The sequence below is a fragment of the Marinobacter sp. SS8-8 genome, assembly GCF_030540945.1.
Classification (GTDB): Bacteria; Pseudomonadota; Gammaproteobacteria; order Pseudomonadales; family Oleiphilaceae; genus Marinobacter.
Genome location: NZ_JASSVN010000008.1, coordinates 56,793 through 114,463, shown reverse-complemented (window position 1 = coordinate 114,463; position 57,671 = coordinate 56,793). Strand labels below are relative to the sequence as shown.

The 57,671-nt window shown below is 57.3% G+C and carries 45 protein-coding genes and 1 riboswitch (2 of these 46 cut by a window edge); of the genes, 19 read left to right on the top strand and 26 right to left on the bottom strand.

Going from position 1 to position 57,671, the window contains the following annotated elements:
- From QPL96_RS10280 to QPL96_RS10235, 10 genes are all read right to left on the bottom strand, one after another.
- Positions 1 to 1,015, bottom strand: partial view of an FAD-dependent oxidoreductase gene (locus tag QPL96_RS10280; RefSeq protein ID WP_303287286.1) — the 5' portion only. The gene continues 404 nt to the left of window position 1, outside the view; only the first 1,015 of its 1,419 coding nucleotides appear in the window; its start codon is at positions 1,013 to 1,015; its stop codon lies off the left edge, out of view.
- A 79-nt stretch (positions 1,016 to 1,094) separates the two neighbouring features.
- Positions 1,095 to 5,543, bottom strand: a complete 4,449-nt coding sequence (gltB, locus tag QPL96_RS10275) for a glutamate synthase large subunit (RefSeq protein ID WP_303287285.1) — start codon at positions 5,541 to 5,543, stop codon at positions 1,095 to 1,097.
- Between the two features lie 209 nt (positions 5,544 to 5,752).
- Complete coding sequence (locus tag QPL96_RS10270; protein WP_303287284.1) at positions 5,753 to 7,291, bottom strand: SPOR domain-containing protein; 1,539 nt, start codon at positions 7,289 to 7,291, stop codon at positions 5,753 to 5,755.
- 67 nt (positions 7,292 to 7,358) lie between these two features.
- Positions 7,359 to 8,453, bottom strand: coding sequence for a 3-dehydroquinate synthase (gene aroB, locus QPL96_RS10265; protein ID WP_303287283.1), 1,095 nt, complete (start codon positions 8,451 to 8,453; stop codon positions 7,359 to 7,361).
- A complete protein-coding gene (gene aroK, locus QPL96_RS10260) occupies positions 8,446 to 9,012 on the bottom strand; it encodes a shikimate kinase AroK (RefSeq protein ID WP_303287282.1) in 567 nt (188 codons plus the stop codon). The genes aroB and aroK overlap by 8 nt, the downstream gene beginning before the upstream one ends.
- Before the next feature lie 139 nt (positions 9,013 to 9,151).
- A complete protein-coding gene (pilQ, locus tag QPL96_RS10255; protein WP_303287337.1) occupies positions 9,152 to 11,233 on the bottom strand; it encodes a type IV pilus secretin PilQ in 2,082 nt (693 codons plus the stop codon).
- Between the two features lie 65 nt (positions 11,234 to 11,298).
- The gene (locus QPL96_RS10250; RefSeq protein ID WP_092032970.1) at positions 11,299 to 11,847 is read right to left on the bottom strand and encodes a pilus assembly protein PilP; all 549 of its coding nucleotides are present in this window, start codon (positions 11,845 to 11,847) and stop codon (positions 11,299 to 11,301) included.
- Between the two features lie 2 nt (positions 11,848 to 11,849).
- The gene (locus QPL96_RS10245; protein WP_092032967.1) at positions 11,850 to 12,461 is read right to left on the bottom strand and encodes a type 4a pilus biogenesis protein PilO; all 612 of its coding nucleotides are present in this window, start codon (positions 12,459 to 12,461) and stop codon (positions 11,850 to 11,852) included.
- Positions 12,461 to 13,024, bottom strand: a complete 564-nt coding sequence (locus QPL96_RS10240) for a PilN domain-containing protein (protein ID WP_092032965.1) — start codon at positions 13,022 to 13,024, stop codon at positions 12,461 to 12,463. The genes QPL96_RS10245 and QPL96_RS10240 overlap by 1 nt, the downstream gene beginning before the upstream one ends.
- Positions 13,024 to 14,088, bottom strand: coding sequence for a pilus assembly protein PilM (locus QPL96_RS10235; RefSeq protein ID WP_303287281.1), 1,065 nt, complete (start codon positions 14,086 to 14,088; stop codon positions 13,024 to 13,026). Before QPL96_RS10235 ends, QPL96_RS10240 begins: the two co-directional genes overlap by 1 nt.
- A gap of 195 nt (positions 14,089 to 14,283) precedes the next feature.
- Between QPL96_RS10235 and QPL96_RS10230 the strand changes: the two genes are divergently transcribed.
- Entirely contained in the window at positions 14,284 to 16,809 is a 2,526-nt protein-coding gene (locus tag QPL96_RS10230) for a penicillin-binding protein 1A (protein WP_303287280.1), read from the top strand.
- 73 nt (positions 16,810 to 16,882) lie between these two features.
- Here the strand turns inward: QPL96_RS10230 and QPL96_RS10225 are convergent, their stop codons facing one another.
- Positions 16,883 to 18,148, bottom strand: a complete 1,266-nt coding sequence (locus tag QPL96_RS10225) for a malic enzyme-like NAD(P)-binding protein (protein WP_303287279.1) — start codon at positions 18,146 to 18,148, stop codon at positions 16,883 to 16,885.
- 223 nt (positions 18,149 to 18,371) lie between these two features.
- Positions 18,372 to 18,593 carry a 50S ribosomal protein L31 gene (rpmE, locus tag QPL96_RS10220; RefSeq protein WP_117619543.1) on the bottom strand — a complete coding sequence of 74 codons (222 nt, stop codon included), beginning with the start codon at positions 18,591 to 18,593 and terminating at the stop codon, positions 18,372 to 18,374.
- Positions 18,594 to 18,662: 69 nt separating this feature from the next.
- Here rpmE and QPL96_RS10215 point away from each other — a divergent pair, with 69 nt between their 5' ends.
- The 7 genes from QPL96_RS10215 (at position 18,663) to hslU (ending at position 27,564) form a co-directional block, all read left to right on the top strand.
- Positions 18,663 to 18,830, top strand: coding sequence for a hypothetical protein (locus QPL96_RS10215; protein ID WP_303287278.1), 168 nt, complete (start codon positions 18,663 to 18,665; stop codon positions 18,828 to 18,830).
- Positions 18,831 to 18,855: 25 nt separating this feature from the next.
- Positions 18,856 to 21,030, top strand: a complete 2,175-nt coding sequence (locus QPL96_RS10210; RefSeq protein WP_303287277.1) for a primosomal protein N' — start codon at positions 18,856 to 18,858, stop codon at positions 21,028 to 21,030.
- A gap of 199 nt (positions 21,031 to 21,229) precedes the next feature.
- The gene (locus QPL96_RS10205) at positions 21,230 to 23,107 is read left to right on the top strand and encodes an Ig-like domain-containing protein (RefSeq protein ID WP_303287276.1); all 1,878 of its coding nucleotides are present in this window, start codon (positions 21,230 to 21,232) and stop codon (positions 23,105 to 23,107) included.
- Between the two features lie 149 nt (positions 23,108 to 23,256).
- On the top strand, positions 23,257 to 24,942 hold the full coding sequence (gene argS / locus QPL96_RS10200) for an arginine--tRNA ligase (RefSeq protein ID WP_303287275.1): 1,686 nt from the start codon (positions 23,257 to 23,259) through the stop codon (positions 24,940 to 24,942).
- A 5-nt stretch (positions 24,943 to 24,947) separates the two neighbouring features.
- Positions 24,948 to 25,601, top strand: coding sequence for an SPOR domain-containing protein (locus QPL96_RS10195; protein WP_303287274.1), 654 nt, complete (start codon positions 24,948 to 24,950; stop codon positions 25,599 to 25,601).
- Positions 25,602 to 25,692: 91 nt separating this feature from the next.
- Positions 25,693 to 26,223 carry an ATP-dependent protease subunit HslV gene (gene hslV, locus QPL96_RS10190; RefSeq protein ID WP_303287273.1) on the top strand — a complete coding sequence of 177 codons (531 nt, stop codon included), beginning with the start codon at positions 25,693 to 25,695 and terminating at the stop codon, positions 26,221 to 26,223.
- Positions 26,224 to 26,235: 12 nt separating this feature from the next.
- A complete protein-coding gene (hslU, locus tag QPL96_RS10185; RefSeq protein WP_303287272.1) occupies positions 26,236 to 27,564 on the top strand; it encodes an ATP-dependent protease ATPase subunit HslU in 1,329 nt (442 codons plus the stop codon).
- A gap of 73 nt (positions 27,565 to 27,637) precedes the next feature.
- Here the strand turns inward: hslU and QPL96_RS10180 are convergent, their stop codons facing one another.
- From QPL96_RS10180 to QPL96_RS10170, 3 genes are all read right to left on the bottom strand, one after another.
- Positions 27,638 to 28,879 (bottom strand): patatin-like phospholipase family protein, encoded by a 1,242-nt coding sequence (locus QPL96_RS10180; protein WP_303287271.1) that lies wholly within the window; start codon positions 28,877 to 28,879, stop codon positions 27,638 to 27,640.
- Positions 28,880 to 29,011: 132 nt separating this feature from the next.
- Positions 29,012 to 31,318 (bottom strand): phosphoenolpyruvate--protein phosphotransferase, encoded by a 2,307-nt coding sequence (ptsP, locus tag QPL96_RS10175; RefSeq protein ID WP_303287270.1) that lies wholly within the window; start codon positions 31,316 to 31,318, stop codon positions 29,012 to 29,014.
- Between the two features lie 15 nt (positions 31,319 to 31,333).
- The gene (locus QPL96_RS10170) at positions 31,334 to 31,864 is read right to left on the bottom strand and encodes an RNA pyrophosphohydrolase (RefSeq protein WP_117619536.1); all 531 of its coding nucleotides are present in this window, start codon (positions 31,862 to 31,864) and stop codon (positions 31,334 to 31,336) included.
- 173 nt (positions 31,865 to 32,037) lie between these two features.
- Between QPL96_RS10170 and QPL96_RS10165 the strand changes: the two genes are divergently transcribed.
- Positions 32,038 to 32,694, top strand: coding sequence for an HAD family phosphatase (locus QPL96_RS10165; RefSeq protein ID WP_303287269.1), 657 nt, complete (start codon positions 32,038 to 32,040; stop codon positions 32,692 to 32,694).
- A gap of 74 nt (positions 32,695 to 32,768) precedes the next feature.
- On the opposite strand, the gene QPL96_RS10160 is transcribed toward QPL96_RS10165, so the two are convergent.
- The 3 genes from QPL96_RS10160 to QPL96_RS10150 all read right to left on the bottom strand — a co-directional run bounded on the left by QPL96_RS10160 (position 32,769) and on the right by QPL96_RS10150 (position 35,588).
- On the bottom strand, positions 32,769 to 33,965 hold the full coding sequence (locus QPL96_RS10160; RefSeq protein WP_303287268.1) for a class I SAM-dependent rRNA methyltransferase: 1,197 nt from the start codon (positions 33,963 to 33,965) through the stop codon (positions 32,769 to 32,771).
- Positions 33,966 to 34,258: 293 nt separating this feature from the next.
- Positions 34,259 to 34,651 (bottom strand): glycine cleavage system protein GcvH, encoded by a 393-nt coding sequence (gcvH, locus tag QPL96_RS10155; RefSeq protein WP_303287267.1) that lies wholly within the window; start codon positions 34,649 to 34,651, stop codon positions 34,259 to 34,261.
- Between the two features lie 46 nt (positions 34,652 to 34,697).
- Positions 34,698 to 35,588, bottom strand: a complete 891-nt coding sequence (locus QPL96_RS10150; RefSeq protein WP_303287336.1) for a LysR family transcriptional regulator — start codon at positions 35,586 to 35,588, stop codon at positions 34,698 to 34,700.
- A gap of 120 nt (positions 35,589 to 35,708) precedes the next feature.
- Between QPL96_RS10150 and metE the strand changes: the two genes are divergently transcribed.
- A complete protein-coding gene (gene metE, locus QPL96_RS10145) occupies positions 35,709 to 37,988 on the top strand; it encodes a 5-methyltetrahydropteroyltriglutamate--homocysteine S-methyltransferase (RefSeq protein ID WP_303287266.1) in 2,280 nt (759 codons plus the stop codon).
- On the opposite strand, the gene cpdA is transcribed toward metE, so the two are convergent.
- From cpdA to thiC, 4 genes are all read right to left on the bottom strand, one after another.
- The gene (cpdA, locus tag QPL96_RS10140) at positions 37,982 to 38,788 is read right to left on the bottom strand and encodes a 3',5'-cyclic-AMP phosphodiesterase (protein ID WP_303287265.1); all 807 of its coding nucleotides are present in this window, start codon (positions 38,786 to 38,788) and stop codon (positions 37,982 to 37,984) included. The genes metE and cpdA overlap by 7 nt on opposite strands.
- 204 nt (positions 38,789 to 38,992) lie before the next feature.
- Positions 38,993 to 39,478 (bottom strand): DUF1249 domain-containing protein, encoded by a 486-nt coding sequence (locus QPL96_RS10135; protein WP_303287264.1) that lies wholly within the window; start codon positions 39,476 to 39,478, stop codon positions 38,993 to 38,995.
- The gene (locus QPL96_RS10130) at positions 39,478 to 40,095 is read right to left on the bottom strand and encodes an NUDIX domain-containing protein (RefSeq protein ID WP_303287263.1); all 618 of its coding nucleotides are present in this window, start codon (positions 40,093 to 40,095) and stop codon (positions 39,478 to 39,480) included. The genes QPL96_RS10135 and QPL96_RS10130 overlap by 1 nt, the downstream gene beginning before the upstream one ends.
- A gap of 233 nt (positions 40,096 to 40,328) precedes the next feature.
- Positions 40,329 to 42,206, bottom strand: coding sequence for a phosphomethylpyrimidine synthase ThiC (thiC, locus tag QPL96_RS10125; RefSeq protein ID WP_303287262.1), 1,878 nt, complete (start codon positions 42,204 to 42,206; stop codon positions 40,329 to 40,331).
- A gap of 77 nt (positions 42,207 to 42,283) precedes the next feature.
- A riboswitch (TPP riboswitch) is annotated at positions 42,284 to 42,397 on the bottom strand.
- A 174-nt stretch (positions 42,398 to 42,571) separates the two neighbouring features.
- On the opposite strand from thiC, the gene QPL96_RS10120 reads away from it, so the two are divergent.
- Positions 42,572 to 43,975, top strand: coding sequence for a TolC family outer membrane protein (locus QPL96_RS10120; protein ID WP_303287261.1), 1,404 nt, complete (start codon positions 42,572 to 42,574; stop codon positions 43,973 to 43,975).
- A gap of 50 nt (positions 43,976 to 44,025) precedes the next feature.
- Here the strand turns inward: QPL96_RS10120 and waaA are convergent, their stop codons facing one another.
- Positions 44,026 to 45,279: a lipid IV(A) 3-deoxy-D-manno-octulosonic acid transferase gene (gene waaA / locus QPL96_RS10115; RefSeq protein ID WP_303287260.1), complete on the bottom strand. Its 1,254-nt coding sequence runs from the start codon at positions 45,277 to 45,279 to the stop codon at positions 44,026 to 44,028.
- Positions 45,280 to 45,400: 121 nt separating this feature from the next.
- Between waaA and lpxL the strand changes: the two genes are divergently transcribed.
- The 4 genes from lpxL to QPL96_RS10095 all read left to right on the top strand — a co-directional run bounded on the left by lpxL (position 45,401) and on the right by QPL96_RS10095 (position 49,556).
- Complete coding sequence (lpxL, locus tag QPL96_RS10110; RefSeq protein ID WP_303287259.1) at positions 45,401 to 46,348, top strand: LpxL/LpxP family Kdo(2)-lipid IV(A) lauroyl/palmitoleoyl acyltransferase; 948 nt, start codon at positions 45,401 to 45,403, stop codon at positions 46,346 to 46,348.
- Positions 46,349 to 46,399: 51 nt separating this feature from the next.
- Positions 46,400 to 47,389, top strand: a complete 990-nt coding sequence (locus tag QPL96_RS10105; protein WP_303287258.1) for an ELM1/GtrOC1 family putative glycosyltransferase — start codon at positions 46,400 to 46,402, stop codon at positions 47,387 to 47,389.
- Positions 47,386 to 48,501 (top strand): glycosyltransferase family 4 protein, encoded by a 1,116-nt coding sequence (locus QPL96_RS10100; protein ID WP_303287257.1) that lies wholly within the window; start codon positions 47,386 to 47,388, stop codon positions 48,499 to 48,501. Before QPL96_RS10105 ends, QPL96_RS10100 begins: the two co-directional genes overlap by 4 nt.
- Positions 48,502 to 48,563: 62 nt before the next feature.
- A complete protein-coding gene (locus QPL96_RS10095; RefSeq protein WP_303287256.1) occupies positions 48,564 to 49,556 on the top strand; it encodes a glycosyltransferase in 993 nt (330 codons plus the stop codon).
- A gap of 7 nt (positions 49,557 to 49,563) precedes the next feature.
- Here the strand turns inward: QPL96_RS10095 and QPL96_RS10090 are convergent, their stop codons facing one another.
- Entirely contained in the window at positions 49,564 to 50,367 is an 804-nt protein-coding gene (locus tag QPL96_RS10090; protein WP_303287255.1) for a glycosyltransferase family 2 protein, read from the bottom strand.
- 132 nt (positions 50,368 to 50,499) lie between these two features.
- Between QPL96_RS10090 and QPL96_RS10085 the strand changes: the two genes are divergently transcribed.
- The 4 genes from QPL96_RS10085 to QPL96_RS10070 all read left to right on the top strand — a co-directional run bounded on the left by QPL96_RS10085 (position 50,500) and on the right by QPL96_RS10070 (position 56,278).
- Positions 50,500 to 51,921, top strand: a complete 1,422-nt coding sequence (locus tag QPL96_RS10085; RefSeq protein WP_303287254.1) for a mannose-1-phosphate guanylyltransferase/mannose-6-phosphate isomerase — start codon at positions 50,500 to 50,502, stop codon at positions 51,919 to 51,921.
- Entirely contained in the window at positions 51,918 to 52,823 is a 906-nt protein-coding gene (locus QPL96_RS10080; RefSeq protein WP_303287253.1) for a lysophospholipid acyltransferase family protein, read from the top strand. Before QPL96_RS10085 ends, QPL96_RS10080 begins: the two co-directional genes overlap by 4 nt.
- Before the next feature lie 24 nt (positions 52,824 to 52,847).
- Positions 52,848 to 54,863 (top strand): O-antigen ligase family protein, encoded by a 2,016-nt coding sequence (locus tag QPL96_RS10075; RefSeq protein ID WP_303287252.1) that lies wholly within the window; start codon positions 52,848 to 52,850, stop codon positions 54,861 to 54,863.
- Positions 54,864 to 54,940: 77 nt separating this feature from the next.
- Positions 54,941 to 56,278 (top strand): O-antigen ligase, encoded by a 1,338-nt coding sequence (locus QPL96_RS10070; protein ID WP_303287251.1) that lies wholly within the window; start codon positions 54,941 to 54,943, stop codon positions 56,276 to 56,278.
- On the opposite strand, the gene QPL96_RS10065 is transcribed toward QPL96_RS10070, so the two are convergent.
- Together QPL96_RS10065 and QPL96_RS10060 are read right to left on the bottom strand one after the other, a co-directional pair.
- Complete coding sequence (locus QPL96_RS10065; protein ID WP_303287250.1) at positions 56,233 to 56,928, bottom strand: glycosyltransferase family 32 protein; 696 nt, start codon at positions 56,926 to 56,928, stop codon at positions 56,233 to 56,235. The genes QPL96_RS10070 and QPL96_RS10065 overlap by 46 nt on opposite strands.
- Positions 56,918 to 57,671, bottom strand: the 3' portion of a protein-coding gene (locus tag QPL96_RS10060) for a glycosyltransferase family 25 protein (protein WP_303287249.1). The gene runs 38 nt beyond the window's last position; the window shows 754 of its 792 coding nt (coding positions 39-792); the start codon falls outside the window, past its right edge; its stop codon occupies positions 56,918 to 56,920. Before QPL96_RS10060 ends, QPL96_RS10065 begins: the two co-directional genes overlap by 11 nt.

Genomic DNA, 57,671 nt, shown 5'->3' with positions numbered 1-57,671 from the left:
CCTTGGCATTGGCCACTTCACGGCGGGAGCCCGGCATGTTTTCCTCGTCCCGACGGTAGGCACAGGTCACACTTTCAGCCTGCTGACGGATGGAGGTGCGATTGCAGTCCATGGCGGTGTCACCGCCACCGAGAACAACGACACGCCTGCCTTTCATGTCGATGAAATCCGACTCATCTTTTTCAAAGCCCAGGCGACGGTTGACGTTGGAGACCAGGAACGGCAGCGCATCGTAGACTCCTGGCAAATCCTCACCCGGAAAACCACCCTTCATGTAGGTGTAGGTGCCCATGCCCATGAAGACGGCATCGTATTCGCCGATAATGTCCTGCAGCTGGACGTCTTTTCCAACCTCGGTGGACAGGCGGAATTCCACACCCATCGCCTCGAACACCTTGCGACGACGGGTCATGACCGACTTTTCCAGCTTGAACTCGGGGATACCGAAAGTCAGCAGACCGCCAATTTCCGGATAGATGTCGAACACAACTGGCTTTACGCCGTTGCGGACCAGCACATCAGCGCAACCCAGACCAGCGGGTCCGGCACCGATGACTGCGACTTTCTTGTCTGTCCACTTGACTGCGGACATATCCGGCTTCCACCCCAGCGCAAAGGCGGTGTCCGTGATGTACTTTTCCACGGAACCGATGGTCACCGCACCATAACCGTCGTTCAGGGTACAGGCGCCTTCACACAGGCGGTCCTGGGGACACACGCGGCCACAGACCTCGGGCAGGGAGTTGGTCTGATGACACAGCTCCACCGCGCGCATGATATTTCCTTCGGACACCAGCTTGAGCCAGTTCGGGATGTAGTTGTGAACCGGGCACTTCCACTCGCAGTAGGGGTTGCCACACTCCAGGCAACGATGGGCCTGGGAGGCGGCATGGTCCGCTGTAAACGGGTGGTAAATCTCACCAAACTCTTTCTTTCGCTTCCTGGCCGGCACCTTTTTCGGGTCAATCCGCCCAACTTCGACAAACTGGAAGTCGTTACTCAGTCGTTCTTTCATTTTGATGCTCTCATCAACTCAATTTCGACGAGGGGCGGCCGTCAGGCTGCGCACCCCAAACCCTGTTCTGCCCACCGCCTTATTCCGGGCGCGCCCGGGTGCTGGCCAGCAGGCTTCGGAGGTTGGCAGCCTTGGGTTTCACCAACCAGAAACGGCCGATGTAGTCGTCGAAATTCTCTAGAATGTGCCCAGCCCACTCACTGCCGGTTTCCGAGATGTGCTCCCGGATAACACCTCGCAGGTGATTGCGGTATGACTCCATGTCTTCACTGGAAATCCGCTGAATCTCCACCAGTTCGTGGTTGTACTTGTCCACGAAGGTGTTGTTGATATCCATCACATAGGCAAAGCCACCGGTCATGCCGGCACCGAAGTTGTGCCCGGTAGACCCGAGAACGGTGACCAGACCGCCAGTCATGTACTCACAACAGTGATCCCCGGTACCTTCCACAACAGCGTGAGCGCCAGAGTTACGAACCGCGAAACGTTCGCCTGCCGTTCCTGCCGCAAACAGTTTGCCGCCGGTGGCGCCATACAGGCAGGTGTTGCCGACAATCGAGGTTTCCTGGGTCTTGAAGGCACTGCCACGGGGAGGTTTCACAACCAGCTTGCCGCCAGTCATGCCCTTGCCGACATAGTCGTTGGCATCGCCTTCCAGGACCAGGTTGAGGCCACCCACGTTCCAGACACCAAAGCTCTGGCCAGCGGTGCCGGTAAGATTAAGGGTAATCGGCGCATCGACCATGCCCTGGTTGCCGTGCAGCGCGGCAATTTCACCGGACAGGCGGGCACCAATGGACCGGTCGCAGTTGGTTACCCGGTAGGGCCAGACACCACCACTCTTTTCCTTGATCGCCGAAGCGGTATCCTGAACCATCTGCTCCGCCAGCGTACCTTTGTCGAACGGATGATTCCGCTCCACCTGGCAGGTCTGTGGCTTGTCCGCCGGAATGTGGTCATTAGACAACAGGCGAGTGAGATCCAGCTTCTTCTGTCGCTCGGTGTCGCCCGGCAGCCGCTCCAGCAGATCCACACGTCCGACCAGCTCTTCGAGAGTGCGCACGCCAAGTTTCGCCATCCATTCACGGGTTTCCTCGGCAACGAAACGGAAGAAATTCATCGCCATTTCCACCGTGCCATTGAAGTGCTCTTCACGCAGGTAGTCATTCTGGGTGGCAATACCGGTTGCACAGTTGTTCAGGTGACAGATGCGCAGGTATTTACAGCCCAGCGCCACCATGGGCGTGGTGCCGAAACCAAAGCTCTCGGCACCAAGGATTGCACCTTTCACAACATCCAGACCGGTCTTGATGCCACCATCGGTCTGCAGGCGAATCTTGCCGCGAAGATCGTTGGCCCGAAGCGCCTGCTGGGTTTCCGTCAGCCCCAGCTCCCACGGAGAGCCGGCATAGCGGATCGACGTCAGCGGGCTTGCCGCCGTGCCGCCATCATAGCCGGAAACCGTAATCAGGTCTGCGTATGCCTTGGCAACACCGGCCGCGATGGTACCGACACCCGGCTCGGACACCAGCTTCACAGACACCAGGGCCTGCGGGTTGACCTGTTTGAGATCAAAGATCAACTGGGCCAGATCCTCAATGGAGTAAATATCGTGATGTGGTGGCGGCGAAATCAGCGTTACGCCGGGCACCGAGTAGCGCAGGCGTGCGATCAGGTCGTTGACTTTGCCACCCGGCAACTGGCCGCCCTCACCCGGCTTCGCACCCTGAGCCACCTTGACCTGCATAACATCGGCACTGCGCAGGTATTCCGCGGTGACACCAAAACGGCCAGAGGCAACCTGCTTGATCTTTGAGCGCTTTTCGGTGCCATGACGGGCAGGGTCTTCCCCACCTTCGCCGGAGTTGGAACGGCCGCCAAGCGTGTTCATGGCAACAGCCAAAGCCTCATGAGCCTCCGGCGACAGTGCGCCCAGGGACATGGCCGCGGAGTCAAAGCGGGGGAAGATATTCTCAACCGGCTCCACCTCGGAAAGGGCGATCGGCTTGAGGTCCTTGCGGAACCCCAACAGGTCACGCAGAGTCGCCACCGGGCGCTCGTTCACCAGTCCGGCGTATTCTTTGTAATGGCCGTAATCGCCTCTGGTAACCGCTTCCTGCAGCTTGCCCACCACGTCCGGATTGAAGGCATGGTACTCCTGGCCATGAATGTATTTCAGCAGTCCACCCTGGGAGATGGGCTTGCGCGGCTTCCAGGCAACGGTGGCCAACTGTTCCTGATCCTGCTGGAAATCATAGAACCCGGCACCCTGGATACGGCTGGGCACCCCTGGGAAACACAGGTCCACAACCTCATCGGCAAGGCCGACCGCCTCGAACAGCTGGGCTCCACGGTAGGAGGTGATGGTCGAGATACCCATCTTGGACAGGATCTTCAACAGACCCTTGTTAATGCCTTTGCGATAGTTGTTCTTGGCATCGATCGGATCCATCAGTAACTCGCCGGTGCGGATCAGATCATTCAAGACCTGATAGGCAAGGTATGGATAGACCGCCGTGGCGCCAAAGCCAAAGAGCACGGCGAAATGATGGGGATCCCGGGCCCAGCCGGTTTCCACGACGATGTTGGAGTCGCAGCGCAAACCCTGCTGGACCAGATGGTGGTGAACGGCGCCAGTCGCCATCATGGCGTTCACGGGCAACTCGCCTTCCTTCAAGTCCTTGTCCGTGAGCACCAGCAGCACCTTGCCATCGCGTACCGCCTGCTCGGCTTGCCCGCAAACCTGGCGGATAGCCTGTTCAAGACCCTGCTCCGGACGGTAGCTCATGGAGATCTGCGCCACCTCAAAACCAGGCCGGTCATTGTTGGCAATCTTGAGGAATTTCGCCGGCGACAGAACCGGGGTGGTCAGGATGATCCGGTCCGCGTGGTCTGCGGTTTCCTCGAATACGTTTCGCTCGGCACCCAGACAGGTTTCCAGGGACATAACGATCGCCTCACGCAGGGGGTCGATCGCCGGGTTGGTGACCTGGGCGAATTTCTGCCGGAAGTAGTCCGCCACGTGGCGGACCCTGCTAGACAGAACCGCCATCGGGGTATCGTCACCCATGGAGCCCACCGCCTCCTGACCATTCTCGGCCAGCGGACGGAGAACCTGATCACGCTCCTCAAAGGACACCATGAACATCTTCTGGTGAACCAGCAGCTCGTCGGCATCCATCAGCCTGAAGTCAGGTGTATCCTGGTTCAGAGTGGTTTCAACGCGCAGCGCATTCTCACGTAGCCAACGTTTGTAGGGCTGCGCGGCCTTGAGGCGCTGGTCAATGTCCCGGGTATGCAGGACTTCGCCGGATTCGGTGTCAATGGCCAGCATCTGGCCCGGTCCGACCCGCCCCTTGGCCACAACATCGTCAGGCTGGTAGCCATAGGTTCCGATTTCAGAGGCCAGGGTAATAAAGTCGTCCTTGGTAATGACCCAGCGAGCGGGCCGCAGGCCATTACGGTCCAGCATACAGACGGCGTAGCGGCCGTCAGACATAACCAGACCCGCGGGGCCATCCCAGGGCTCCATATGCATGGAGTTGTATTCATAGAACGCCCGGAGTTCCGAATCCATACTGTCGACGTTCTGCCACGCCGGGGGAATCATCATCCGGACCGCGCGAAACAGGTTTACACCACCAGCGAGCAGCACTTCCAGCATGTTGTCCATGCTGGACGAGTCAGATCCAGTGAGGTTAACCAGCGGCTGCAGGGTCTGCAGGTCCGGAAGCTCCGGCGAGCTGAACTTGGCAGCGCGGGCAATGGCCCAGTTTCGGTTGCCATCAATGGTGTTGATCTCACCATTATGGGCCAGATACCGGAACGGCTGGGCCAGCGGCCACTTGGGCATGGTATTGGTGGAGAAACGCTGGTGAAAAACACAGATCGCGGTCTCCAGGTCAGGATCGCCCAGATCCCGGTAAAAATTAGCAAGATCCGCCGGCATCATCAGGCCCTTGTAGGCCAGGGTCCGATGGGAAAGGCTGCAGATATAGAACTCGGGATCATCCGCCATGTCGCTCTCGGCGTGGCGACGACCCACGAACAGGCTGATCGCAAACTCACGCTCCTCCTTGCCGGCAGGAACCACGAACACCTGTTCAATCCGGGGCAGGCAATCAAGAGCCATGGGCCCAAGGCAGCTGTCATCCACCGGCACTTCACGCCAGCCAAGGATCTCCAGACCCTGTTCGGTCAGCCGCTTTTCAATAGCATCCCGACCAGCGGCAGCCCTGACTTCATCCGGGCTCAGGAATACCTGACCCACGGCAAAAAGATCACCTGGTTCCTTGCCAAAAGCTGCCTTGGCGGCTTTCTTCAGGAAGCCGTCCGGGCTCTGGATCAGCAAGCCACAGCCATCGCCGGTCTTGCCGTCTGCAGCGATACCACCTCGGTGGGTCATGCAGGTCAGAGACTCGATGGCAGTTTGCAATAACTTGTGGCTGGCCTGGCCCTTCATATGGGCAATCAGACCGAACCCGCAGTTGTCCCTGAATTCGTCGGGATGATACAAACCTGTCATCATAAGCGCTCTCTCGCGTAAAAATTCTTTTCAATCAAAGAGTTACTTTGCGCGCAGCCGCACAACCACCCTTTGACACTGAAAATGGGGGCTGGCTATTTTACACGCGTAGAAATACGTACTCAAATCGGAGTTGAGTTATTGTGGGGAGCCGAAAAACGGAATTTCCAACGGACAGGTTATGGAACAATGAGTTAGCACCAGATAAGGCGCTACTGCAAACTGTCGATTGACCGAACCCACGGCGACCGGGAAACCAGCTCCTGGGGTAAATCGGATACCGCCTCATTCGCCGCCTCTCGGGTGGGGAACTCGCCATAGAATACCATAAACCAGGGCTGACCCTGTCTTTCGCCAAGGGTGTAAACGATTTCACCGAGCTGTGAGTGGCGCTCTACGATGTTAAGTGCCGTTTGCTCCAGGTTGCCGGCCACAAGCTGAATCGTCCACCCTTCACGGGCCTTCACCTGCTCAAGGGGTACAAAATACTCCGGATTTTCAGGGGTAAACGCTGGCACTGACACTGACACTGACACTGACACTGACACTGGCTCTGGCTCTGGCTCTGGCTCTGGCTCTGGCTCTGGCTCTGGCTCTGGCTCTGGCTCTGGCTCTGGCTCTGGCTCTGGCTCTGGCTCTGGCTCTGGCTCTGGCTCTGGCTCGGGCTCGGGCTCGGGCTCGGGCTCGGGCTCGGGCTCGGGCTCGGGCTCGGGCTCGGGCACTGACTGAACAGCGTCCGGCTCTGCTTCAGCCTCCGTCAACAGGGTTTCAGCTTCAGGGAGAGGCTCGACAGCCTCGGTTTGAGGGCCAATGGTGATGCTCTTGCGGACTCGCTCAGGCACCTTCACTGACTCCTCAGCCATCGACTCATCGTACTGACGGGAAACAAACCACCACGAGCCAGCGAGCAGCAACAGCGCCAGCGCCGGCCAGCCGATGCGCTTCCAGGGTAGCCCCTGAGCACGCATCGCAGGCGATGTGGCTACCATATCCAGCCAGACTCCTGGCGTTACCCGCTTAAGCCCCGAAAAGCTGCCCTGGCTCAGAGCATGAATGTTCGCCACCCGCACGGGACTGAGCAGTTCACTGGTCTTCCCGCCCGCCGCGTGAACTCTCGGTTCAAGATAGGCAACGACTTCGTCTTTCGTCAGCGGGCGCAGATGAATCTGGTGAACCGATGTAGACGCATCATCAAGTGCCAACATCTCGACCAGGTTGTCGCTTCCCGAGAAAACCGGAACCGCTGAAGACCCGCGTTCCGACGCCAGATAGGCAGAAAGAATGAGTCTGAGCAATTCCACTGGCGCCCGATCAGCATCGTCAATCAGCAACACCATCCGCTGGCCTTTGCGAACCCGGGATTCGGACCATTTAAAGAAACGGTAAACAAGATCCCGGGGATTCCCATCCGACCCCATTCCCGACTTCGCAATCGTTTTCAGGTCTCTGACAAGGGCCTGAGCACTGGTTAATGCCGAAGCGGGAATCCGGTGAAAGTCAACCCGGGATGACTCGCTTCGCACCAGCTCCGCCAGTAATCGGCTCTTGCCGGATCCTGCGGCACCGGTGAGTAAAAGCGCCATGTCGCCAAACCCACAGAGGTGGCGCAAAGCTTCCAGCGCATGATGACGCATGGCATCCGGAAAAAACGGCGTTTCCATTTCCAGAGGGTTGGCGCGCAGACCATACCGTTGCTGCAGCCTGGGAAACAGGCCACCGCCATCAAGACTGTTCAAGCGTTCCTCGGTCACGGGTCTTCCTTGTCTGCTATTCTTTTACCACAAGCCACGAAACATCAACGAAGTCATTACCGTGATCTCATTCCGGGCTGCAGAAGCGGGCAAAGGTCGATGCCAGGTTTTCCGGGTTTGCCTCGGAGGTTACAACGGCATCACCAACTGAGCGGAGCAAAACAAGCCTGAGCTGCCCGTCGACATTCTTTTTGTCTACCGCCATCAGACTCATGAAATCATCCGCCGTCATCCCGACCGGAGGTTTGCCGGGCAACCCGGCTCTCAGAATAAGACGGGTTATCCGGTCGCAGTCGGCCCGTGAGATCATACTTTCAAGGGCGGAAAGCTCCGCTGCCATGATCATGCCCGTACCCACCGCCTCTCCGTGCAGCCAGTTGCCATAACCGGCGAAGGTCTCTATGGCATGACCAAAGGTGTGGCCAAGATTCAGTATCGCCCTCAGACCACCTTCACGCTCGTCCAGGGCAACAACCTCCGCCTTGCAGGCACAGGACCGGTAAATGGCTTCTGCAAGCGCCTCGGGATCGAGGGCGACGAGAGCGTCCACCTTGCCTTCAAGCCAGGCAAGAAAATCCAGATCCCGGATGAGCCCGTACTTGATTACCTCAGCGAGGCCGGCCGATACTTCACGTGCGGGCAAGGTCTGCAGGCTTCCGGCATCAACCAGGACGGCCTGTGGCTGATGGAAAGCACCGATCATGTTCTTACCCAACGGGTGATTGATTCCGGTTTTACCACCTACGGAGGAGTCCACTTGTGACAGTAGCGTGGTCGGTATCTGGATAAACGGAACCCCCCGTTGATAGCAAGCCGCGGCGAAGCCTGCCATGTCGCCGACAACCCCGCCTCCAAGCGCGACCAGCGTGGTTTTCCGGGTATGCCGCTGCTCCAGCAGACCGTCAAAGATCCGGTTCAGAGTCTGCCAGTCCTTGAATTTCTCGCCATCGGGCAGAACAACTGTATCAATACGCTTCCCGGGAAAGCAGCCTTTCGCACTCTCGAGATACAGGGGCGCGACAGTTTCATTGGTCACAATCATGACCTGGGAGCCGCCAACAAAACGCGACAGGTCCCAGGTGCCAAGAAGGTTCTGACCAATAAAAATGGGGTAGCTGCGATCCCCCAGTTCAACCGAAAGTTCACGAAGCAGGTTAGACATGATTACGACCTTCCTTCCGGATCTGCCTTTTGTGGCGCGGAGTTCTTGGATTCAGCCGGTTAACCAGCTGTCGAACCACAAGCCTCGGGCTTTTGCGATCTGTGTACATGATGATGTCGGCCAGGCCTGAATACAGCGGATCCCGGATCGAGAAAAGATGTCTCAGGACGGCTTCCGGATCATCATTCTGCAGTAATGGCCGGTTACGATCTTTCCGCGTGCGCTCTACCTGCTGCTCAATTGACGCTTTCAGGTAGATCACCATCGCATCCTTTTTAAGCAGGGGATGGTTTTCAGGCCGCATCACCGCACCACCTCCGGTCGCGAGCACAGTGTTGTTTTCATTCGACAATTCGTCAAGCATCGCCGTTTCCCGCTGACGGAACCCATCTTCACCTTCAACATCAAAAATCCACGGTATGTTGGCCCCGCAACGCTGCTCAATAATGCGATCCGAATCGAGAAAACGATAGCCCAGCTCCTTGGCGAGCATCCGACCAATGGTGCTTTTCCCGGCTCCCATGGGCCCAACGAGGACAACGCGTTTTGGCAAAGACATAACTTCCGCTCAGTTTTGTTCAGGCGGGTGAGAATATCACAGGGCCGGTGCCTGCATAAGTTCCGTACCCGGCCCGTGGGAAATTCGCGCACAAAAAAGCCGCCGGGTTCCACGCGGCGGCTTTTTTCCGGGGTCCCGGTTACCGGACAAGATCGCTCTTGATGATCTTGGGCGTTATGAAAATCAACAGCTCACTGCGCTCATCGATTTTCTCGGTACGCTTGAAAAGACGACCCAGGTAGGGAATATCCCCAAGGAATGGGGTCTTCGTGGTTTGGGTCGCAACTTGCGACTGGAAGATACCACCCAGCACCACCGTCTCACCGTTGCCAACCAGAACCTGGGTGGTTACCTGGTTGGTATTGATCGAGGGAACACCGGCGGTCACTTCCCCACGAGAGTCCTGGTTGACCATCAGATCCATAATAATCTTGTCATCCGGGGTGATTTGCGGCGTCACTTCAAGAGAGAGCACGGCTTCCTTGAAAGATATCGCTGTCGCACCGCTGGAAGCGGCTTGCTGGTAAGGGATTTCCTCACCCGATTTGATAGACGCGGTCTGGCGATCCGCGGTGACAACCCGAGGTTGTGAAACCACTTCGGCCTGACCATTACTCTCCAGAGCAGACAGCTCCAGATCAACCAGGAAGTCTTCGCTGCCCCAGCCAATGGCAAAGGAGGAAGTGCCTTCACCGCTCACGCCGAGATCGACCGCCAGCGCACCCGGAAAGGTGATTGTACTGCTGTTTCCTGCCGCAGCATCACGTGCCTCCTGCAGGGATTGCTGCGAGCCACCAACAGTGAATACATTATTGCCGCTCACATTGTAAGCGGCACCCCCCCAGCGAATACCGAGATCCTCCGCCACATCGGTCTGGGCCCGGACAATTCGCGCCTCAATGGATACCTGCCGTACCGGCACATCCCAGGTAGACACCAGCCGACGGATTTGGTCAAGTTTGTCCGTGCTTTCACGAACACTGATGGTATTGGTGCGAACATCCGAGGAGACAAATCCGCGGTCTGAAATCAACTCCTGATCTTCCTTGATCAAGGCAACAATATCCGCCGCTTTGGCGTAGTTGACCTGAACAATGTCCAGCCGCACCGGCGCCAGCTCTGCAATCTGTTTATTGGTTTCCAGCTCCAGCTTTTCCCGGGCAGCGATCTCATCCGCCGGAGCCACCAACAGCACGTTACCGATCTGCCGCTTGTCGAGCCCCTTGGTCTTCAGAATCAGATCCAGAGCCTGGTCCCAGGGAACATTCTGTAAACGAAGCGTAATGCTGCCGCCCACCGTGTCACTGGCAACCAGGTTCAGGCCCGTGAAATCCGCAATCAGCTGAAGAACCGAACGAACCTCAATGTCCTGAAAGTTCAGTGAGAGCTTCTCGCCGGTATACGGGAATTTCTCTTCACGGCGTGACTCCGCCTCCTGTTCAGTAAGCTTTTCCACACTGACCGTGAACTGGCTGCCGGACTGATAGGCAATGTAATCGTAGTTTCCTTGCGGGCTGATCTCGACCACTGCATTGCCATCCTCGATAAAGGTATCGATGCGGGTAACCGGCGTTGCAAAATCCGTAACGTCCAGCCGGCGACGCAGGTTGGCAGGAACGGTAATCCCACCCATGGTCAGCCGGATTTTGCCGGCCCGTTCCGACAAATCCACAGGCGTGCCGGAGCTGCCCAGATCGACAACAACCCGGCCCTCGCCCTCCTTGCCACGACGGAAATCCACACCGCCAAGGGCGTTGGCCGAAGAAGAACCCGATGCTCCCGAGCCACCCCGGGAGGACGAATCAGGCGCGCCCGCCACGGCACCCTGAGCCTTGCCCCCTGCCTCGCCACCAATAGTCATAACCAGTGAATCACCCCTGCGAACCGTGTCGTAAGGAACCAGCTCAACGAGGTTGAAAATCAGCCGTGTCCGGTCCCTGGTTTCCACCACCGTCATGCTCTGGGCGTTCCCGGAGCCCAGGGGAATGCTGCGACTGTCCAGACCGCTGATCGTGCCCCTCAGATCGACCGCGATGCGAGCGGGGCGCTCAATGGTGTAACCGGTGGGTTCCGGCGGCGGCCCATCGAATTCCAGCGTTACTTCAAGCCGCTCGCCCGGTAGCGACGAAAACGACACGTCTTCCAGCGTGACCGCGTTGGCCAGGCCGGAGAACAACCCAAAAGCAATCACGCTGACGTATACATTGAGTTTTCTGAACATCGCTAGCCTCGACCCTGAACTTTTTTGTACGTGCATGTTTCTTTCAACTTTCATCCAGCCGCTCCTTAGCCTGCGCCTTCTTCGAGGGTCAACGAGCGGGGACGCTCGACCCAGCCACCCCGGCCATTGGGAACAATTTCAATCAGCTCAATACGGGTTTCACTGACGCCCACAATACGACCGTAGTTCTGCCCCATATAGTTTCCGGCGCGCACCCTGTGAATGCCACCGGTATCGTCTTCGACAAGAGCGAACAGGTTACCTGAGGCGCCCTGAAGTGTTCCGACCATCCGAAGCGCCTTGAGATCAAAGTTCTCAAGCACCTCTCTTGGCCGGTCCAGATCCGGCTCAACATCACTGACCGGCTTCTCATCCACCATTGTCAGTTGGATGTCAATCGGCGGCTCAAACGGTGACCGCCTGTCTGCGGCCGAGTAAGTGAATGCTTCATAGGCCTTGAACTCGGGCAGGGGCTCCACGTATCCCCGCGGCTTCGCCCTCGTTTCCGCCATGAATTTGTCAAGATCTGAAAATCCGCTGTCCTGGGAACAGGCTGCCAGGAGAGACACCAGACACACACCCAGCCAGGCTTTTACCGCATGCTTTGCTGTCATGCTCATTCTCCAGCCCGGTAGCGGTAGGTACGAGCCACAACTTGCATATCAAGCCGCTCTCCGTCTCCGCCAGTTGGTTCGATGGTCAAGTCGTGCAAGGTCACGATCCGGGGAAGGCTTGCCACACTGCTGACAAAGGACGCCAGCTCATGATAGGAACCGGACACCCGGATATTGATCGGCAATTCGGAATAGAAATCCCGGCGCTGCTCCGGCTGCAGCTTCACTTCCTGAAGCGCAAGACCACTACCCAGGGCGGTATTGGTAATATCCTCCAGCAAGCCTGGCACTTCGGTCTCGCTGGGAAGCTGCCTTACCAGCGCGCCAAACGTTTCTTCCATCTCCGCCATCTGAGCCTTGAAGACTTCAAGATTCGCCACTTGGTAGGCTTTCTCTTCGTACTTCTTACGAAGCTCCTGCTCGGTTTTTTCAACGCGTTCAAGCTGGGCGTACTGATCCTTGATGAAGAACCAGTACCCGCCCCCGAAAATGAGCCCGAAGATGATCAGAACCACAACAGCCTTGATCGGTGCTGGCCAGATACCGGCGTTGTTGACGTCGAGGTCGTTGATATCAAATTCGTTGAGGCTTTTGAGTGAGTCCGCGAGGCTCATTACTTATCCTCCCCTTCGGGCTCAGGTGTGTTTTGTTGTACCGAGAGGTTGAACTGACTGTAGCCGGCCCGGCGGCTGTCTGCTGCCGACACGTTTGACAGGTTGGGATCAGAAAACCAATAGGACTCCTCGAACTGGCGCATCAACGTGGAAACGCGGCTGTTGGATTCCGCCATGCCCACGATATCCAGCCGGTCTCCCGTGCGCTTGAGGTCAGTATAGAAAACACCATCGGGCAGCGTTCTGACCAGCTCGTCAAAAACCCGGACAATAACCGGGCGTTTACCCTGAAGGTCCTGGATAACGTGCATCCGGGCAAGAAGCTCATCCCGCTTGCGCTTGAGATTCTCGATCTCCTTGATCTGCTGGTCCAGCTTCTTGGCCGCCGTTTCAATATAAGCGTTCCGCGATTGCTGGTAAGCGATCCGGCTGTCCATATCGGACTTCCAGAGGAATACCAGGCCACCGGCAATGATCGCCGCACCAAGAATCATCACAACGAACTGTTTCTGCTTTTCGGCACGAAGTTCTTCACGCCAGGGTCGGAGGTTAATCTTTGCCATCAGTCGAAGCTCCTCATTGCCAGGCCGCAGGCAATCATCAGAGAGGGAGCATCATTACTCAGCGCCGATGCATTGACCCGTGATCCCACTGCCATATCTGCAAACGGGTTTGCCACCAGTGCCGGTGTTCCCGTTTTTTCTTCGACCATTTCAGTCAGCCCCTGGACAGAGGCAGTACCGCCTGCCAGAACCACATAGTCGACAGCGTTATACTGGCTGGCACCGAAGAAGAACTGAAGCGCCCGGGCCACCTGCTGCACCACGGCTTCACGGAACGGCGTCAGAACCTCTGAGTCATAGTCATCGGGCAACCCACCCTGCTTCTTGGCAAGCCCGGCCTCTTCAAGAGACAACCCGTACCGGCGCTGAATTTCCTCAGTCAGCTGTTTGCCGCCAAAAATCTGCTCCCGGGTGTACACTGTCTTTCCGCCGGCCAGGACACTGAGCGTTGTCATGGTTGCGCCAATGTCGACAATAGCAACCACCAGCTCTTCACCCTGTGAATCAAGCTGCGGCTCTATCAGCGCATATGCCCGTTCCAGTGAGTAGGCTTCGACATCAACAACCTTGGTTGTCAGTGAGGCAATCTCGAGGGCGTCTTCCCGTATGTCGACATTTTCTTTCCGGCACGCGGCCAGAAGCACATCAACCTGATCGGGATTGTTTTCGGAGGGACCCTGCACCTCAAAGTCGATGGCCACCTCATCCAGCGGGTATGGAATGTACTGATCTGCCTCAAGGGCGATCTGATCTTCCATCTCGAACTCATTGAGGCCACCATCCATCTGGATGACCTTGGTGATTACCGCGGAGCCGGAGACCGCGACCGCAACCTGCTTCACGCTGGTGCGGGACTTGGAGGCAACGCGCTTCAGCACTTCGCCCACCGCCTCGACATCCGTGATATTTTTTTCGACCACAGCGTTCGCCGGTAACGGCTCCACTGCGTAGCTTTCGACCTTGTACCGGTCACCCTGCTTTGACAGCTCCAGAAGTTTGACCGAGCTGGAGCTTATATCCACGCCCAGCACTGCACTGGATTTCTTTCCTAACAATCCGAACACGCGCTCACCCTATACCTGGTCAGTTGCACCGGGTTACGTAACTTATGTGTTTTTTATTTAAGAGAATTTCTTCAGTATTCCGTCTACAATGCCCGTTCTTCTTTAACCGAGAACCATTGCAGCGGTGAAGCGACTCGTCCTTCCTAAAGCAATTTCTCAAATGATAGACCTATATCCAACAGTTGTCAGAAAAAAATGTCTCATTTGTTGCGCACATCTCGCCTTTTTGCCTGGCTATTTCTTACCGGACTGAGTGTCGCCGTTATCGTAACCTCCGGCTTTTATCTCTATCTTCGCCCCGGGCTTCCACCGGTCGCTCAACTGCTGGAAATAAAACTCCAGACACCGCTGCGGGTATATAGCAAAGACAAGAGATTAATAGCAGAATTCGGTGAAAAGAGAAGGGCACCGATCACAATCGAACAGATCCCAACAATTCAGTTACAAGCCTTTATGGCCGCTGAAGACTCGCGTTTTTACGAACACTTCGGAGTCGACATCAAAGGCCTGGCGCGGGCTGCCATCGAACTGGTCTCAACCGGGGAGATCCAGTCCGGGGGCAGCACCATCACAATGCAGGTTGCAAAAAATTACTTTTTGTCACGGGACAGAACCTTTATCCGGAAGTTCAACGAGATACTTCTGGCTCTTCAGATAGAGCGTGAACTGGACAAGCACCGGATTCTTGAGCTCTACCTGAACAAGATATATCTCGGCAACCGGGCTTACGGGATTGCCGCCGCAGCCCAGGTCTATTACAACAAACCCGTCTCCGAACTTTCGCTCGCTCAAATGGCCATGCTCGCAGGCCTTCCAAAAGCGCCGTCGGCCTACAACCCGCTGGCCAATCCCGAACGCGCGATGATTCGCCGGAACTGGATTCTGGGCCGAATGCAGGAACTGGGCTACATCACTCCGGACGCCTACGAACGGGCGCTTGCAGCTCCGCTCACAGCCAGTTACAACAGCACTGACAGCGAAGTTGACGCCGATTATGTCGCAGAGATGGCCCGCTCCGAACTGGTTCGGCGCTACGGCGAAGACGCCTACACCGATGGCTATACCGTTACGCTCACCGTTGACAGCACGAAGCAGCAGGCTGCCACGGAAGCCCTCAGGGATGGCCTGGAGGCCTACGACCGGCGCCATGGTTTCCGGGGCCCTGTCGGCCAGATTGATCCGGAGACCCTGGCCGGCAGCGACCTGTCAGAGGTTATGCAGAATTACCCCCGGGTCGAGTCCCTGATCCCCGCCGTTGTTACCAGTGTTGACGACAAGACCCCAAATGTCCGGGTACACGCGCGAATGCTGGGCCCCGCTATCATGCCTTTCGAAACCATGACATGGGCAAGACGCTATAAAACCGAAGACCTCACTGGCCCGGAACCCGAAAAGCCCTCGGATGTGGTTGCCGCGGGCGACATTGTCTACGTGCGCGCCCAGGCGCCGAAGCCGGCAGGGACAGCTCCGGAAAAGGAAGACCAAGACCGCAACGGGGCTTCGGAGCCGGCCAGGCCGGCAATCGTATCACTCGCGCAGATTCCCCGCGTTGAAGGCGCCCTGATCTCCCTGGAAGCCCGAACAGGTGCCATTCAGGCTCTCTCAGGCGGTTACAGCTTCGGCCAGAGCAAATACAACCGGGCCATCCAGGCGCAAAGACAACCCGGCTCCACCTTCAAGCCCTTCCTTTACCTCAGCGCACTCGAGAGCGGCATGACACCGGCAACCATCTATAACGATGCGCCGATAGTGTTCAATGACTCCGAACTCGAGTCCGCGTGGCGGCCACAGAATTCATCCGGGCAGTTTTATGGTCCGACCCGGCTTCGCGAAGCCCTCTATCGCTCGCGGAACCTGGTTTCCATACGGCTACTGCGCGACCTTGGCATCCAGAAAACGATTGACTACCTGGCGCAACTGGGAATTCCGGTCGAGAAAATGCCGGACAACTTGTCACTGTCACTTGGGAGCGGCCTGCTTACCCCCATGGAGCTTGCCAGAGGCATGGCGGTGATTGCCAACGGCGGGTATGACGTTGAACCCTACCTGATCGAGACCATCAAGGATGTCCGCGGCGAGACCGTCTATCAGGCCCCGGAAACCGTTCTGTGCGACCAGGACTGCAAGGAGATCGCAGAAGAGAAAGAAACGGACACCGAACCCAGCGCAACGAGCACGGAAGCGGAGCCTGCGGAAAGTACCAATAATGCACAGCAGGTGCGAGTGATGCGCCGGCTCGCAGATGAACGCGCCGTATTCATCCTCCACTCCATGATGCGGGACGTCATCCGCCTGGGCACGGGTCGTCGGGCCCTGGCACTGGGGCGCGAGGATATTGCGGGCAAGACAGGCACCACCAACGAACAGAAAGACACATGGTTTGCAGGGTTCAATCATGAACTGGCCACGACAACCTGGGTTGGATTCGATCAGCCGGCACCACTGGGCAGGGGTGAATTCGGCGCGAGCACTGCACTGCCTGTCTGGCTGGATTATATGAAAGTCGCCCTCAAGGGCGAGCCTCCTTCCTTCATGCCCCGCCCTAACGGCATCGTGAACATCCGGATCAACCCGGAAACCGGACAGCGGGCAAGACCGGGAGAAGACGGCGTGTTTGAGATCTTTCGGGAAGAGGATGCACCACCGCCACTGCTGTCCGAAGACGAGAGTGATCGCAACGGAAACTCCGGAGAAGACGACCTTTCACGCAGAATTTTCTGACACAAACGGAACAGACATAAAAAAACCGGCGGGATCGATCACCGCCGGTTTTTTTATTGCCCTGAACAACGTATCAGATGATGTCATCCATGGACCTGAGCGGGTAATGCGCAGGGTACGGATTACGGGCAACCCCGGACTCCACAGCAGCCCGGGCAACCGCCGCCGGCACCACTTCAAGCAAGCGGACATCCATCGGCTTGGGAATGATATATTCCTTACCGAACTCGAAGCTTTCAACACAGTAAGCCTCACAGATCTCCTGCGGCACCGGCTCCTTGGCCAGCTCGCGAATTGCGTTTACCGCGGCCACTTTCATCTCTTCATTGATCACCGTGGCGCGAACGTCCAGCGCGCCACGGAAGATGAACGGGAAGCCCAGCACATTATTGACCTGGTTCGGATAATCGGAACGACCGGTCGCCATGATCAGATCATTGCGGGCTGCCCGGGCAACTTCCGGGTTAATTTCCGGGTCCGGATTGGAGCATGCGAACACGATCGGGTTCGGAGCCATTTTCTTGAGCTGGTCGCCGGTCAGCAGGTCCGGACCGGAAAGGCCAAGGAACACATCCGCACCGTCGATGGCGTCATCCAGCGTGCGCTTGTCAGTCTCATTGGCGAACATCGCCTTGTACTGGTTCAGATCATCGCGACCAGAGTGGATCACACCCTTGCGGTCGAGCATGACGATGTTCTCAGAGCGAATACCGCAACTGATCAGCAGTTTCATGCAGGCAATGGCGGCGCCACCGGCACCCAGACAAACCACCGTCGCCTCCTCAATCTTTTTGCCCTGCAGTTCGAGGGCATTGACCATGCCGGCTGCAGTGACGATGGCAGTACCATGCTGGTCATCATGAAAGACAGGCACGCGGCATTTTTCAATCAGGGCGCGCTCAATTTCAAAGCACTCCGGCGCTTTGATGTCTTCGAGATTGATACCACCAAAGGTATCCGCAATACGCTCGACCGTTTCAATAAACGCCTGCGGGCTCTCGGAATTGACTTCAATGTCGAAGACATCAATTCCGGCAAAGCGCTTGAACAGTACGCCCTTGCCTTCCATAACCGGCTTGCTGGCCAGCGGACCCAGGTTGCCCAGACCAAGAATCGCGGTCCCATCGGAGATAACAGCCACCAGGTTGCCCTTGGCGGTGTACTTGTATGCATTCTCCGGGTCCTTTGCGATCTCCCGAACCGGCTCGGCAACCCCGGGGCTATACGCCAGGGAAAGGTCACGGGAAGTCCGGGTTGGCTTGGTGATTTCAACACTCAGCTTACCAGGCCGCGGCTTGGCGTGATATTCAAGGGCCGCTTCTTTCAGATCTTGAGACATTGCCACTGTTCCGTTTGTCACGTTTAAAGGTAATAAACCGCCGGGGACTCCCTGGCTCCGGCGGAGCGCGCCATTATGGCCCGCCAGGCCCAAAACGACAAGCATGGCTAGCGACATATTGCGAACAGTCAATAAGACTAATTGCGTATGTATTTTCGAGCCACCCACCGCATTAAAGATCAAAAAAAGCGCCCGGAGGCGCCTTTATTCAAATCCGCAGTGATCAGTCTTTCTTGCCACCGATACGACCGCCGAAGCGCTTCTGGAAACGGTCGATACGGCCACCGGTATCCATAACCTTCTGCTTGCCGGTATAGAATGGGTGACACTGTGAACATACATCCAGTTGCAGATCGTTCGTGTAGGTAGAACGTGTCTTGAAGGTGTTACCGCAGGAACAGGTAACAGCTATCTCTTCGTATTTTGGGTGGATACCTTCTTTCATGGGGAACCTCGTTAGGTCATGCCGCTACCTGATCGCGGGGCATCTGAATTACCAGGCGCCAGGCACCGCATGTTTGAATCAATTGAGAAGACCGGGCACAATCATGCCCTGCCGGAAACAGACCGCGAATCTTACTTGCAATTACCACATCAGGCAAGCGCCGCGCTGATTTCCGGACCCGCCCATCAGAGATTTCGCGGCAGGCCGCCGATTAAACAGGATAGGGAAAAACCGTGACACTCGTTTTCCAGTGGGGCACTCAGTGCCGTTGATCGCACGCATTGCCCTGAATCGCCCGCTGCGCCGGCTGTTCGACTATACCGTTCCGGGAGGCCTCAAGCTTGTGCCGGGCCAGAGGGTGAGAATTCCTTTTGGGCAACAGCAAACAACAGGCCTTGTGGTGCAAACCGGCGTGGAGCCGCCTCCCGGGATCAACCTCAAGCCAGTATTTGCGACTTTGGAGGACTGGCCGGCATTGCCGGAGGAGACCCTCAACCTTCTCAGTTGGGCCAGCGACTACTACCAGCACCCTCTGGGCGAGTGCCTGTTCACTGCCCTGCCCCCCGCCCTCAGGCGGGGCCGCAAAGCGGAAGAGAAGCCAGTGGAGTGGTGGATGGCCTGCAATCACGGCGAGCCCCTTCCCGCCAACGCCCATCGGCAGAAAGAATTGCTTGAATGGCTGAGCCAGCACAACCGGGGCACAGCCACCAGCGACATCATCAAGGCCGGATTTACCCGCACCCAATTGAGAGCCCTCAGCGATAAGCAGTTGGTCCAAACCATTGCACCACCCGTTCCCGGCTCACAGCCCGAGGCGCCTGAGCTTCTGGCGAGGCGACCAACCCTTTCAGCTGCCCAGGCGGCCGCGGCCGAAGAACTGGCCAGCCCCCGGGAAGGATTCAGTGCCTTCCTTTTGTACGGAATCACCGGCAGCGGAAAAACGGAAATCTATCTGCACTACCTCAAGCAGCAACTGGGGGCAGGCGACCAGGCCCTTGTACTGGTTCCGGAAATTAACCTTACCCCTCAGACCGTCGCCCGCTTCAGGCATTATTTCGGTACGCGCATTGTGGTATGGCATTCCGCACTCAACGACAGCGAGCGCCTGACCACCTGGCTGAAGATCCGCGAAGGCGAGCCCGTCATCCTGATCGGCACCCGGTCCGCTGTTCTGCTGCCCTTTACCGGCTTGCGCACGATCATCGTCGATGAAGAGCATGACAGCTCCTATAAACAGGGCGAAGGATTCCGGTATTCCGGTCGTGACCTGGCGGTTTACCGCGCGCACCTGAACCGCTGCCCGGTTATCCTCGGCTCAGCCACGCCCTCGCTTGAATCTGTTTACAATGCGGAACAGGGCAAATACCGGCTGGTTAAGCTGGAAGAACGCGCAGGCAATGCGGCGCCACCTGCCATCAGCCTGCTGGATATTCGCAGCCGCCCCCTGGAAGGCGGCCTTTCCCGGCCTGCCCTGAACGCCATTGACCAAACCCTCGCCAAGGGTGACCAGGCATTGGTTTTCGTCAATCGGCGCGGCTTTGCGCCGGTCATGATGTGCTTTGACTGCGGCCACATGGTCGGGTGCCCCCGCTGCGACACCCGGCTCACCTATCACCGCCGGGACCGGGCCATGCGGTGCCATCACTGCAACTACCAGACAGCAGCCACCGAGCGTTGCCCGAAATGCCAGAGTGACGCCTTCAAACCTGTTGGCCAGGGAACCGAGAGAACCGAGGACATTCTGGCATCCGCCTTCCCGCATACGCCCGTGGTGCGGGTTGACCGCGACAGCACCCAGCGCAAGGGCAGTATCCAGAACATCCTGAGCCAGGTTAACAGCGGTAAGCCATGTGTACTCGTTGGCACCCAGATGCTGGCCAAGGGCCACGACTTCCCCAATGTTACGCTCGTGGTGGTGGTCAACGCCGATGGCGGCCTGTTCAGCGTCGACTTCCGCGCACCCGAACAACTCATACAAACCCTGCTGCAGGTCAGCGGCCGCGCAGGCCGAGGCACAAAATCCGGCAAAGTGCTGGTGCAAACCTGCCACAGCGACCATCCGTTATTAAGAACCCTCTGCGAGGGGCATTATCTCGACATTGCCGAGCAGCTCCTCAGCGAACGCGAGGAAGGTCTGTTCCCGCCATTCCGCGCCATGGCCATCTTCCGGGCCGAAGCCGATACCATGGAAAAGAGCCTGCAAGTCCTGGACGCCATCAAACCGCTCACCCATGCCCCGGGCATTGAAACCTGGGGCCCGCTGCCCGCAATGATTGCCCGGCGCGCCGACAAGCACCGCGCACAACTGGTCCTGAACACCCGGAACCGAAAGCGACTGAACACCCTGTTGGCCGGAATCTGCCAGGAGCTGGACCAGAAAAAGCTCCCCGCTGGGGTCAAGTGGATGATTGATGTTGATCCGCAGGAAACCGGGTGATTACCGTGCCTGAGGGTTTAGTAACAGGTTACAAAGTTTTGCATAAATGAATACTAATCATCATTGCGGATCAAGATCCTGTGCTATGATTTTCAGCAAACTAACAACCAATCCTGTGAAAACACCTGAGCTTGCGGTTCTCGTGCAGGGAACGCGCATTTGAAGGCTTTTGCTGTAAATGGAAACTGGAGAAAAAATAATGTCAGGGAACATTCTTGCGCGCTCTACGGCTATTCTACTAGCGCTTCTGCTCTCGGCCTGTGGAGGTGACGAGAACTCAAGCCCTCTCGCTGGCTCTCCGAACAACGGTGGAGGCGGAAATCCAACGACCTCTCCAGATACAGCGGAAGCCGGAACCATTGATCTGGTCGCCAGTCCTGTGAGGTTAGACACCTCAACCAATGCCCAGTCGGCTATCACAGCCCGAGTTAAGGACTCCAATGGCGTTCTTTTGCAAGGGGTTACAGTCAGCTTCAGCGCAACTAACGGTGGAACTCTCGAAGTTACACAGGGTGAAACCGATCAGGCAGGAGTCGCGTCGGCCATCCTGACAACAGACGGCGATCCTCGAAATCGAACCGTGACCATCACCGCCCAAAGCGGATCGATCTCAGACTCGGTCAGCGTGGATATATCTGGAACCTCTCTGGCAATTTCCGGCCCCACCTCCATTTCCCTCGGCTCAAGCACGGCGCTCCGCGTGACTCTCTCTGACGCAGATGGAAATGGCATTTCAGGCGAGACCGTCAATCTTTCGACAACTTTAGGCACCCTCTCCGCATCAACCCTGACGACCAGCACTAATGGCTTGGTAGATGTCCAGCTAAATAGTGGCTCCACGGGAGGAACAGCAACGGTTACAGCCGCCGCCTATAGTGGTTCAAGTACCATCTCCACTACTCGCGATATCGTTGTAGCCGGCGACAGCTTCGGCTTCACATCGCCTGCCCCAAATACCGAAGTAGACCTGAGCACCCAACAAGAAGTAACCATGGAGTGGCTGGTAAATGGAAACCCAGTTGCAGACGGTACACAGATACAGTTTACAGCGACCCGTGGGACGCTGACTCCAGCAAGTGGCGTGGTGACTACGTCAGGCGGCCAAGCCAGCATTGACATTTCGTCAACCAACGCAGGCATTTCGACCATTACCGCATCTGATACTAATTCGGGGCTTTCCGCCGACCTTACCTTCGAATTCGTCGCGACCACGCCCGATGAGATCAACTTGCAAGCAATCAAAACCCAACTCGACCTGAGTGAAACAACGGAAATTGTCGCGGTTATTCGAGACGCAGACAACAACCTTGTCAAAAATCAGGAAGTCTCCTTCAGCATCCTGGAGGACGGCAGCGGCGGTAGCCTCACATCAAGCCGGGACGTCACAGATTCTCAAGGGCGCGCTTCGACCATTTACCAAGCTGGGGCAAACACCAGTGGGCGGGGTGGAGTAGAGATACAGGCAACTGTCGCAGGGTCCATTTCGGACACTGTCACTCTTACTGTTGCAAGGCAAGCGCTACGACTTGCAATTGGAACCGGTAACGAGATCATTGAGCCAGACACCGTACGCTATATCAAGGACTATGTGGCAATCGTGACCGATGCGAACGGCGCTCCTGTCGAAAATGCCAACATCGAACTTAGCGTACTCCCTACTGGCTACGTTAAAGGAAGTTATGTGCCCTCGATAGACGACACGTGGGTTATTAGCCCCGGTAACCCAGTTTTCTGTGACGCCGAAGACCTAAATCGCAACGGACAACTGGATGCTGGAGAGGACATCAATGGAAGCTTAGCACTTGAACCAACTAACTCAGCGACGACCAGTGCATCTTCTGTTATTTCAGCGACCGATGGATCGGCAGACTTCTCACTGATCTATCCGCAAAGCCACTGCAACTGGGTGAGAGTGGAGCTGACCGCAACTGTCCGCGTGGGCGGCTCGGAAAGTGTCGAATCTTCAGAGTTCTTTCTTTCATGTGCAGCCTCTGATTTGAACAATACCGATATCCCACCTCCCGGCGGGATAGAAGGCCTGTATGGAAGCGACCAGGCCTGTAATGTGAACGACTGACCTTGAAAGTCCCGCCTACGTGCGGGGCTTTTCTTACTGAATTTGAGTACGCCACGCCTTTCCGCGATAATACCCGCCTTCTATTATCAACTATCAACGGGCTCTCTGCCCCGATTCCAATTCTCCAGCAAACCGAGTCATCTGACCGCATGAAAGAGACCGTTTCCGATCTGCTCCAGTCTGCACTGGCAGCACTCCAATCCGATGGCACTTTGCCTGCGGACCAGTCCTTCACTCCGCAGGTGGGCAATACCAAGGACAAGTCCCACGGGGACTACGCCTGCAACATTGCCCTGGTTGCATCCAAGGCAGCCGGTTGTCCGCCCAGAAAGCTGGCGGAGGCGCTCATCGAAAAGCTGCCGCAGAGCAAAGCGGTGGAGAAGGTGGAGATTGCCGGGCCCGGTTTCATCAACTTCTTTATGAGCACCGCCAGTGCTTTTGAAGTGGTTAATACCATACTGGATGAAGGCGATCACTTCGGCCGCAATGACCGGGGCCAGGGTGAAAAAGTTCAGGTGGAGTTTGTATCCGCCAACCCCACAGGCCCCCTTCACGTTGGTCACGGACGCGGCGCGGCGATTGGCGACTGCCTGTGCCGGCTGCTGGAAGCCAACGGCTACGATGTGACCCGCGAGTTTTATTACAACGATGCCGGTGCCCAGATCAACAATCTGGCGCTTTCAGTTCAGGCACGGGTGAAAGGTCTGACCCCGGAAAACGACAGTTGGCCGGCGGATGGCTACCGCGGCGATTACATCATTGACGTGGCCAACGCCTACCTCGCTGGCGAGACAGTGACCGCGGATGACCGCGAGGTGACTGCCAAGGCAGATCCGGAAGACCGTGACGCCATCCGGGAGTTTGCCGTGGCCTACCTGCGCCGGGAGCAGGATCTGGATCTGAAAGCCTTCGGTGTCCAGTTTGATGTCTATTTTCTTGAGTCCTCCCTTTATGAGGAAGGCAAGGTCGAAGCCACGGTCAGGCGCCTGCAGGATAACGGCTACACCTACGAGCAGGACGGCGCCCTGTGGCTGAAAACCACGGAATTCGGCGATGACAAAGACCGGGTCATGCGCAAGAAGGACGGTGGCTACACCTACTTCCTGCCGGATGTGGCCTATCACTTCGACAAATGGCAGCGGGGCTTTACCACCGTTATCAACGAACAGGGTGCCGATCACCATTCTACCGTTACCCGGGTTCGCGCTGGCCTGCAGGCACTGAACGCCGGTATTCCGGAAGGCTGGCCGGACTATGTCCTGCATCAGATGGTCATGGTCACCCGTTCCGGCCAGGAAGTAAAAATCTCCAAACGGGCCGGCAGCTATGTCACGGTTCGGGACCTGATCGATGAAGTCGGCCGCGACGCCACCCGGTTCTTCCTGGCCGCCCGGCGTGTCGACTCCCAACTGACCTTCGATATCGATCTTGCCCGTTCTCAGACAAATGAAAACCCTGTGTATTACATCCAGTATGCCCATGCGCGCATTTGCAGCGTACTTCGGAAACTGGCTGAGGCAGGCGTGGAGCGTGGCCGGAACGAATGTGCAGGCGATTTGGAACGGCTGACTCTGGACGAGGAGAAAGAGCTGGCCAACCAGTTGGCGAAATATCCGGAGCTGATTATCAACTCTGCCACCCAGCGTGAGCCGCACCATCTGACGCACTACCTGCGGGACCTGGCGGGCCAGTTCCACACTTACTACAACGCTCACAAGGTGTTAATCGAGGACACAGCCACCCGCGATGCCCGTGTCAGCCTTTACCTTGCCATCAGGCAGGTTATCGCAAACGGCCTGGACCTGCTGGGCGTCAGCGCCCCGGAAGAGATGTAAAACGTATGTCCCGAGATTACGCCCGTAAAGACAGGTCATCAGCCAAGGCTTCAGCCACTGTGCGCCGCAAACCCGTAAAACCGGCCAGGACGAAGGCTGCGAAGGCTGCCCGACCAAAACCGGCAGCCAGCGCCCGCTCGCAGCACGGGGGGTTGTCGCTGAAGTGGATTTTGTCTCTGGCGGCCGTCGGCGGGTTCATCGGTTTTATTGTCTACCTGAACTCCCTGCCGCCCGGTCCAGGCGGCAACGTTCAGCCAGCGACTGAAAAACCGGCCCAAAAAACAGCCAAAAAGCCAGCGGAAACAGCCCGCCAGGAAGACCAGAAACCGGCATTCCGCTTTTATGACATGCTGCCGGAATCCGAGGTCGTACCCCCCAAAGTTGACGAGTACACTCCTGGCCCAACCCAACAGGACTTCGACTACCTGGTGCAGTCAGGCTCCTTCCGCAGCAAGGAAGACGCCGAACGCCAGCGGGCCCAGATTGCCTTCCAGGGCCTGCGTGCGAGCATCCAGCGGATCAATCTGGACAATGGTTCCATCTGGTACCGGGTCAACGTAGGGCCGTTCACCTCCCGCAGCCAGATGAACTCAGCGATAGACAAGCTGGTTTCGCTCAGCATTCAGCCATTGGTCCGGAAGATTCCCAAGGAAGGCTGATCTCCAGGGCTCGGTGCAAAAACTCTTGAATTCCCGCCGAAAGCCTCCATAACCAACGGGTACCAAGTTTAATCAGGCAATTGGAGCCCCAATGACTACCATTCTTTCCGTCAGGCGCGATGACGAAGTTGCCATGGGTGGCGACGGCCAGGTTTCCCTGGGCAATACCGTGATGAAAGGCAATGCCCGGAAGGTTCGCCGCCTCTACAATGGCAAAGTCATCGCTGGTTTTGCGGGCGGCACGGCCGATGCCTTCACGCTGTTTGAGCGATTCGAAGCCCAGCTGGAGAAACACCAGGGCAACCTCACAAGGGCCGCTGTGGAACTGGCGAAAGACTGGCGAACTGATCGAGCGCTGCGCCGGCTGGAAGCTCTGCTGGCCGTGGCTGACAAAACCGCCTCGCTGATTATTACCGGCAACGGTGATGTCATTGAGCCGGAACAGGGACTGATTGCCATTGGCTCAGGTGGCCCTTTTGCCCAGGCTTCGGCCCGGGCCCTGCTGGAAAATACCGGCCTTTCCGCCCACGAGATTGTCGAGAAGGGCCTGGATATCGCCGCCGATATCTGTATTTACACCAATCACAATCGCACCCTTGAAGTGCTCTCCAAAAACGACTGATCCGGAGCAACCATGCCTGCAATGACTCCCAGTGAGATTGTCCGCGAACTCAATAAACACATCGTGGGCCAGCAAGAAGCCAAGCGGGCGGTCGCCATCGCCCTGAGGAATCGCTGGCGCCGGATGCAACTGGACAGCAGCCTGCGTGATGAGATCACACCGAAGAACATCCTGATGATCGGCCCCACCGGTGTCGGTAAAACCGAGATTGCCCGGCGCCTGGCCAGGCTGGCCGATGCTCCGTTCCTGAAAGTGGAAGCCACCAAGTTCACCGAAGTGGGTTATGTCGGCCGCGATGTGGAATCCATTATCCGGGATCTGGCGGACATGGCCGTTAAAATGCTGCGTGAAGCAGAGATGAAGCGTCACGAAAGCCAGGCAATGGATGCGGCGGAAGACCGGATTCTGGACGCGCTGATTCCACCACCGAGGGATCTCAGCGAAAACAGCCAGCGCAGCTCGGAGTCATCCACCCGCCAGCTGCTCCGGAAAAAGCTTCGTGAAGGTGAACTGGACGACAAGGAAATTGAGATCGACCTGCGCAACTCCGGTGCCGGCGTGGAAATCATGGCGCCTCCGGGCATGGAGGAGATGACCAATCAGCTGCAAAGCATGTTTTCCAATCTCTCCTCCGACAAGCGCAAGACCCGCAAGATGAAGGTTTCGGATGCCCTGAAGCGGGTCAAGGAAGAAGAGGCCGCCAAGCTTGTCAACGAGGAAGAGATCAAGCAGAAGGCCATCCAGGCAGTGGAGCAGAATGGGATCGTGTTTATTGATGAAATCGACAAGGTCGCCAAGCGCTCGGAAAACACCTCATCCGATATATCCCGCGAAGGCGTTCAGCGTGACCTGTTACCACTGATCGAGGGCAGCACGGTAAGCACCAAGTACGGCGCGGTACGCACCGATCACATCCTGTTTATCGCCTCCGGGGCATTCCACCTGTCAAAGCCTTCGGACCTCATTCCGGAACTCCAGGGCCGTCTGCCAATCCGGGTGGAGCTGCAGGCACTCACCCCGGAGGACTTCAAGCGCATTCTGACCGAACCGGATGCGTCCCTGGTTCAGCAGTATGAGGCGCTGATGTTAACCGAAGGCGTAAAACTGACTTTCCGCGAAGACGCCATCGCCCGTATCGCGGAGGTTGCCTGGAAGGTGAACGAAAGCACCGAAAACATTGGTGCCCGGCGGCTTCATACCGTACTTGAACGGTTGCTCGAGACCCTGTCGTTCGATGCCGGCGACGAGGTCACTGATGGCTTTGAGGTCACGGCCGATTATGTGGATGAAAGGCTTGGAGAACTGGCGGAAGACGAGGATCTGAGCCGGTATATTCTCTAATGTGAAATTGGGGTCAGATGAAAATGGGGTCAGATGAAAATTTCATCTGACCCCATTTTCATCTGACCCCGGCTTACTCAGCTTTCGAAAAGAGGTGGGTGACATTCTCGAGGCCGGTTGCCAGCTTTCCCTTGTCGACTTTCTCCTTCCGACCCTTGGCCACATACAGGGGCAGCATTTCGCCATAAAGGCTGGTGCTGATTGTTCGCTGCTCGTCCTCCAGACGATCCCGCCGCAGTTTGATGCCGTATTTCGCCAGCCTGGGTTCGAGCTGGTCTGCGCGGTTCAGAAGATCCCGACGGGTCATCTGATAGGCATGTTCGCAAACCATGCGCCGGGACTGGAAACTGAATACATTGGAGAAGAACAGTTTGGCGTCATCACGGGTTGGCTCGAACAGCAGAATGTCCTTGTCCGGATAGTCCCGGGCGTACTGGGCAATACCGGACTGCATCCGCGAGTAGACGATGGTCCGGAACATCTGCGATAACAGGTTTGGCATTCCGGATCGGGTCAGCTCACCCGGCTTCATGGATCCGGCACGAACCGCGGCGCTGGCGTCAATGGGCACCTGGGGATTGACGGCAAACACGAGGTCTGCACCATCCTCGAAGGCAACAGAGGCGTGCAATCCCTTGCGCAGGGTACCATCCACGTAATAGCGGCCATCAATATCCACAGGCACGTACAGCCCCGGCGACGAGGTGCTTGCCTGAATCGCCTTTGAAATGGGCACATGGTCAAAGCCGGGGGCACCAAAACAGACCGCCTCCGTACTCTCGACATCAGCAGCAACAATGTAAAGGCTGCGCTTGAGTTGGCGGAAATCGTTGGTCCGCCCCAGCATGGTAAAACTGCGATTGAGGTACTCGTGCAGGCCTTCGTTATCAAACAACCCCGCCGGAGCAGCCTGCGCCAGTATGGTCATGGCTTCCAGCAGGCTCTGATCGTAGGGGTTATTCACAAACCGAAGTACCGCGGTTGAAACCAGCCCCGGCACCGCCAGCAACCGGCTGAAAATTTCCTGGAATGCAGGCCGATAGAAGACTTCCGGGTGAAAGGGGTGAACTTCAGCTTCATTGCGCACGAAAATCCGGCACAGCTGTGCGGTGGTCATCTGGTTTGCCAGATTCGCCGCCACAAAAGAACCCGCATTTACCCCGACATAAACATCGATATTGTTGAAGTCGAGGCCATCCAGCACTTCATCCAGGGCACGCAGTGCTCCGATCTCGTATATTCCGCCCAAAGGACCACCACCGCCCAGGGCAAGCCCGATGCGGGGAGCGGATTTAAGATCAGCGGGCACCTTCATAGCCTTTCCTTTTCCGGAGAAAGAATGCGATTCCATGTTCTGAACCACCGGATACCACAAGTACTACAACGACTAAAATAACAACCGGTTTTAGAGTACACACCCTATATTGTTCGCCAAAACCGCTCGCTGTCAGGATACGGCTGCCTGGGAAACCGCCGTGGCGCTTGACTTTCCGGGCCTCAGGTAGCGGCCAAAACCGGCGTTTCTGAGAGCCAGATCCACACAACTCTTGATGACGTGTGGCGAATCCAGCAGCAACACGTCTTCCAGCAGCTGTACCGCCCATTCCCGACTGATACTCCGAATGACCGATTTCACCTTTGGTAAGCTGGCCGCGTTCATGGACAGGGAATCATACCCCATGGCCATAAGGAGCAACGCGCCACCGGGATCACCGGCCAGTTCCCCGCAAATGCCTACCGGCTTCCCGACCGAATGGGCATCCTGGGCAATCCGGACCAGCGCCTGAAGCACTGCCGGGTGGTAGGAATGATAGAGCTGGGCCACCCTTGGGTTATTGCGATCCACCGCCAGCAGGTACTGTGTCAGATCGTTGGAACCCACGGACAGGAAGTCCACCCGGTCGGCCAGCTCGCGGATCTGGTAGACCGCTGCGGGAATCTCGACCATCACGCCGACTTTCGGCATGTGAATCTCGTAGCCCTCTTCCCGAACCTCGTGATACACACGGTAGATCAGGTGCAGGGACTCCTCCACTTCGGAGATATTGGAGATCATCGGCAGCATGATCTGCAGATTGTTCAGGCCCTCGCTGGCCTTGAGCATAGCCCGCACCTGAACCAGGAAAATCTCGGGATGGTCCAGCGTTACCCGGATGCCGCGCCAGCCCAGGAATGGGTTTTCCTCCTGGATCGGGAAATAGGTCAACGCCTTGTCGCCGCCGATATCCAGCGTGCGCATGGTGACCGGACTGGGCGCAAAGGCTTCGAGCTGCTCCCGGTAATATTCGCGTTGCTCCTGCTCGGAGGGGAACTGGTCCTTGACCATGAAGGGGACTTCCGTCCGGTACAGACCAATGCCCTCGGCACCGTGGGACAGCGAGCGAACGACATCGGTCATCAGCCCGGTGTTTACCAGCAGGGAAACCCGGTGATGATCGGTGGTTTCACAGGGCTTGTCCTTGAGCACTTCCAGGCCCCGGATCAGCTCATCTTCTTCCTCACAGATCGCCTGATAGAACGACCGCAGGTCCGAGGATGGTGACGCGAATATCTGGCCCTCAAAACCGTCAACAATCAGTTCCTTGCCGTCAAGCTGGTTGACCGGGATATCCACCAGCCCCATCACCGTGGGCACGCCCATGGCACGGGCAAGAATCGCCACATGGGAGTTACTGGAGCCCTTGACCGACACCAGGCCTACCAGCTGGCCCTTGGGCACCTCACCCAGCATGGCGGGCGTAAGCTCCTCGCTCACCAGAACAGTACGTTCCGGATAATTCAGATGTTTCTGCTCACCCTCCTGGAGATGGGACAGCAGACGGCGGCCCAGATCCCGGATATCAACAGCGCGCTCCTGGAGGTAGTGGTCGTCCATCATCTCGAAGTGGCGGATGTACTGCTGGACCACCTGCTTCAGAGCACCCTGGGCCCAGATCCCTTCCCGGATCTTGTTTGCGACCTCACCGGGCATGGCATCGTCGCCCAGCATTCTCAGGTAGACATCGAACAACGCCTGCTCTTCCGGACGCAGCTGCGAGGCGAGCCGTTTGGCTACGCGTTCGATATCTTCCCGGACCGCCTTCACCGAAGCCCGGAACAGCTCCAGTTCCTGGTCGATGTCGTCGGTGGGCTTTTCAGGAACCACATCCAGATCGGCGGACGGGTAAACCACAACGCCACTGCCGATCGCCACACCCGGAGCGCCGGGGACGCCACTGAAGCTGACATCGTGAGCCTCTTCTCCGGTCAGGGACAGACCACTGATAGCCCCGGTCGCTTCACTGTGGGCAATAACACCCGCCAGTTGTGCCGATACGGTTACCAGGAAAGCTTCTTCACCCTCGTCGAAGCACCGGGAGCTTTCCCGCTGCTGAACAACCAGTACGCCAAGGACACGGCGATGGTGAATGATCGGGACGCCCAGGAAGGAGCGGAATCGCTCCTCCCCGGTTTCCGGGAAGTAGCGATAGCGTGGATGGGACGGCGCATCTTCCAGGTTGATGGGTTCTTCACGGGCACCCACCAGACCGACAAGGCCCTCGGAATACGCGAGACTCACCTGCCCCACTGCTTTCCGATAGAGGCCTTCGGTGGCCATCAGGATATAGCGGTTGGTCGCAGGATCGAGCAGGTAGACGGAACAGACTTCCGTTCCCATGGCCTTCTGCACCCGCGATACGATGATATCCAGCGCCTCCTGCAAATCACGGGCGCTGTTTACCTCTTGTACTAGACTTCGCAGAATGCTCAGCATGGCGGTGTCAGTCCGTCATTTCTGTTGTTCCTTTAAACGCCGGTTCTGCTCCGCCCGATGCCACTGTTCCATGTTGTAGAACAGCCGCGGCGCAAGCTCTCTCAGCGCACGTCGATACACTTCACGCTTGAATGAAACCACCTGGCCCAGTGGATACCAGTAGCTTACCCACTGCCACCCGTCGAACTCCGGTGAATTCGTGCCGTCCACGCAAACCTGCGCATCCGGCGATAACATCCTCAGCAGGAACCATTTCTGTTTTTGACCCACACAAACGGGAAGCGAGTTGTGGCGTACCATCCTCCTCGGGAGTCGATACCTCAGCCAGCCCCGGGTGCAACTGATGATTTCCACATCGTTCGCACACAGGCCGATTTCCTCTCCAAGCTCCCGGTACAGTGCTTCCTCGGGTGATTCATCATGCTTGATACCACCCTGTGGAAACTGCCAGGAATCCTGCCCTATTCGCCTTGCCCAGAGAACTTCTCCCCTGTGGTTGGCCAGAATGATTCCGACGTTGGGTCTGAAACCGTCTGAATCGATCACGGCACAGTCCTCTTAAAAGTCGGTAGACCAGTACAAAAATTCACCGGTCAGATTTGCCCAAGTTGCTCTCATTCTTACAGAATCCCAAGGGTTCGGCAAACGGAGCCGTTGAGGACAGGTCGTGTTAGACTTCGCGCTTTCCCGCAGGCCCTTTGATCACTGGAGGTAACAGCTTGACGCTCGCAATTTTTGATCTGGACAACACCCTTCTGGCCGGCGACAGCGACCATGCCTGGGGTGAATTTCTGGTAGAGCAAGGCATTGTGGATGCCGAGGAATATCGCCTTGCCAATGACCGCTTCTATCAGGAATACCTGAACGGCGAGCTGGATATCCTGCATTACCTCGGTTTTGCCCTTCAGCCCCTGGCCAGCCATAATATGGGCGAGCTGCTGGCCTGGCGGGAGGCGTTTATGGCGAAGAAAGTACGCCCCATGATGCAGGCCAGCGCGGAAGACCTCCTGAACAGCCACCGGGAGCGGAGCCACACCCTGATGATCATTACCGCCACCAACCGCTTTGTGACTGAACCCATTGCCGAAGCCCTCGGCATTGAACATCTTATTGCCACCGAACCCGAACTGGTGAACGGCCGCTACACCGGCGAAGTGGCGGGAACCCCGAGCTTCCAGGATGGCAAGGTCGAACGCCTGAACGACTGGCTGGAAGCCCATGGCAGGACACTTGAAGGCGCCTGGTTCTACAGCGACTCCCACAACGACCTGCCGCTGCTGAAGAAAGTGGACAACCCGGTAGCCGTCGACCCGGATCCGGCTCTGGAGAAATTCGCCCGGGACAACGGCTGGAAGGTGATGTCACTGAGGGTCTGAACATGGGGTCTGAACATGGGGTCAGATGAAAGCTTTCATCTGACCCCGACTTCCTGACCCCGACTTAACCGGCTTCAGAAGAACCCCGTCAGTGAGCGGACAAAACAGGACTTGATGTAATCAGTCTCGGGAATCCCCGGAATCACCGGATGATCCGGGGCCTGATGCCCCTGCTCCAGCAACTGGACAAAGCGGTCAATCTTCCGGCCGCTGCCCCGGATGATGTCTACCAGTTTCTCCTGCGACAGATGCATCGAACAGGACGCCGAAACCAGCACCCCGTTCCGCTCCAGCAAACGCAGGCCAAGCTGGTTCAACCGCGCATAGGCCTCTTCCCCCGCCTTCTGGTCCCTGCGCCGGGGAATCAGTGCCGGAGGGTCCAGCACCACGATGTCGTACTTTTCCTTCTCATCCGCCAGCGCCTTGAGCGCCTCAAAGGCATCACCTTCAATGGTTTCCACATTTTCCAGGCCATTGAGACTGGCATTGTGGTGAACCGAATCAACCGCGCCGGCCGAACTGTCCACACAGGTCACCTGAGTGGCCCCGGCACAGGCCGCCTGAATCCCCCAGCCACCAACATAGCTGAACACATCCAGAACCCGCTTGCCCGGCGCATAGGCCTGCAAACGGGCCCGATTCATCCGGTGATCATAGAACCAGCCCGTCTTCTGGCCACCTTCCAACGGCACCTCGAACCGGACGCCGTTCTCCTCAACCCGCAGCAGACTGACCTCCGGACCATGAGCCTGCTCCATATAGCTCTCCAGCCCCTCGACCTTGCGCATCTTGCCATCGTTCTTGAGGATGATCGCCTCCGGATGCACCAGACGCTGAACCGCCCGCACAACCGCTTCCTTCATCAACTCCATACCGGCGGTGGAAATCTGCACCACCACCGTGGCATCAAACCGGTCGATCACCAACCCCGAAAGCCCATCACTGTCGCCAAACACCCAGCGGTAAAACGGCTTGTCAAAAAGCCGGTCCCGCAACGCCAGCGCCGCCTCCATCCGCTGGGTCAACCGCTGCGGCGTCATACCATGGCCGGGGTCCCGACTGATCAGCCGGCCGCAGATCAGCGCATGGGGGTTCACGAACACTGTCCCCAAAGGCTTGTCATTCGAAGCCCGGAGCTCCGCCTGAGCACCGGCCTCAAAATCCGTCAGCGGACTGCGGCGAGTATCCACCTCGTTACTGTATACCCAAAGGTGGCCAGCACGGAGACGGCGCTCCGCGCCTTTGCGTAGATAGAGGACAGGGAAGTTCATAACGACCACCAGGCAGAGAAAAATTCGGGGCGAGGATTATACATGAACGGGTGAGGACAACACCCAAACTACGGGAGCAAGCGGGCTGGGCTTTCGAAAACTGTGCGGAGCCATGGGTGAAGAGTGATAACTCTTCACGGGCTGGCCAAGGATGGCCTGCCCAGGACCCTCAGCGCGACGCAGGAGCATTTAGCGCTGAGGGGCGGAGCCCAAGCGTCACATGGACGTGCCGCAAGGAGCGTGTTTTCGTAAGCCCTGCCCGCGCGCTCCTGCAAGGAGATCAACAGGTGGTCTTATCCCTCTGCAGCCACATGTTCCGCATAAGCCGCTGAATCCATCAGGCCATCCAGCTCCCCGGCATCCTCGAGCCTGACTTTGTAAAGCCAGCCGTCGCCATAAGGATCCTCATTGACCTTCTCCGGCTCATCCTCAAGGCTCTCATTCACCTCGATGACCTCACCCGTCACCGGACTGAACACGTCCGAAGCTGACTTGACAGACTCCGCCACACCAGCCTCTTCACCGCCGTTTACAGTTACGCCCACGTCCGGAACACCGATATAAACCACATCGCCCAATTGCTCCTGGGCAAAATCGGTAATGCCCACCGTTGCCGTGCCATCATCGGCGACGCGAACCCACTGGTGGGTCTCAATGTATTTCAGGTCTGCGGGTATCTCACTCATAGTCTGGTTTCCTGAACGAATTTTTTGCGCAGTTTAACCGAAGACGTTAACGCCAGCGAATCTCACGTGCCAGCTTCATGAACGAATTCAGGTAATCCACCGCCCGATCCCGTTCGCGAAGACCCAGAAAGATCTGTTTGGGAATACCTTCCTTGCCAAGCTGCACAGCCCTTACCGGGATCCGCTCCCCGTAATCTTCCACCAGCCATCGTGGCAAGGCCGCCACACCGCGCCCTGCTGCGACCATCTGAAGCATGATGTCCGTGGTTTCAATGGTTTTATGCCGCGCCGGGCTGGTCTGGGCCGGCAGGAGAAAACCCGTGTAAATATCCAGCCGTTCAATCTCCACCGGGTAGGTAATCAGAGTCTCGTTCTCCAGATCCTCTGGTTCTGCCCAGAGCTTGCCTGCCAGCGGATGATCCGCCCCCACCACCAGCACCTGCTCATAGTCGAACACCGGCTCAAAGACCAGACCAGGACGATGCAAGGGGTCCGGCGTCACCAGCATATCGATATCGTGCCCAAACAGGGCACCAATGCCGCCGAACTGGAATTTCTGTTTCACATCCACATCCACACCGGGCCAGTGTTCGAGGTATGGCCCTACCACTTTCAGCAGCCATTGGTAACAGGGGTGGCACTCCATCCCTATGCGCAGCGTGCCATGCTGGCCTTTGGCAAACTGACCAATCAGCATCTCCGCATGCTCCATCTGCGGCAACAGCCGGTTGGCGAGTGACAGTATGTACTCACCCGACTGGGTCAGCCGCAGCTGTCGGCCTTCCCGCACCCATATGTCTGTACCCAATCGCTGTTCCAGCTTGCGAACGGAATGGCTCAGGGCAGACTGGGTCAGGTGTAGCCGCTCGGCCGCCGCTGTCAGGGACCCCTGCTGATCCACCGCCCTGAGAATTTCCAGATGACCACGCTCAATCATTTTACCCCCGAACATGATCCAATTTCATTGATACCTGAAATTTTACCATTATTTTTCATCTCGCCAGAGCGATAACCTGACTTCTCCTGTAAACACCATATTTGAGCAAAGGACAACACCATGGTAACCACACACAATCTCGGCTTCCCGCGCATTGGCGCCCGCCGGGAACTGAAATTTGCCCAGGAAGCCTTCTGGAAAGGGCAAATCACCGAAGAAGAACTGCAAATCACAGGTACTGACCTGCGCCGACAACACTGGCATAGCCAACGGAATCTGGATCGCGTTCCAGTCGGCGATTTCTCGTTTTACGATCAGGTACTGGATATGAGCTTCACCCTGGGCAACCTGCCCAAGCGGGTGAAAGAGACCGGAGGCAGCACGCTCGACCGGTATTTCCGGGTGGCCCGGGGCCGCTCCGGGCAGGAGTTTTCCTGCTGCGGCGTGCAGGCGGGGGAAATGACCAAGTGGTTCGACACCAACTATCACTACATCGTACCGGAATTCCAGCGGGACACCCGTTTCCGGCTGAATGCCGACCGGCTGGTTGAACAGATCGCCGAGGCCCGGGCCCAGGGCCTTTCCCCGAAGCCGGTCATCATCGGGCCGGTGACCTATCTCTGGCTCGGCAAAGCCAAAGATGAGAGTGACCGACTGACGCTGCTGGAGTCACTTCTGCCCGTTTACTCAGAGCTTCTGGACCTGCTTGCAGACCACAGCGTTGACTGGGTCCAGGTGGACGAACCCGCCCTTGTGACCGACCTGGATGCAGACTGGCGCCATGCCTTCAGTCTGGCCTACCACCACCTCAAAGCCAGTACGCCAAAGCTGTTGGTAACCACTTACTTCGGCGAGTTGCGGGAAAACCTGCAGCTGGCATGCGAACTGCCCGTGGCCGGGCTGCATCTCGATGCCATCAGCGCCCGCCAGGAGGTAGCCCGGGTAGCCGACTGGCTACTACCGCACAAGCAGCTTTCCCTGGGCGTGATTAACGGTCGGAATATCTGGCGGACCGATCTGGAAGAAACCCTGGACTGGCTGGAACCTGTCCACGAAAAACTGGGAAATCGCCTCTGGCTCGCGCCATCCTGCTCGCTGCTGCATGTGCCTGTGGATCTCGCCAGCGAAGAGACCCTGGACCCGGAAATCCGCAGCTGGCTGGCCTTCGCGATCCAGAAACTGGATGAGCTGAACATTCTCGCCACTGCCCTGAATCACGGCCGAACGGCCGTTCGCAAACAGCTGGCGGAATCGGCGGCAGCCGTCAGCAGCCGGAAAACATCCGAACAAGTCCATAACCCCTCTGTCCGGGCCCGAACCGCAGACATCAGCCCGGCGCTCGGTCAGCGGCGAAGCCCCTACCCGGAACGCACCACCGCCCAACAGCAGAAGCTTGGCTTGCCGTGTTTTCCCACAACCACCATCGGGTCTTTCCCCCAGACACGGGATATCCGCCAGGCCCGCCTGCAGTTTCGTAAGGGCGAACTGACAGAAGCCGCCTATACACAGCGTATTCGCGAAGAGGTGCGCCACTGCATTGCCGAGCAGGAGGCCCTTGGGCTCGATGTTCTCGTGCACGGTGAAGCCGAACGCAATGACATGGTCGAGTATTTCGGCGAGCAACTGGCCGGCTACGCCTTCAGTCAGTTCGGCTGGGTGCAGTCCTATGGCTCCCGTTGCGTGAAACCACCGATACTGTTCGGCGACATTTCCCGCCCGCGGGCCATGACCGTCGAGTGGATCCGTTATGCCCAGTCCCTTACCGAGAAACCGCTCAAAGGCATGCTGACCGGCCCCGTAACCATTCTCAACTGGTCTTTCGTACGCGACGACCAGCCCCGCCGGGAGAGCTGTCAGCAACTGGCACTGGCCATCCGGGAAGAGGTGCTTGATCTGGAAGCCGCCGGCGTTGGCATTATCCAGATTGATGAAGCGGCCCTGCGGGAAGGCCTTCCGTTACGGAAATCGGACTGGAACGAGTACCTGGACTGGGCGATCCAGGCGTTCCGTATTGCCGCCAACGGCGTTCGCGACGAAACCCAGATACACACCCATATGTGTTATTCCCAATTCAACGACATCATCGAAGCGATTGCTCGCATGGACGCGGATGTCATTACCATCGAAACCTCCCGTTCGGACATGGAACTTCTCGATGCATTCCGGGGCTTCCAGTATCCGAACAGCATCGGCCCCGGGGTCTACGATATCCACTCACCCAACATTCCGGACAGCGAGCAGATCAGGTCTCTGATGGTGAAGGCGGCAGAGCGGATACCGGCAGAGCGGCTATGGGTAAACCCGGACTGCGGCCTGAAAACCCGTCAGTGGGAGGAAGTCATTCCGGCCTTGAGAAGTATGGTGGCGGCAGCCCGGGGGTTGCGGGAGGGAGTTCAGTAACCGGTGCTGTTCTGGTCCAGCTCGAACTGAAAATCCGTGGCCCGGCAAACTTCCGTGGTGAAGTCCCCGGTGTCATGGAACTCGAACCAGCGATAACCCGGCGGCAAGTTCTCAACCGAGAACTTGCTGGAACCAGAGGTGAACTGAATGCAGGTGGACGGCGTGGCCATCAGTTGCACGCCCTTGCGCTCCCACTCATGTTCCTGGTGAATATGCCCCCACAAAACGATCCTGACCTGGGGGAACCGGTCCACCACCTGCCAGAAGGCATCCCGGTTGGTGAGCCCGATCTTCTCCATCCAGTCAGATCCGATGTCTACCGGATGATGGTGCAAGGCAACGACGGCTGGCAGGTCCGGATGCTGCTCCAGGGTTTGGGCCAGGAACTCCAGCTCCGAATCGGCCAGGGCACCAGAGACCTTGCCGGGCACCGAGGAATCCAGCATGACGAACTGCCACCCGCCCTGAATAACATGGCGGGCACTGGCACCATACTCGCTGGCAACCCGGACCAGGTTATCAACATGGTCGTGGTTACCCGCGATCCACACTGAGGGGCAGGAAAATACCTGAAGGCTCTCGCCGAACCCGCGATAGGCATCCACCGAACCATCCTGGGCAAGATCCCCGGTGGCCAGGATCAGGTCCGGCTGGCCGTGAGCCTTAAGTACCTCACCGATAACCGCCTGCAGGCTTTCCCGGGTCTTAACCCCCAGCAGGTCTCCGTCGGCCCGGGCCATCAGGTGCGGATCGGTCAGTTGCAATACCCGGAGTGGCCGGGTCAGTTCCTTCGTGGTCATGGCTTTCTGGATCTACTCGCTGGCAATACTTGGTCTGGGCACAAGTGTACGACGCCGGTTCCCGGATTTATCACTTTCGAATCGAACTGGGGTCACATTCTGGCCAGGCCCTGACGATATATTGCAATTTTTGACAACTATGACACATCGGGGAGCCATGGCCACACCACTTTAGTCCTGCCTGCCCTGCCTTAAAACGTCGTCTCAGTCGACGCCTTCACCGGCAGACCAGAAAGCATGTTCCATGGGAAGGTGGCCAAAACGCAGACAGTAATCCAGCCACTCGGCGAGGAAGCTATTGACCTGGACCTTCTCGTCCGGGTGGTGCATAAAACGGTTGGGGTAGTCATTCACAGGGGCAATCTGGCGATCCCGATAGCAACTGATGACCTCGGCCATGTTGGCGTCGTGGTAAACCCGCACGGTCATCTGCGGGTTATTGAGCCAGCGCCCGGAGTTGTGAACCTGCTCAAGAAACAGGGTTTCGGTGAATTTCGCGGTCTGCAGCACCTGAATCCGGACCCGTCCCAGATAGTGATTTTCCCGGTGCAGCTCAAATTCAGAAACGGGTTTGCCGTCCACTTCCAGTTGCCGCAGTTTCTGCAAGCGCTGATAGTTGCCGTCACACAGGGCACCAAGCTGCCTCAGGTCCGGAACATATCGCCTGGGTTTCATGGTCCACTCACCCATTACTGCCACCCTTTCCCCAAGCGGGCCCGATTCAGTTCGAGCCACTGCAGGGCAATAATGGCGGCCGCATTGTTGATGCGGCCATCGTGGATCATCGCCATGGCATCTTCCGAGGAAACGACGTGGACGCGAATATCCTCGTGTTCGTGTTCCATGCCATAAAGACCGCCCGCATCTTCCGTGCTGACACGGCCACAGTACAGGTGAATCATCTCGGTGCTGCCACCAGGCGAAACCAGGTAATCGCAGATCTTGTCCAGCCGCTCAAAAGTAAGCCCGGCCTCTTCCTGCCCTTCCCGCCGGGCAACCTCTTCCGGGCCTTCGCCGTCTTCGTTCATGCCGGCGACCAGCTCCAGCAACCATGGCGACTGGTTGCGGCCCAGCGCACCGAGGCGAAACTGCTCCAGCAGCACCACTTCGTCCCGTTCCGGATCATAGGGAAGCACGCAGGTGGCATCGCCCCGGATGAAGAGTTCCCGGGTAAACACGGGCATGTCGCCGCCATCAAAACGCGGGTGTGTCAGCCAGAGCTTGTCCATGCGGAAGAAGCCCTGGAAGACGGTTTCGCGTTTTTCGACTTTGACGTCGCTGGCTTTAAACTGGAACGGTTTGGTCATCTTTCATCCGGTTGTTGAATCGACTTTGAACGATAGCTGTTGGCTGTCTCTTATTGCAAGCCCCTTGCTCCTGGCTCGAGTGCAAGGCCAGTGTTGGGCTGGTGTCCCTGTTCAGGAGTGTGCGGAGCCAGGGATGGCGGAGCCCAAGTCGCACAGGGATGTCTTGAGACGTCTCCTGAACAGGGACACCAGCCCGGCTCACAGCACCGATCTGTCAGGCTAGATACAATGCCTCAGACCTTGTCATAAAGCTTTCCACCAGACTCTACAAACTCTTTGGACTTCTCCTGCATGCCCGCGTCAATTGCAGTAACCTCATCAAGGCCATGTTCCCTGGCATAATCCCGAACCTCCTGGGAGATCTGCATGGAGCAGAACTTCGGGCCGCACATGGAGCAGAAGTGGGCCACCTTGGCGGATTCCTTCGGCAGGGTTTCGTCGTGGTAGGCGCGGGCCGTGTCCGGGTCCAGGCCGAGGTTGAACTGATCTTCCCAGCGGAACTCAAAACGGGCCTTGGAGAGGGCGTTGTCGCGGATCTGGGCGCCCGGGTGGCCCTTGGCCAGGTCGGCGGCGTGGGCGGCGATCTTGTAGGTGATGATGCCGGTTTTCACGTCGTCCTTGTTGGGCAGGCCCAGGTGCTCTTTGGGGGTCACATAGCAGAGCATGGCGCAGCCATACCACCCGATCATCGCCGCGCCAATACCGGAGGTGATGTGATCATAGCCCGGAGCGATGTCGGTAATCAGCGGGCCGAGGGTGTAGAACGGCGCTTCGTCGCAGCACTCCAGTTGTTTGTCCATGTTCTCTTTTACCAGATGCATGGGCACGTGGCCGGGGCCTTCGATCATGCACTGGACGTCGTGTTTCCAGGCAATTTTGGTCAGCTCACCCAGGGTTTCCAGTTCGCCGAACTGGGCCGCGTCGTTGGCGTCGGCGATGGAGCCGGGGCGCAGGCCGTCGCCGAGGCTGAAAGAGACATCGTAGGTTTTCATGATTTCGCAGATGTCTTCGAAATGCTCGTACAGGAAGCTTTCCGTGTGGTGAGCGAGGCACCACTTGGCCATGATCGAGCCACCCCGGGAAACGATGCCGGTGGTGCGCTTGGCGGTGAGCGGCACGTGGTGCAGGCGGACGCCGGCATGGATGGTGAAGTAATCCACACCCTGCTCGGCCTGTTCGATCAGGGTGTCCCGGAAGATTTCCCAGGTCAGGTCTTCGGCGACACCACCGACCTTCTCCAGTGCCTGATAGATCGGAACAGTGCCGATGGGTACCGGGGAGTTGCGGATGATCCATTCCCGGGTTTCGTGGATATTCTTGCCGGTGGACAGGTCCATGATGGTGTCGGCGCCCCAGCGGATGCCCCAGGTCAGTTTCTCGACCTCTTCCTCAATGGAGGAACTGACCGCCGAGTTGCCGATATTACCGTTAATTTTCACCAGAAAGTTGCGGCCAATGATCATCGGCTCGGATTCCGGATGGTTGATGTTCGCGGGGATGATGGCGCGGCCGCGGGCCACTTCGTCCCGGACGAATTCGGGGGTAATCCGGTCCGGCAGGCCCGCACCGAAGGACTGCCCGGGGTGCTGGTCTTTCAGCAAACCCTGCTCCCGGGCTTCCTGCAGCTTCATGTTCTCCCGGATGGCGACGTACTCCATCTCCGGGGTCACGATGCCCTGTCGGGCGTAGTGCATCTGGGACACATTGCGGCCCGCCGTGGCCCGAAGCGGTTTGCGCTCGTCCGAGAACCGGAGCGGGTCAAGCTGGGGGTCTTTCATGCGGCGGCGGGTGAACCCCGAAGAATAGTCCGGAAGCTGTTCCACATCACCGCGTTCGGCAATCCAGGCGGCGCGGACTGGTTTGAGGCCTTTACGAAGATCAATAGCAGCGTCAGGGTCGGTGTAGGGGCCGGACGTATCGTAAACAAACACCGGAGGGTTTGGCTCGCCGCCCATCTCCGTGGGCGTGTCCTGCACGGTAATTTCCCGCATGGGTACCCGCAGATCGGATCGGCTACCCTGCACGTACACTTTTCGTGAGCCTGATAATGGTTTGATGGCAGCGGAATCCGCCGCTGCGGATTCACTGAGATAGGCTGGCAAGTCCGTCATGGTCTGCTCCCGGTGTTATAAGGTTGTCGGGTCGCGTATGACGGGCCTTCCGGTACGGAAGAGGCTGGAACCAGCGCTTTTTGAATGGTCTTAATCCCTACGCCGGTATTATCCGGATCAGGTTGCGGGTTCCGCACTGCAATCTCAGCCAACCACCGGCTCCCGGTGTATCAGCACCCCGTCAAGACGCGAACCGTTCACAAAATGAGTGAACTCTGCAAGTGTAGAGGCGGAGGCGTTTATTGTCCATAATGAGCACCCAATACCTTTGGGTCACCGTCGGCACCGGCCCGTCCCTTGAACATCGGCCTTCCGACCCCCTATCCAGATCAGGGATACCCGGAGATAGTCTGTCAGGAGAAACAATGAATAAACGTTTACTTCCAGGATTGATCAGCCTGCTCGCAGCCCAGCCTGCGTTCTCACTGAATCTGATGGAAACCTATGAAAAGGCATTGTCCTATGACTCCGGCATTGCCTCGTCCCTGGCGCGGTTCCAGGCGCAGCAGGCAACCAGCGATGTCAGCAAGAGCTCCCTGCTGCCCAAAATCTCGGCGGTTGGGTCAGCAAGTTACACAAGCTTCGAGCCCAGGAGTGTACCGGGGGGGGCAAACGCCGATGAGCTGACGCGGCAACTCTTCTCGGGAGACAGCTATCGAACCTACCGCTACGGTGTCGAACTGACCCAGCCACTGTTCCGGGCCCAGGACTGGTTCAGCTACGAGGCCAGCCAGTTCCAGACCGAGGCGGCCGAGGCCGAGTACAACCTGGCCCAGCAACAGCTGATTCTGGATGTGGCAACCGCCTACTTCGATGTCTTGCGCGCCAGGGACACTGTCACAACCGCGAAAGCGACTGAAACGGCCATACAGCGCCAGTACGAACAGGCCCGGGAACGGTTTGACGTGGGGCTCATTGCCATCACCGAAGTCTATGAAGCGCGTGCCAGCTACGACGATGCCAGGAGCCAGCGCATCACCGCCGACAACGATCTGAATGTGGCCAGGGAACAACTGGCCCGGTTAACCGGAGAATATCCGGACGTCATGGAAAACCTCAGGCAGAATTTTCCGCTCGGACGGCCGGAGCCCATGGATCCAACTTCCTGGGAAACAACCGCCGTGGAGCAGAACTGGTCCATTCAGGCGGCCCTGAGGCAGTTCAGTGCCAGCGAAGCGAGCCTGAAAGCGGCAAAGTCCGGTCATTTACCAACCCTTGATCTGAGCGCCTCATACCGGGAGACCAGTCTGGAGAACGCCCTTTTTACCCAGCAGGAGGGCACCCAGTCCATTGCCTCACTGTCACTGACCATCCCGCTCTACACGGGCGGCGGCACCCAGGCCGGTGTCCGGGAACAGCGCTCGCTGGTCAGCGCCGCCGAACAGGACCTGAATACCGTGCGCCGGGACGTACGCGTAAATACCCGGAGCCTGTTCCTGACAGTCAACAACAATATAGAGACCGCTTCGGCGCTGGAACAGACCATCATCTCCCGCCGCAGCGCCCTGGACGCTACCCGCGCCGGCTATGAGGTTGGAACGCGCAATATTGTGGAGGTGCTGGATGCGGAACGGGCCTATTATGTTGCGCTTCGGGATTACGCCAACGCCCGCTACGATTATGTGATCAACTCGCTTCAGCTCAAACAGGCCGCCGGAATCCTGACCCCCGGGGATCTGATCGACCTGAACAACTGGCTGAGCGCCGCTGCCCCCGGAATCGAGGCCCTGGCAAACGAGGAAGAAACGCTGGACGACCCTACCCAGTAACCGCAAAGGCGGGTGAACCGGTTCACCCGCCTGGTGCGCCCAGCCTGGCCTCAGACTCGCTCAATGATCCCGTCGACCACCTTATCCAGGGCGCCCCGGTTTTTGTTGACCACCGCCAGGGCCCGGTGGCCGATGGCCTGGCGTTCTTCGTCATCACTGAACAGTAATGACACGTGAGCCGCCAGCTCATCCGCATCGCTGACCAGCTTGACACCCTTGTCATCAAGCAGTCGCTGGTAGATGGTTTCAAAATTGAAAATGTAGGGCCCTGAAAACACGGGAATACCCCAGCCGGCAGGCTCCAGGGGGTTATGCCCGCCGCGCTCGATCAACGATCCGCCGACAAAGGCCAGATCACTGGCTCCATACAACATCATCAACTCGCCCATGGTATCCCCGAGATAGACCTGCACCTTGCAGGGATCGTCTCCCAGTGACCGGCGGGCGAGTGTGAGCCCCTTCCGGACCGTTTTCTCGGCCACCGACTCAAAGCGATCCGGGTGCCTGGGAACCAGAATCAGCAGAGCGTCTGGATGTTTTTCCAACACCTTAAGATGTGCCAGCAACAATTGCTCATCCTCGCCGCCATGTGTGCTACCGGCAATCCAGACCGGCCGGCCAGCCAGGCCCTGCCTGAGGGCAACGGACGCTGCCCGCACCTCATCCGGAATATCAACATCGAACTTGACGCTCCCCGTCACGGCCACCTTCGATGGCGCAACACCGATTCTCCGGAACCGGTCGGCATCTTTCTCCGCCTGAGCGGCCACCCAGCTGATGCTCTGCATGATGGGTACTGCAAGGCCTCGTATGCGCTGGTACCCGCGCGCAGAACGCTCGGAGAGACGGGCATTGATCAGAAACACGGGAACCTGGCGAGCCCGGCACTGACGAATCATGTTCGGCCAGATCTCAGTTTCCATAATAACCAGTATCCGGGGATTGACCCGGCCCAGGAACCGCCGGATGGCGCCCGGCGTGTCGTAGGGCGCGTAGGCATACCGCACCTGATCGCCGAACAACTTACGTGCCTGGGCCAGCCCGGTATCGGTCATGGCGGTCATCAGGATGGTGATGTCGGGGCTCCGTGCCAACAGGCGCCGGACCATCGGGGCTGCGGCAATGGTTTCGCCCACCGAAACCGCGTGCACCCAGACCACGGATCCGGAGGCCACCGGCACCAGCCCGAGGCGCTGGAACCAGTTTCGTCGCAGCTCCGGCGCGCGCCGGCCGTGCCACCACAGACGCAGCAGAATAAACGGCAGAAGCAGCCTTATCAGCTGGGAATAGATAAATTGCAGCACACAGGACTCCGGGCAAATCAGTGCGCTATCATAGCGCAAAACCCATTGATTTGCTTCCGATTGATCAGACCGGCCACCATGGCACGATTGATCAATTCAGACTTGGCAGGGCCCGCTTTACGTGAACAGGAAATACCGCAAACTACCGCGAAATACGGATTACTCCGCCTACCGCCACCCCCGTTGGTGGCCCACCTGGCTGGGAATCTCGTTGATGTGGTGTGTATCCCGGCTGCCGATCCGCATCCAGTGGTGGTTAGGCAAGCTGGCCGGCTTATTGGCGGAACGCCTTGCCCGGAGTCGCCGGCACATTGCCGAGGTCAACATCCGGCTTTGCTTCCCGGAGCTGACCGCCGCCCAGCAGTCCGCCCTTGTGCGCAAAGCCTTTATCGCCAATGGCATCGGCTTGCTGGAGCTGGGCATTGCCTGGTTCCGCAACCCGGCCAGGCTGACAGGCATTACCCGGGTCCATGGACTGGAGCATTATGAGCAGGCCCTCACCAAAGGCAAAGGCGTCTTACTGCTCGGCGGCCATTACAGCACCCTGGACCTGGGCGGGAGTCTGGTAACCGAGTTCATCGAGGCAGACGTTATGCAGCGGGATCACAACAACCCGCTGATGAACGCCGTGATGACGCGGGCCCGCGAACGTCGCTATGGCAAGGTGCTGGGCGCCAGGGACCTCCGGGGCCTGTTCCGCAGCCTGAAGAAAAACCGGGCAGTCTGGTATGCCACCGATCAGGATTACGGCCGCAAGGACATCGTGTTCGCCCCATTTTTCGGCATTCCCGCCGGCACGATTACCGCTACTTCACGTATCGCCGAACGCAGCGGATGCAAAGTAGTGCCTTTCAGTCACTTCCGCCGGGAAGACGGCCCCGGGTACGATATCTATTTCCACCCGGCTCTGGAGAATTTTCCCAGCGGGGATGACCTACAGGATGCAACAGCGATCAACCAGACTATCGAAAGAGAAGTCCGGCGCGCACCGGATCAGTACCTGTGGATGCACCGGCGCTTCAAGACGCGTCCGGACCCGGACGACCCCGGCTTTTACGGCCGCCGCTGAACCCTATAACCCCGGGGCAACAAGGAGGCGGGCATTCAGTGCCTGACAACCATGCCAAAGCCCAGTGAACAGGACTCAGCCGCACCGGTGGTGTGGCTTCTGACCGACAACAAACCGGGCCACCGGAACCAGCTGAAAGGTCTTGGCAATCGACTTCGGGTGCTCGCCGGAGCAAGCCTGTACTGGATCGACGCCTCTGCAATAAAGGTCCCGATCTGGCGAACCCTGCTGGCCATTGCGCCACCCATGGAACCGGCACTGCCCCACCCCGGTCTTGTGATCGCAGCCGGGGCCGGCACGCACCGGCTATTACTTTCCCTGCGGAAGCTCAGGGGAACCAGAACACTGGTCATCATGAAGCCCGGCTTCCCGCTGTCACTGGTCAGCGGTGCCCTGATTCCTGCCCATGACCGTGTCCAGCCCGATTCCCGGATATTCATTACCGAGGGTGTTGTGAATACCATAACGCCTCTGGCAAAAATCACCGGAAAGCGGGAGGCGCTTTTGCTGATTGGCGGACCTTCACCTCATTTTGACTGGGAGGATGATGCCATCTTCGGGCAGGTGTCCCATCTGATCGGGCAATATCCGGACTGGCGCTGGACCATCAGCAGTTCCCGGCGAACTCCGGAAGCGCTTCGGGACCGACTGGGCGAACTCGCCGGGTTGCGCACTACCGTCGTTCACCCGCAGCAGACTCATGAGGACTGGCTCAACCCTCAGCTTTCTGCCTCACGGGCGGTCTGGGTGACGCCAGACAGTATGTCCATGGTGTGCGAGGCGGCAACCTCGGGTGTTCCGACCGGGCTTTTCGAGTTATCCGCCAGGCCCGGCAGCCGGGTGGCCGAGGGCGTGGACCGGCTGGTCCGGGAGGGATACATTGGTCAATGGCGCGACCATGCCAGCGTTATGGCCGGCAAGGTCAGCCATGATCACACCCTCTGGGAAGCCAATCGTGCCGCCACCTGGGTACTGGAACAGGGACTTCTGCCACAGTATCACAAAGCCAACCAACGCCAGTACAAGGGGGCCAAGCGTTGAAAATTCTCCAGGCACTGCCAGCGCTATACAGCGGTGGGGTGGAAAGAGGAACCGTGGAGTTCGCCGCAGACCTCGTCAAACGTGGCCACGAATCGTTTGTGGTTTCAAAAGGTGGCCCCATGGCCGAGCAACTCCGCGGCCAGGGCTCGAAACACATATTCATGCCCATACACCGGAAAACACCTGCGTCTCTCGGGCAGATCCTGCCCATGCGAAAACTGCTGCTGGCGTTGAAACCGGACATTGTGCATGTCCGCTCCCGAATGCCGGCCTGGATCATTTTTCTGGCCCTGAAAAGCATTCCCGCCCGTGAACGCCCTGCTGTCGTGTCCACCTTTCATGGCATGTACTCGGTCACCCCCTACAGCGCGATCATGACCCGGGCTGATCACATAATCGCCGTGTCCCAGTGTGTGCAGGACTATGTTCTGAACAACTATCCCGTGCCGGAAGAAAAACTGACGGTCATCCAACGGGGCGTGGATGTGGATGCCTTCCGCCAGCGGGAGCTAACGTCACAATGGCTGGACCGCTGGTTCCGGCAATACCCCCAATTGGCCGAACAGAAAATCATCATGATGCCCGGTCGCATCTCACGCTGGAAAGGCCAATTAGACTTCCTGGCCATGATGGCGCAACTGGTGCGGGAACGGCCAGATTGCCATGGCATCATCGTGGGCGGCGCCGAACCCGGCAAGGAACATTTCCTGGAAGAGCTGGAGAAGAAGCGCGCCCACCTGGGCCTGACCGATAAGGTCAGCTTCCTCGGCCAGCGCAACGACATGACCAACCTGTACCTGCTTGCGAATGTGGTCTGCCACATGAGCACCAAACCGGAGCCCTTTGGCAGGACAGTGACCGAGGCTTTGGCCACGGGAACGCCCGTCGTCGCCTATAATCGGGGAGGCGCAGCGGAAACCTTGCAAGCCTGCTTCAAGGAAGGACTGGTGTCACCGGACAATATCGGGGGCTTCGCCCAGACCGTATCCCGGCTTCTGGATTCCAAACCGCCGGTGATCGACATTCCCTACCGGTTCCGTCTTGAGGCGCAAACAGAGGCGACGTTGCAGGTTTACGAGAAAGTACTGAAGCAGCCCGCCCACCAAACATGAATCCGCCGAGACGATTAACCATCGCATTTCTCCTCGCAACGCCCGGCACAACCTGGGGCGGTATGGAGCAACATACGGCCGATCTGGCGGGAGCCCTGGCCAACCGCGGCCACAGGGTTCATGTGCTTGGCCACCGGGTTTACCGTGAGAAATTTCCGGCCAACATCGGATTTCATCCGCTACCCGTCCATCTGGGACGCCGTAACCTGTGGTTGCAACTGGCCCTTCGCCAATGCCTGCGCCGGCTGTCGCCGGATATTCTTCACGCCCAAGGCAACAAGGCCGCGCAACTTGCCGGCAAAACCAAAAAACTGGCACGCGTGCGGGTGGGCACGGTTCATGGCACCAAATCCAGCCACAAGGCCTTTGATCGCCTTGACCGGGTTATTGCGGTCAGCCCACAGATTTTCAAAGCTCTACGGCACCTCCACAAGCACCTGATCTACAACGGTGTCGACATCACCAGGCAACTGAAGAATCCGGACGGCGGACCGGCTCTGCCAAAAGGTAACCTGATCAACGTCATTGCCGCCGGGCGACTGGAGCCCGTAAAGGGCTTTGATGTCCTCATCCGGGCCTGGTCGAGGCTAGGCCAGTCTGCGGAGGACTGCCAACTGACCATTTTTGGTGAGGGCAGCGAGCGAAAGCGGCTTGAAGGCCTTATCCGTCAATCAGGCCAGGAAGAACAGATCGCCCTGGCGGGGTTCCGCCAAAATCTGGCGCCGGTTTACAGGCAGGCACAACTGGCGGTAATCAGCTCGGAACGGGAGGGCTTTCCCTATGTGCTGGTTGAGTCTCTGCTGCATGGCTGTCCGGTTGTGTCAACGCCGGTATCCGGGCCCCGGGATATTCTTCCGGCCACGGCTCTCAGCGCGGGGCACAGCGATCAGGACCTCGCAGACCTGCTGTCCAGATCGTTAGCCGACCTGGATGCCCTGAACCAGGCTGAACAACCGGCAATGGCATTTGCCCGGGAAACGCTGACGCTGGAGGCCATGGTGACTCAGACCGAAATCCTGTACCTCTCGGCAACGGCCAGGCATTCCGCAAGCTGAGAAAAAATCAGGGCTGCTTCTGCGTACCAGTTTTCTCCAGGGCCGCCAGCATCTGCAATTCCCTGGCCTTGGCCAGCCGCATGAAGTTCCGGTTGGCGGCCGTGATTGCCACGCCAAGGCCAAACCAGCCGTTCAGTATTTGCCGGTGTATCAGGTAATATTTCAGAAACTTCAAAGGGAACTCCGCAAAAAGCCGGGGGCTCGAAATCTTCCTTCCCTTTTCCGCCAGAAAGCGGGCCTGCTCTGTCGACAACTGACAGTACTTGCGCTCCATCTGCTCCAGCGAAATCAGGGTACGATGCAGGACATCGCCTTTCAGATCCAGTACACGACCATGTTTTACCCGTGGCCGGTCATTATTGCTGTCCTTTTCCGCCTCGATAACGGCCTTGTTGCGGTTGTAGAGCCTCAGGATCTTTTTTGATTTATCGTGCCGGAATGGATGCCTGGGGTCCGGCTGGGAGAGTACCCAGCGCATTCTGAAGCCCGCGATGTCGGCATCCACAGGCTTTGAAAACAGGCCCTTGATGTTGCTCACCAACTCGTCGGAAAGCACTTCATCCGCATCCAGGTCCAGCACCCAGTCATTCCGGCACAAACTGGCGGCAAAGGCCTTCTGGCAGGCAAATCCCTGCCAGTCATTGTGAACAAACCGGGCGCCGGCGGCTTCTGCAATTTCACGGGTTCGGTCAGTACTCCCGGAATCGACTACGATGATCTCGTCCACCCAGCCGGAAACCTTTGCAAGCGACTCCGGCAGTCGCAGCTCTTCATCCTGGGTGATGTAATAAACGGACACGGGCAGCTTCATCACAATTCCTGGTGGCTTGGTAATCAGTTTACGGTTTGGTCAGAACAATATCATGGTTGCCTTATGATAAGATGACGCGCCTGATTTTGATGTTTTTCTCGGCATTCTCCAACTCAAGCCCGGAGTGTACAGATGATTCACCCCGTCATTATGGCTGGCGGCACCGGCTCACGGCTCTGGCCGATGTCCCGGCAGCTGAACCCGAAACAGTTCCTGAAACTGACCAACGGCCCCCTGTCGATGCTGCAGGCCACCGTTGCGCGGCTTGAGGGCATGGACGCAGCAAATCCGCTTCTGATCTGCAACGAAGAGCACCGGTTTCTGGCGGCAGAACAGATGCGCCAATCCGGCCACGAGGATACCCGCATTATTCTTGAACCCTGCGGACGCAATACCGCCCCGGCTATTGCACTGGCCGCCCTCCAGTTGTCTGAATCCGTGGAAAACGGCACCGATGATCCGCTAATGCTGGTACTGGCCGCTGATCATCTGATCAGGGACGTCACGGCCTTTCAGGAGGGCGTCAAAAAGGCCATTCCCCTTGCCCGGGAGGGTAAACTGGTTACCTTCGGTATTGTCCCCCACCACCCAGAAACCGGTTATGGCTACATACACCGGGGCACCGAACTGGGGCCAGACAGCTTCCTGGTGGACAGGTTTGTTGAAAAGCCGGACCAGGCAACCGCGAACCGTTACCTCAACTCCGGTGAATACCTCTGGAACAGCGGCATGTTCCTGTTCGGTGCCCGCCGGTATCTTGAAGAACTCGAAGCATACCGCCCTGATATCCTCACCGCCTGCCGTGCCGCCATTGCCGATACCGCCGATGATCTGCACTTTACCCGCATCAACGCCAAACGCTTCGCAGAATGCCCCTCGGATTCCGTTGACTACGCAGTCATGGAGAAGACCGACAAGGCCGCCGTGGTTTCCCTGGAGGCCGGTTGGAGCGATATCGGCTCCTGGTCCGCGCTCTGGGAAGTCAACGACAAGGACGCGAACGGCAACAGCCTGACCGGGGATGTGATTACCCACCAAACGTCCAACACCCTCGTGCGCGCAGATAGCCGCCTGGTGGCAACGGTTGGCGTGGACAATCTGGTAGTGATCGAAACCAAGGATGCCCTGCTGGTTGCCCATAAAGACAGCGTCCAGGACGTCAAAACTGTAGTGGAACGAATCAAAACCGATGGCCGCCATGAACACATGAACCATCGGGAAGTTTACCGGCCATGGGGGGTTTATGACTCCATCGATAACGGTGCCCGTTACCAGGTGAAGCGCATCACGGTAAAACCCGGTGCCAAACTGTCTGTGCAGATGCATCATCATCGTGCGGAACACTGGATCGTGGTCAGTGGAACCGCACGGGTCACCAACGGCGAAAAAACCTATCTGGTGACCGAGAACCAGTCCACCTACATTCCGGTGGGCCAGGTGCATTCGCTGGAGAATCCGGGCGTGATCGATCTGGAGCTTATTGAAGTTCAATCAGGCTCATACCTGGGCGAGGACGACATTGTCCGATATGAGGACCGGTACGGCCGAAAATGAGCAGGCTCAAGTATGTCGTTATTGCCGGGCTGCTCAGGATTGCCGGCTGGCTTTCTCTTGCCGGCGCCCAGCGGGTGGGCCGTTTCGTTGGTTATCTGGTCTGGCGGCTACCCACACAGTCCCGCCAGGTGACCGACACCAACCTGTCTATCTGCCTGCCCGAGCTTTCAGGCCCGGAGCGCGCCGCGATGTCAAAGGCGTCCCTGGCCCAGACCGGCATGACCATGCTGGAGGTCCCCCTTATGTGGGAATGGCCGGTGGAGAAGTGCCTTGGTCTGGTTAAGGAGACCGAAGGCCTGGAATTAATCGACGAGGCCATGACGGGTGACAAAGGCCTGATCCTGCTTGCCCCGCATCTGGGTAACTGGGAACTGGCAGGCCTTTTCTTTTCATCACGTTATAAAATGGCGGCCCTTTACAGCCCCCCGAACATGCCGGAGTTCGAAGACTATATGATCAAGGTCCGCGGGCGGCTTGGCTCGGAACTGGTCCGGGGCGACCGGCGCGGCCTGGCCCGGCTCGCCTCCATTCTCCGGGAAGGAGGTGTTGCCGGCATCCTGCCGGATCAGTCACCCCGGGGTAAAGGTAATGCCTTTGCGCCCTTCTTTGGCATGGAAGTCAAAACCATGACACTGGTTTCAAAGCTGATCCAGCGTACAGGGGCCAATGTCCTGATCACCTATGCTGAACGTCTACCCGGTGCCCAGGGCTTTCGCATCGTGGTCCGGGAAACCGGGCCTGGCCTCGGTGACAGCGATCCGGTTGTCGCCACGACCGCCATGAATCACGCCATTGAACAGTGCGTCCGGGAAATTCCTGAGCAGTATCAATGGGAGTACAAGCGGATGCGTCATCGGCCGCCGGGGGCGATCAACCCCTATAACCCCGACAGAGTCTGCTAGCAGATGAGGACGGACAAAAATTCCATGGCCCAACCAATTCGCCTGCTCCCCACTGCCCTGATCATGGCCGGGCTCGGAGGCGCGCTTCTCTCTTCCAGCATTCTGGCCGCCGCAACTCTGCTTGCGGCAATTGCAGGGCTGGTTTTCATCAAGAACAAGACCTTGCAGAAAACCGGCTGGGACACACCTAAAGAGCTTCGATTATTGCATTTCGCTTTTTGGTTCTTTGTGCTCGTGAGCGCCTTTTCATGGGTTATGGAAGGCTTTGATTACGAAGGCGGAAAAACTCTTGGCACTCACGCACGGCTTATCCTGTTCTGGCCTCTGGTGGTTGCCCTCACCGTTGCAGGATTCCGGGCTCGCCACCTGTTCCTGACCACGGCCCTCGTTGCATTGTCCACCCTGGCGGCCTTGCTGATAGCGCTTGCCACTGACTATCAGAACACCGGAGAGCTACTCAATACCCGTTTTGGTGCTGGCATAAATCCAATCAGCTTCGGCAACCTTGCCTTGCTTGGAGGCGCCCTTGCGCTGGTAGGCGGCTCCTATTTTGCGAGAACTGGCAGAGCAGCAACGGCATTTGCTGTCTTTGGGCTCGGCACAGCAGCAATCACTATTGCCATGCTGTCGGGTACCAGAAGCAACCTCATTGCACTCCCGGTTCTCCTGGCTCTCCTGCTCCCCCTGGTCGGTCGAAAGCTGCGCGCTGCAGGTATTGTGATTGTCGCACTTGTCTCGCTGGGTTTCCTGTTGAGCAATGACCGTATGCATCGGTCCATTGAAAGCGCCATTGGGGACGCGCCCCTCGACTCGGGTATCGAGATACGCCTTGAGCTCTGGCAACTGGCTGCCGATATGTTTATGGAACACCCCTGGACCGGAGTTGGCCTTGGCGGCTACAGCTCCTACATTGAAGCTCTGGCGGAGTCGCACCCCGAACATGCTTACCTGAAGGATTGCTGCACCGGCCACGCCCATAACGACCTGCTCAATAACGCTGCAACCAGCGGCATTCCGGGCGCCCTGAGCTGGGCGTTCCTGATATTCATACCTCTGGTGATTTTCGCCAGGAACCTTTTCAACAGCCATCGCCCGAGTGCTCACATTGCAGTGGCAGGCACCATGGTCAGTGCCGGCTATCTGCTATTCGGGATCACTGAGGCCACATTTAACCGGAGTCTCTTTCTTACGTTCTACTTGCTGGCAATTGCGAGCCTGGCTTCAGCGTTGTTCACGGAACTCCATGCTTCCTGTTTTCGCCAGCGTAAGGTGAAAGTCTCCGCCACGATTATTGCCAAAAACGAGGAAGACCACATTGCAGATTGCCTCAAGTCCGCGCGACTCGTAGCCGATGAAATCATCGTTCTTGATAGCGGCAGCAGTGACCGGACGGCAGATATTGCCAGAGAATATGCCGATGTGGTCGAAGTAACAGACTGGCCGGGATTTGGAATCCAGAAGCAGAGGGCCCTGGAGAAAGCCTCTGGCGACTGGGTGCTTTCCCTGGATGCCGATGAGCGCATTACACCGGAGCTGGCAAGGGAAATCAATCACCACCTCGCAGACCCGGATGCCGACGCCTACAAGCTGCCATGGGCTGTCACCATCTACGGAAAACGGCTGGACTTCGGTCGTAGCGGGCGAGCCCCTCTCAGACTGTTCCGCAGAGAGGGCGTCAGCTTTTCCGATGCACTGGTGCACGAACGGATTCTCATCCCCGAGGGCCGCAAAACCAGAACGCTTCGTGGTCGCCTGACCCATTACACCCATCGGGATTTCGGACACTCCCTTGAAAAGAGTGCCAAATACGCATGGCTGGGGGCGATGGAGAAGCATCGGAGGGGCAAGAAAACCCGGACAATGATCTACCCGACGCTACGAGGGCTGATGACTTTTGTGCAGGTTTATTTTATCCGGTTCGGTTTTCTGGACGGCGCTGTGGGCTATCTTACCGCTATGACATACGCTCAGGTTACCTTTAATAAGTATGCGGGGCTGTGGACGCTCGGCAGATCTCAATCCGATACCTTCCATGAGTAACATCACATTTTATCTCAGGCACCATCTTGTTGTTTTGATATTAACGACTCCTCTTGAATTACATCTGGGATGCTTCGTTGAAAACTAATATCGAGTCTGTTTTAAAGGGACGAACTTTCTCGCTGGTGATGTTCACCTGTGTAGTCGGATTTGTTTTATTCAAACGTTTCTATCGGGATTTGGGCGATGTTTTTATCTTCCTGGTGGTGCTCGGAACCATTGCATCTGTATGCTACAATTTTCGACTTATAAAAAAAGACCCTATATTCATTGCATTTTTTCTATCGCTAATCGTCCCTGTAATAAGCTGGATCAACAGCAAGGTTCAAATACCTGAACTTGCCAAAGACTCTCCGTCCCCCTTCTTGTTTTATGACTTCTTTTTCTTCTGGTTTATCGCGTATTGGACTAATGGAAAGAACGAACGAATCGCTGCCATCCTTCTTGCCTATTGCCTGAGTGTCCTGGGAATCTACATTACTCATTCGCCTGATTTTATAGGGGAAATTGTACGCGGCCTTCGCGGTTCGCGTATTGATTTTGATGTTGTGAATGCCCAGTACACGTCACTTTTCGCGGGTTTTGGATTGATTTCGGCCGCGTTTCTTTTTGTTATTAAGCTCAACCTTTCTCTCAGGCTTGAAGTTCTTAAAAAGCTCGGCGCAGCGACGCTTCTGGCATTTTTTATACTTATTATTCTGATAACTCAGTCAAGGCAGGTGTGGCTTGCCTTGGTTGCATGCATTTTATTTGCCCCATTGGCACACAAATTAATATCTAACTCACGAGTATCAACACGCGCCACTGTCCTAACCTATTCTGCGTTTGCACTAATTATCGCCGCAGCCTCAAGTATCGATATTGTTGAGCAGCGGATAACAACGGAAAAATCCACCATAATAAAAATTGTAAACCTTGATCTGGAGTCTGTTCCCGACTCCGGCAGCATTGGTTTGCGAATTCACCTCTGGCTGGAGGCATGGGAGTGGATCAAGAAGCGCCCCATTCTGGGAAGCGGGGAAGATGCCAGGGAGTTAGTCATAACCGAATCCGAAAAGCTGCCGAAGCTCGTTCGGGATAACTTTACTCATTTGCACAACTCACATTTAGAAACCCTCGTTAGCTTTGGGCTCCTGGGGGCCGCTATCATTTATTTTCTGATCGTCTGGCCTCCCGTTTATACCACTATGGCATCTCCTCACTCAGTTCAAAAAACCTGGAAAGCATTTTCACTCATTGTCGTTATTTTCTGGCTGACCGTGAATTTCTTCGAGTCCTACTTCTACTCAGCAGACGGCATATTCATCTTTTCGGTTTTCTATGGGGTCGTGTACAGCTTCAAGTTTCCGACACCCGTAGCGAAGGGGAATCAGCCTCGGGAAAACCCTCGGAAAAAATATTTCTGCCAAACGTAAAGTTTTCCCCACACACCAAGGTGCTTGGCTTTAACAAAGACCATTCCTGGAGAATCTTTCCAACTGTGCTGGAACCAGTGAACGAGATAGCTTTCGTCCGGGCACTCAAAGTGTATTGGTTCTTGTTGGTAAGGAAAAAAGTATTCTGCAGGCAGCAGCTTGCAACTCTCAACGTCGAGAAGCTTCCTATCCTTTATCAGGTGTGTTGCGATTTGCGGCCCGATATAGAGAGGTGACCTCCATATTTCGTCTTCATAGAACCGGATTAACTCAGCCAGGATTCTTGAGTCAGGCTCTGCATAGATTGCTGCCGTACCTAAATAGCCCACTGTTTCGTACCCAATAACAAACTTTGTGCCGGAAAACAGTGGAAAAGGATCCTTTCGGATCGTTACATCTGTATCGAGATAAAGCCCTCCCTCTTCCTGAAGGATTTTCAAACGAAGGTAATCCGAAACGAAGGCGTAGAGTCCTCGCTCGTAACATTCCTTGGCGAACGAACAAGAGTCAATCCAATTCTGAACCCGATCATTCGAGTCGTTCCACAAGCAGTAATCGAACCCCATTTTCTTCCAGTCATCCAGGCACGCGTGCGACAAAGGTGGCATTTTATCGCCCAGCCAAATAGCATGAATCAAGTTAGGCATCATTAGCCCCTCTCCTTGATCTGTACTTGCTGCCCAAGCAAAGATTATAGAAAAAGCGTCGCACCCTTTCACTCAACATAAACAGTTCTCTATTCAGCCGCATAAACAAAGGTCGGTGACCGGTTTTTTGCTCATACCCAATAATGGACTCAAAACCGAAGTCATGAGATACAAAGCCTGGACTGATCCCCAAACACACCACATCGTTCAGCCAATATCGGTCCATGTAGATGTCCACGGGTAGAAAGATAGGATCTGCGGAAACAAGGAATTTCCGGGCGGCAGCCGGCGTCAGATAATATCCCATGGTGCTCATGGGCCCCTTGGTATATCTCAGGATTTTGAACGGGCCGACCTCGGCCAGTTTATATTTTTTATGGTTTCGAGTTTTATTGTCGAAAAGCCTCAGGCACTCGAAATAGGGTGGCAAGGCAGGAAGAGCCTGTAGAAACGACCGGAAGCCCGCGTTGTCAAACACAACGTCATCTTCAAGGACCACATACTTCTTTTGATCTTCGAGGCAGCTTTTCCAGATATTGTAATGGCTCGCAAAGCATCCAAGCTGCCCCGGCGTCATCGGCTGCCCTTTGGCTCGCAGTCGTTTCGACTCATCGTACATCCTCAACGACGGGTCATTGTCTTTCCGTCCGTCAACACCCCAGAAGAACTCAAAGCCGATCCCTGCTTCATCCAGGGACCTTTTTATTCTGGCCTGCCTATCTGAGGACTGAGATAAAGTTAACACC

Bases quoted from the DNA above. Each gene is read 5' to 3' on its own strand.
- gltB (WP_303287285.1), bottom strand. From the start codon at position 5,543: ATGATGACAGGTTTGTATCATCCCGACGAATTCAGGGACAACTGCGGG.
- aroB (WP_303287283.1), bottom strand. From the start codon at position 8,453: ATGTCTAACCTGCTTCGTGAACTTTCGGTTGAACTGGGGGATCGCAGC.
- aroK (WP_303287282.1), bottom strand. From the start codon at position 9,012: ATGTCTTTGCCAAAACGCGTTGTCCTCGTTGGGCCCATGGGAGCCGGG.
- pilQ (WP_303287337.1), bottom strand. From the start codon at position 11,233: ATGTTCAGAAAACTCAATGTATACGTCAGCGTGATTGCTTTTGGGTTG.
- QPL96_RS10250 (WP_092032970.1), bottom strand. From the start codon at position 11,847: ATGACAGCAAAGCATGCGGTAAAAGCCTGGCTGGGTGTGTGTCTGGTG.
- QPL96_RS10245 (WP_092032967.1), bottom strand. From the start codon at position 12,461: ATGAGCCTCGCGGACTCACTCAAAAGCCTCAACGAATTTGATATCAAC.
- QPL96_RS10240 (WP_092032965.1), bottom strand. From the start codon at position 13,024: ATGGCAAAGATTAACCTCCGACCCTGGCGTGAAGAACTTCGTGCCGAA.
- QPL96_RS10230 (WP_303287280.1), top strand. From the start codon at position 14,284: ATGTCTCATTTGTTGCGCACATCTCGCCTTTTTGCCTGGCTATTTCTT.
- QPL96_RS10225 (WP_303287279.1), bottom strand. From the start codon at position 18,148: ATGTCTCAAGATCTGAAAGAAGCGGCCCTTGAATATCACGCCAAGCCG.
- rpmE (WP_117619543.1), bottom strand. From the start codon at position 18,593: ATGAAAGAAGGTATCCACCCAAAATACGAAGAGATAGCTGTTACCTGT.
- QPL96_RS10215 (WP_303287278.1), top strand. From the start codon at position 18,663: ATGTTTGAATCAATTGAGAAGACCGGGCACAATCATGCCCTGCCGGAA.
- QPL96_RS10205 (WP_303287276.1), top strand. From the start codon at position 21,230: ATGTCAGGGAACATTCTTGCGCGCTCTACGGCTATTCTACTAGCGCTT.
- argS (WP_303287275.1), top strand. From the start codon at position 23,257: ATGAAAGAGACCGTTTCCGATCTGCTCCAGTCTGCACTGGCAGCACTC.
- QPL96_RS10195 (WP_303287274.1), top strand. From the start codon at position 24,948: ATGTCCCGAGATTACGCCCGTAAAGACAGGTCATCAGCCAAGGCTTCA.
- hslV (WP_303287273.1), top strand. From the start codon at position 25,693: ATGACTACCATTCTTTCCGTCAGGCGCGATGACGAAGTTGCCATGGGT.
- hslU (WP_303287272.1), top strand. From the start codon at position 26,236: ATGCCTGCAATGACTCCCAGTGAGATTGTCCGCGAACTCAATAAACAC.
- QPL96_RS10180 (WP_303287271.1), bottom strand. From the start codon at position 28,879: ATGAAGGTGCCCGCTGATCTTAAATCCGCTCCCCGCATCGGGCTTGCC.
- ptsP (WP_303287270.1), bottom strand. From the start codon at position 31,318: ATGCTGAGCATTCTGCGAAGTCTAGTACAAGAGGTAAACAGCGCCCGT.
- QPL96_RS10160 (WP_303287268.1), bottom strand. From the start codon at position 33,965: ATGAACTTCCCTGTCCTCTATCTACGCAAAGGCGCGGAGCGCCGTCTC.
- gcvH (WP_303287267.1), bottom strand. From the start codon at position 34,651: ATGAGTGAGATACCCGCAGACCTGAAATACATTGAGACCCACCAGTGG.
- QPL96_RS10150 (WP_303287336.1), bottom strand. From the start codon at position 35,588: ATGATTGAGCGTGGTCATCTGGAAATTCTCAGGGCGGTGGATCAGCAG.
- metE (WP_303287266.1), top strand. From the start codon at position 35,709: ATGGTAACCACACACAATCTCGGCTTCCCGCGCATTGGCGCCCGCCGG.
- cpdA (WP_303287265.1), bottom strand. From the start codon at position 38,788: ATGACCACGAAGGAACTGACCCGGCCACTCCGGGTATTGCAACTGACC.
- QPL96_RS10135 (WP_303287264.1), bottom strand. From the start codon at position 39,478: ATGGGTGAGTGGACCATGAAACCCAGGCGATATGTTCCGGACCTGAGG.
- QPL96_RS10130 (WP_303287263.1), bottom strand. From the start codon at position 40,095: ATGACCAAACCGTTCCAGTTTAAAGCCAGCGACGTCAAAGTCGAAAAA.
- thiC (WP_303287262.1), bottom strand. From the start codon at position 42,206: ATGACGGACTTGCCAGCCTATCTCAGTGAATCCGCAGCGGCGGATTCC.
- QPL96_RS10120 (WP_303287261.1), top strand. From the start codon at position 42,572: ATGAATAAACGTTTACTTCCAGGATTGATCAGCCTGCTCGCAGCCCAG.
- QPL96_RS10105 (WP_303287258.1), top strand. From the start codon at position 46,400: ATGCCAAAGCCCAGTGAACAGGACTCAGCCGCACCGGTGGTGTGGCTT.
- QPL96_RS10095 (WP_303287256.1), top strand. From the start codon at position 48,564: ATGGAGCAACATACGGCCGATCTGGCGGGAGCCCTGGCCAACCGCGGC.
- QPL96_RS10090 (WP_303287255.1), bottom strand. From the start codon at position 50,367: ATGAAGCTGCCCGTGTCCGTTTATTACATCACCCAGGATGAAGAGCTG.
- QPL96_RS10085 (WP_303287254.1), top strand. From the start codon at position 50,500: ATGATTCACCCCGTCATTATGGCTGGCGGCACCGGCTCACGGCTCTGG.
- QPL96_RS10080 (WP_303287253.1), top strand. From the start codon at position 51,918: ATGAGCAGGCTCAAGTATGTCGTTATTGCCGGGCTGCTCAGGATTGCC.
- QPL96_RS10075 (WP_303287252.1), top strand. From the start codon at position 52,848: ATGGCCCAACCAATTCGCCTGCTCCCCACTGCCCTGATCATGGCCGGG.
- QPL96_RS10065 (WP_303287250.1), bottom strand. From the start codon at position 56,928: ATGATGCCTAACTTGATTCATGCTATTTGGCTGGGCGATAAAATGCCA.